Source organism: Sulfolobales archaeon (genome assembly GCA_038881635.1).
Lineage (GTDB): Archaea > Thermoproteota > Thermoprotei_A > Sulfolobales > AG1 > WYEN01.
The window spans coordinates 234,852-292,522 of record JAVZPJ010000001.1; the positions used below are offsets into that span (position 1 = coordinate 234,852).

64 protein-coding genes, 4 tRNA genes and 2 pseudogenes (1 of these 70 only partly in view) are annotated in these 57,671 nt (G+C 38.3%); 34 read left to right on the plus strand and 36 right to left on the minus strand.

Translation table 11 applies throughout. From position 1 onward, the window contains the following. The first annotated feature begins 225 nt into the window (after positions 1-225). Positions 226-1,047, plus strand: a complete 822-nt coding sequence (gene uppS / locus QXS89_01210; GenBank protein ID MEM3830807.1) for a polyprenyl diphosphate synthase — start codon at positions 226-228, stop codon at positions 1,045-1,047. A gap of 46 nt (positions 1,048-1,093) precedes the next feature. Here the strand turns inward: uppS and fen are convergent, their stop codons facing one another. Continuing rightward, entirely contained in the window at positions 1,094-2,140 is a 1,047-nt protein-coding gene (gene fen, locus QXS89_01215; GenBank protein ID MEM3830808.1) for a flap endonuclease-1, read from the minus strand. A 231-nt stretch (positions 2,141-2,371) separates the two neighbouring features. Between fen and gcvT the strand changes: the two genes are divergently transcribed. From gcvT to QXS89_01250, 7 genes and pseudogenes are all read left to right on the plus strand, one after another. Beyond that, positions 2,372-3,469 (plus strand): glycine cleavage system aminomethyltransferase GcvT, encoded by a 1,098-nt coding sequence (gene gcvT / locus QXS89_01220; protein ID MEM3830809.1) that lies wholly within the window; start codon positions 2,372-2,374, stop codon positions 3,467-3,469. A 5-nt stretch (positions 3,470-3,474) separates the two neighbouring features. Beyond that, on the plus strand, positions 3,475-3,888 hold the full coding sequence (gcvH, locus tag QXS89_01225; GenBank protein ID MEM3830810.1) for a glycine cleavage system protein GcvH: 414 nt from the start codon (positions 3,475-3,477) through the stop codon (positions 3,886-3,888). Positions 3,889-3,938: 50 nt separating this feature from the next. Beyond that, positions 3,939-4,041, plus strand: a tRNA-Thr gene (locus QXS89_01230). Positions 4,042-4,159: 118 nt separating this feature from the next. After that, positions 4,160-4,240 (plus strand): annotated as a pseudogene (locus tag QXS89_01235) (TFIIB-type zinc ribbon-containing protein). 78 nt (positions 4,241-4,318) lie between these two features. Beyond that, complete coding sequence (locus QXS89_01240) at positions 4,319-4,831, plus strand: hypothetical protein (GenBank protein MEM3830811.1); 513 nt, start codon at positions 4,319-4,321, stop codon at positions 4,829-4,831. A 77-nt stretch (positions 4,832-4,908) separates the two neighbouring features. Beyond that, on the plus strand, positions 4,909-6,348 hold the full coding sequence (locus QXS89_01245) for an ATP-binding protein (protein ID MEM3830812.1): 1,440 nt from the start codon (positions 4,909-4,911) through the stop codon (positions 6,346-6,348). A 142-nt stretch (positions 6,349-6,490) separates the two neighbouring features. Further along, on the plus strand, positions 6,491-6,760 hold the full coding sequence (locus QXS89_01250; protein MEM3830813.1) for a ribbon-helix-helix domain-containing protein: 270 nt from the start codon (positions 6,491-6,493) through the stop codon (positions 6,758-6,760). A gap of 128 nt (positions 6,761-6,888) precedes the next feature. Here QXS89_01250 and QXS89_01255 read toward each other — a convergent pair whose 3' ends face one another. After that, positions 6,889-7,257: a hypothetical protein gene (locus QXS89_01255; GenBank protein ID MEM3830814.1), complete on the minus strand. Its 369-nt coding sequence runs from the start codon at positions 7,255-7,257 to the stop codon at positions 6,889-6,891. Between the two features lie 87 nt (positions 7,258-7,344). Here QXS89_01255 and QXS89_01260 point away from each other — a divergent pair, with 87 nt between their 5' ends. Beyond that, positions 7,345-7,962, plus strand: coding sequence for a UbiX family flavin prenyltransferase (locus tag QXS89_01260; protein ID MEM3830815.1), 618 nt, complete (start codon positions 7,345-7,347; stop codon positions 7,960-7,962). Here QXS89_01260 and QXS89_01265 read toward each other — a convergent pair. From QXS89_01265 to QXS89_01285, 5 genes are all read right to left on the minus strand, one after another. Continuing rightward, entirely contained in the window at positions 7,913-8,383 is a 471-nt protein-coding gene (locus tag QXS89_01265) for a hypothetical protein (GenBank protein ID MEM3830816.1), read from the minus strand. The genes QXS89_01260 and QXS89_01265 overlap by 50 nt on opposite strands. A 19-nt stretch (positions 8,384-8,402) precedes the next feature. Beyond that, the gene (gene endA / locus QXS89_01270; protein MEM3830817.1) at positions 8,403-8,981 is read right to left on the minus strand and encodes a tRNA-intron lyase; all 579 of its coding nucleotides are present in this window, start codon (positions 8,979-8,981) and stop codon (positions 8,403-8,405) included. Between the two features lie 186 nt (positions 8,982-9,167). Next, positions 9,168-9,590, minus strand: a complete 423-nt coding sequence (locus tag QXS89_01275; GenBank protein MEM3830818.1) for a hypothetical protein — start codon at positions 9,588-9,590, stop codon at positions 9,168-9,170. After that, positions 9,587-9,934 (minus strand): hypothetical protein, encoded by a 348-nt coding sequence (locus tag QXS89_01280; protein MEM3830819.1) that lies wholly within the window; start codon positions 9,932-9,934, stop codon positions 9,587-9,589. The genes QXS89_01275 and QXS89_01280 overlap by 4 nt, the downstream gene beginning before the upstream one ends. A gap of 83 nt (positions 9,935-10,017) precedes the next feature. Further along, positions 10,018-10,092: transfer RNA gene (locus tag QXS89_01285), tRNA-Asp, on the minus strand. 84 nt (positions 10,093-10,176) lie between these two features. Between QXS89_01285 and QXS89_01290 the strand changes: the two genes are divergently transcribed. Genes QXS89_01290 through QXS89_01305 form a run of 4 tightly spaced genes read left to right on the plus strand, consistent with a single transcriptional unit; the run spans position 10,177 to position 11,698 of the window. After that, on the plus strand, positions 10,177-10,467 hold the full coding sequence (locus tag QXS89_01290) for a 50S ribosomal protein L44e (GenBank protein ID MEM3830820.1): 291 nt from the start codon (positions 10,177-10,179) through the stop codon (positions 10,465-10,467). Further along, positions 10,464-10,661, plus strand: coding sequence for a 30S ribosomal protein S27e (locus tag QXS89_01295; protein ID MEM3830821.1), 198 nt, complete (start codon positions 10,464-10,466; stop codon positions 10,659-10,661). Before QXS89_01290 ends, QXS89_01295 begins: the two co-directional genes overlap by 4 nt. A 35-nt stretch (positions 10,662-10,696) precedes the next feature. Further along, on the plus strand, positions 10,697-11,512 hold the full coding sequence (locus tag QXS89_01300) for a translation initiation factor IF-2 subunit alpha (protein ID MEM3830822.1): 816 nt from the start codon (positions 10,697-10,699) through the stop codon (positions 11,510-11,512). A gap of 3 nt (positions 11,513-11,515) precedes the next feature. Further along, the gene (locus QXS89_01305) at positions 11,516-11,698 is read left to right on the plus strand and encodes an RNA-protein complex protein Nop10 (protein MEM3830823.1); all 183 of its coding nucleotides are present in this window, start codon (positions 11,516-11,518) and stop codon (positions 11,696-11,698) included. 12 nt (positions 11,699-11,710) lie between these two features. Here QXS89_01305 and QXS89_01310 read toward each other — a convergent pair whose 3' ends face one another. From QXS89_01310 to QXS89_01320, 3 genes are read right to left on the minus strand one after another with little or no spacing between them, the layout of a single operon-like run. Beyond that, positions 11,711-12,583, minus strand: a complete 873-nt coding sequence (locus QXS89_01310) for a 60S ribosomal export protein NMD3 (protein ID MEM3830824.1) — start codon at positions 12,581-12,583, stop codon at positions 11,711-11,713. A 10-nt stretch (positions 12,584-12,593) separates the two neighbouring features. After that, entirely contained in the window at positions 12,594-12,935 is a 342-nt protein-coding gene (locus tag QXS89_01315) for a DUF424 family protein (protein ID MEM3830825.1), read from the minus strand. Positions 12,936-12,944: 9 nt separating this feature from the next. Next, positions 12,945-13,361, minus strand: coding sequence for a translation initiation factor IF-2 subunit beta (locus tag QXS89_01320; protein MEM3830826.1), 417 nt, complete (start codon positions 13,359-13,361; stop codon positions 12,945-12,947). 71 nt (positions 13,362-13,432) lie between these two features. Between QXS89_01320 and QXS89_01325 the strand changes: the two genes are divergently transcribed. Together QXS89_01325 and QXS89_01330 are read left to right on the plus strand one after the other, a co-directional pair. Beyond that, on the plus strand, positions 13,433-14,752 hold the full coding sequence (locus QXS89_01325) for a tRNA (N(6)-L-threonylcarbamoyladenosine(37)-C(2))-methylthiotransferase (GenBank protein MEM3830827.1): 1,320 nt from the start codon (positions 13,433-13,435) through the stop codon (positions 14,750-14,752). 11 nt (positions 14,753-14,763) lie between these two features. Next, positions 14,764-15,231, plus strand: coding sequence for a hypothetical protein (locus QXS89_01330; GenBank protein ID MEM3830828.1), 468 nt, complete (start codon positions 14,764-14,766; stop codon positions 15,229-15,231). Here the strand turns inward: QXS89_01330 and QXS89_01335 are convergent. The 3 genes from QXS89_01335 to QXS89_01345 are packed head-to-tail and all read right to left on the minus strand — an operon-like array spanning position 15,228 to position 19,090. Beyond that, positions 15,228-15,623 (minus strand): hypothetical protein, encoded by a 396-nt coding sequence (locus QXS89_01335; GenBank protein MEM3830829.1) that lies wholly within the window; start codon positions 15,621-15,623, stop codon positions 15,228-15,230. The genes QXS89_01330 and QXS89_01335 overlap by 4 nt on opposite strands. 14 nt (positions 15,624-15,637) lie before the next feature. Further along, positions 15,638-17,272, minus strand: coding sequence for a hypothetical protein (locus tag QXS89_01340; protein MEM3830830.1), 1,635 nt, complete (start codon positions 17,270-17,272; stop codon positions 15,638-15,640). Positions 17,273-17,308: 36 nt separating this feature from the next. Further along, positions 17,309-19,090 carry a hypothetical protein gene (locus tag QXS89_01345; GenBank protein ID MEM3830831.1) on the minus strand — a complete coding sequence of 594 codons (1,782 nt, stop codon included), beginning with the start codon at positions 19,088-19,090 and terminating at the stop codon, positions 17,309-17,311. A 384-nt stretch (positions 19,091-19,474) separates the two neighbouring features. Here QXS89_01345 and QXS89_01350 point away from each other — a divergent pair, with 384 nt between their 5' ends. The 3 genes from QXS89_01350 to QXS89_01360 all read left to right on the plus strand — a co-directional run bounded on the left by QXS89_01350 (position 19,475) and on the right by QXS89_01360 (position 23,884). Further along, positions 19,475-20,374, plus strand: a complete 900-nt coding sequence (locus QXS89_01350; GenBank protein MEM3830832.1) for a carbon-nitrogen hydrolase family protein — start codon at positions 19,475-19,477, stop codon at positions 20,372-20,374. 323 nt (positions 20,375-20,697) lie between these two features. Continuing rightward, positions 20,698-23,415 (plus strand): aconitate hydratase AcnA, encoded by a 2,718-nt coding sequence (gene acnA / locus QXS89_01355; GenBank protein MEM3830833.1) that lies wholly within the window; start codon positions 20,698-20,700, stop codon positions 23,413-23,415. Between the two features lies 1 nt (position 23,416). Next, positions 23,417-23,884 carry a DUF371 domain-containing protein gene (locus QXS89_01360; GenBank protein MEM3830834.1) on the plus strand — a complete coding sequence of 156 codons (468 nt, stop codon included), beginning with the start codon at positions 23,417-23,419 and terminating at the stop codon, positions 23,882-23,884. 19 nt (positions 23,885-23,903) lie between these two features. Here QXS89_01360 and QXS89_01365 read toward each other — a convergent pair whose 3' ends face one another. Together QXS89_01365 and QXS89_01370 are read right to left on the minus strand one after the other, a co-directional pair. Further along, positions 23,904-24,608: a peroxiredoxin gene (locus QXS89_01365; GenBank protein MEM3830835.1), complete on the minus strand. Its 705-nt coding sequence runs from the start codon at positions 24,606-24,608 to the stop codon at positions 23,904-23,906. Positions 24,609-25,067: 459 nt separating this feature from the next. After that, positions 25,068-25,430 (minus strand): hypothetical protein, encoded by a 363-nt coding sequence (locus tag QXS89_01370; protein MEM3830836.1) that lies wholly within the window; start codon positions 25,428-25,430, stop codon positions 25,068-25,070. Positions 25,431-25,701: 271 nt separating this feature from the next. Between QXS89_01370 and QXS89_01375 the strand changes: the two genes are divergently transcribed. From QXS89_01375 to QXS89_01395, 5 genes are all read left to right on the plus strand, one after another. Continuing rightward, positions 25,702-26,034, plus strand: coding sequence for a hypothetical protein (locus QXS89_01375; protein MEM3830837.1), 333 nt, complete (start codon positions 25,702-25,704; stop codon positions 26,032-26,034). Then, positions 25,988-26,752 carry a geranylgeranylglyceryl/heptaprenylglyceryl phosphate synthase gene (locus QXS89_01380; GenBank protein MEM3830838.1) on the plus strand — a complete coding sequence of 255 codons (765 nt, stop codon included), beginning with the start codon at positions 25,988-25,990 and terminating at the stop codon, positions 26,750-26,752. Before QXS89_01375 ends, QXS89_01380 begins: the two co-directional genes overlap by 47 nt. 74 nt (positions 26,753-26,826) lie before the next feature. Then, positions 26,827-26,921: transfer RNA gene (locus tag QXS89_01385), tRNA-Lys, on the plus strand. Between the two features lie 298 nt (positions 26,922-27,219). Further along, positions 27,220-28,113, plus strand: a complete 894-nt coding sequence (locus QXS89_01390; GenBank protein MEM3830839.1) for a DUF1028 domain-containing protein — start codon at positions 27,220-27,222, stop codon at positions 28,111-28,113. A gap of 153 nt (positions 28,114-28,266) precedes the next feature. After that, entirely contained in the window at positions 28,267-29,478 is a 1,212-nt protein-coding gene (locus QXS89_01395; GenBank protein MEM3830840.1) for an aconitase X catalytic domain-containing protein, read from the plus strand. A gap of 2 nt (positions 29,479-29,480) precedes the next feature. Here the strand turns inward: QXS89_01395 and QXS89_01400 are convergent, their stop codons facing one another. The 3 genes from QXS89_01400 to infB all read right to left on the minus strand — a co-directional run bounded on the left by QXS89_01400 (position 29,481) and on the right by infB (position 32,328). Next, the gene (locus tag QXS89_01400; GenBank protein ID MEM3830841.1) at positions 29,481-30,155 is read right to left on the minus strand and encodes a hypothetical protein; all 675 of its coding nucleotides are present in this window, start codon (positions 30,153-30,155) and stop codon (positions 29,481-29,483) included. Positions 30,156-30,247: 92 nt separating this feature from the next. Beyond that, positions 30,248-30,333 (minus strand) — tRNA-Phe (locus QXS89_01405). Between the two features lie 174 nt (positions 30,334-30,507). Continuing rightward, the gene (gene infB / locus QXS89_01410) at positions 30,508-32,328 is read right to left on the minus strand and encodes a translation initiation factor IF-2 (protein MEM3830842.1); all 1,821 of its coding nucleotides are present in this window, start codon (positions 32,326-32,328) and stop codon (positions 30,508-30,510) included. A 94-nt stretch (positions 32,329-32,422) separates the two neighbouring features. On the opposite strand from infB, the gene QXS89_01415 reads away from it, so the two are divergent. The 4 genes from QXS89_01415 (at position 32,423) to QXS89_01430 (ending at position 35,838) form a co-directional block, all read left to right on the plus strand. Beyond that, positions 32,423-32,896, plus strand: a complete 474-nt coding sequence (locus QXS89_01415) for a 30S ribosomal protein S15 (protein ID MEM3830843.1) — start codon at positions 32,423-32,425, stop codon at positions 32,894-32,896. A 72-nt stretch (positions 32,897-32,968) separates the two neighbouring features. Further along, on the plus strand, positions 32,969-34,168 hold the full coding sequence (locus tag QXS89_01420) for a hypothetical protein (protein ID MEM3830844.1): 1,200 nt from the start codon (positions 32,969-32,971) through the stop codon (positions 34,166-34,168). Next, a complete protein-coding gene (locus QXS89_01425) occupies positions 34,146-34,397 on the plus strand; it encodes a KEOPS complex subunit Pcc1 (protein ID MEM3830845.1) in 252 nt (83 codons plus the stop codon). Before QXS89_01420 ends, QXS89_01425 begins: the two co-directional genes overlap by 23 nt. Positions 34,398-34,452: 55 nt before the next feature. After that, positions 34,453-35,838 (plus strand): bifunctional hydroxymethylpyrimidine kinase/phosphomethylpyrimidine kinase, encoded by a 1,386-nt coding sequence (locus tag QXS89_01430; GenBank protein ID MEM3830846.1) that lies wholly within the window; start codon positions 34,453-34,455, stop codon positions 35,836-35,838. 104 nt (positions 35,839-35,942) lie between these two features. Here QXS89_01430 and QXS89_01435 read toward each other — a convergent pair whose 3' ends face one another. Together QXS89_01435 and QXS89_01440 are read right to left on the minus strand one after the other, a co-directional pair. Then, a complete protein-coding gene (locus tag QXS89_01435; protein ID MEM3830847.1) occupies positions 35,943-36,215 on the minus strand; it encodes a hypothetical protein in 273 nt (90 codons plus the stop codon). A 9-nt stretch (positions 36,216-36,224) separates the two neighbouring features. Further along, positions 36,225-36,530 (minus strand): hypothetical protein, encoded by a 306-nt coding sequence (locus tag QXS89_01440; protein MEM3830848.1) that lies wholly within the window; start codon positions 36,528-36,530, stop codon positions 36,225-36,227. Positions 36,531-36,650: 120 nt separating this feature from the next. Between QXS89_01440 and QXS89_01445 the strand changes: the two genes are divergently transcribed. The 3 genes from QXS89_01445 to QXS89_01455 all read left to right on the plus strand — a co-directional run bounded on the left by QXS89_01445 (position 36,651) and on the right by QXS89_01455 (position 39,537). Further along, complete coding sequence (locus tag QXS89_01445) at positions 36,651-37,565, plus strand: Gfo/Idh/MocA family oxidoreductase (GenBank protein MEM3830849.1); 915 nt, start codon at positions 36,651-36,653, stop codon at positions 37,563-37,565. Positions 37,566-37,579: 14 nt separating this feature from the next. After that, positions 37,580-38,953 carry a rhomboid family intramembrane serine protease gene (locus QXS89_01450; protein ID MEM3830850.1) on the plus strand — a complete coding sequence of 458 codons (1,374 nt, stop codon included), beginning with the start codon at positions 37,580-37,582 and terminating at the stop codon, positions 38,951-38,953. 65 nt (positions 38,954-39,018) lie between these two features. Continuing rightward, positions 39,019-39,537 carry a class I SAM-dependent methyltransferase gene (locus tag QXS89_01455; GenBank protein MEM3830851.1) on the plus strand — a complete coding sequence of 173 codons (519 nt, stop codon included), beginning with the start codon at positions 39,019-39,021 and terminating at the stop codon, positions 39,535-39,537. Between the two features lie 6 nt (positions 39,538-39,543). Here the strand turns inward: QXS89_01455 and QXS89_01460 are convergent, their stop codons facing one another. The 11 genes and pseudogenes from QXS89_01460 to QXS89_01510 all read right to left on the minus strand — a co-directional run bounded on the left by QXS89_01460 (position 39,544) and on the right by QXS89_01510 (position 49,560). Then, positions 39,544-40,119, minus strand: coding sequence for a 30S ribosomal protein S3ae (locus tag QXS89_01460; GenBank protein ID MEM3830852.1), 576 nt, complete (start codon positions 40,117-40,119; stop codon positions 39,544-39,546). Between the two features lie 169 nt (positions 40,120-40,288). After that, on the minus strand, positions 40,289-41,026 hold the full coding sequence (locus tag QXS89_01465) for an SDR family oxidoreductase (GenBank protein MEM3830853.1): 738 nt from the start codon (positions 41,024-41,026) through the stop codon (positions 40,289-40,291). 27 nt (positions 41,027-41,053) lie between these two features. Next, positions 41,054-42,508 (minus strand): proline--tRNA ligase, encoded by a 1,455-nt coding sequence (gene proS / locus QXS89_01470; protein ID MEM3830854.1) that lies wholly within the window; start codon positions 42,506-42,508, stop codon positions 41,054-41,056. Between the two features lie 81 nt (positions 42,509-42,589). Further along, entirely contained in the window at positions 42,590-42,961 is a 372-nt protein-coding gene (locus tag QXS89_01475) for a V-type ATP synthase subunit K (GenBank protein ID MEM3830855.1), read from the minus strand. Between the two features lie 8 nt (positions 42,962-42,969). Next, positions 42,970-43,143 carry a hypothetical protein gene (locus QXS89_01480; GenBank protein ID MEM3830856.1) on the minus strand — a complete coding sequence of 58 codons (174 nt, stop codon included), beginning with the start codon at positions 43,141-43,143 and terminating at the stop codon, positions 42,970-42,972. A gap of 1 nt (position 43,144) precedes the next feature. Then, positions 43,145-43,786 (minus strand): V-type ATP synthase subunit D, encoded by a 642-nt coding sequence (locus QXS89_01485; GenBank protein ID MEM3830857.1) that lies wholly within the window; start codon positions 43,784-43,786, stop codon positions 43,145-43,147. A 7-nt stretch (positions 43,787-43,793) separates the two neighbouring features. Next, positions 43,794-45,197, minus strand: coding sequence for a V-type ATP synthase subunit B (locus tag QXS89_01490; GenBank protein ID MEM3830858.1), 1,404 nt, complete (start codon positions 45,195-45,197; stop codon positions 43,794-43,796). After that, entirely contained in the window at positions 45,194-47,959 is a 2,766-nt protein-coding gene (locus tag QXS89_01495; GenBank protein MEM3830859.1) for a V-type ATP synthase subunit A, read from the minus strand. Before QXS89_01495 ends, QXS89_01490 begins: the two co-directional genes overlap by 4 nt. A gap of 39 nt (positions 47,960-47,998) precedes the next feature. Further along, positions 47,999-48,607 (minus strand): annotated as a pseudogene (locus QXS89_01500) (V-type ATP synthase subunit A). A 3-nt stretch (positions 48,608-48,610) separates the two neighbouring features. Further along, positions 48,611-49,240, minus strand: coding sequence for a hypothetical protein (locus QXS89_01505; GenBank protein MEM3830860.1), 630 nt, complete (start codon positions 49,238-49,240; stop codon positions 48,611-48,613). Between the two features lie 5 nt (positions 49,241-49,245). Then, the gene (locus QXS89_01510; protein ID MEM3830861.1) at positions 49,246-49,560 is read right to left on the minus strand and encodes a V-type ATP synthase subunit F; all 315 of its coding nucleotides are present in this window, start codon (positions 49,558-49,560) and stop codon (positions 49,246-49,248) included. Positions 49,561-49,698: 138 nt separating this feature from the next. Here QXS89_01510 and QXS89_01515 point away from each other — a divergent pair, with 138 nt between their 5' ends. The 4 genes from QXS89_01515 (at position 49,699) to QXS89_01530 (ending at position 54,664) form a co-directional block, all read left to right on the plus strand. Beyond that, positions 49,699-51,294 carry a CTP synthase gene (locus tag QXS89_01515; protein ID MEM3830862.1) on the plus strand — a complete coding sequence of 532 codons (1,596 nt, stop codon included), beginning with the start codon at positions 49,699-49,701 and terminating at the stop codon, positions 51,292-51,294. Between the two features lie 42 nt (positions 51,295-51,336). Next, positions 51,337-51,999 carry an orotidine 5'-phosphate decarboxylase / HUMPS family protein gene (locus QXS89_01520; protein ID MEM3830863.1) on the plus strand — a complete coding sequence of 221 codons (663 nt, stop codon included), beginning with the start codon at positions 51,337-51,339 and terminating at the stop codon, positions 51,997-51,999. A gap of 17 nt (positions 52,000-52,016) precedes the next feature. Then, positions 52,017-52,655: a hypothetical protein gene (locus QXS89_01525; GenBank protein ID MEM3830864.1), complete on the plus strand. Its 639-nt coding sequence runs from the start codon at positions 52,017-52,019 to the stop codon at positions 52,653-52,655. Positions 52,656-52,792: 137 nt separating this feature from the next. Continuing rightward, complete coding sequence (locus QXS89_01530; protein ID MEM3830865.1) at positions 52,793-54,664, plus strand: aldehyde ferredoxin oxidoreductase family protein; 1,872 nt, start codon at positions 52,793-52,795, stop codon at positions 54,662-54,664. Between the two features lie 30 nt (positions 54,665-54,694). On the opposite strand, the gene QXS89_01535 is transcribed toward QXS89_01530, so the two are convergent. From QXS89_01535 to rqcH, 5 genes are all read right to left on the minus strand, one after another. Next, positions 54,695-55,678 carry a V-type ATPase subunit gene (locus tag QXS89_01535; GenBank protein MEM3830866.1) on the minus strand — a complete coding sequence of 328 codons (984 nt, stop codon included), beginning with the start codon at positions 55,676-55,678 and terminating at the stop codon, positions 54,695-54,697. A 51-nt stretch (positions 55,679-55,729) separates the two neighbouring features. Next, positions 55,730-56,074, minus strand: coding sequence for a hypothetical protein (locus QXS89_01540; GenBank protein MEM3830867.1), 345 nt, complete (start codon positions 56,072-56,074; stop codon positions 55,730-55,732). Positions 56,075-56,092: 18 nt separating this feature from the next. Beyond that, positions 56,093-56,905, minus strand: coding sequence for a tRNA (adenine-N1)-methyltransferase (locus QXS89_01545; GenBank protein ID MEM3830868.1), 813 nt, complete (start codon positions 56,903-56,905; stop codon positions 56,093-56,095). Between the two features lie 44 nt (positions 56,906-56,949). Beyond that, positions 56,950-57,273 (minus strand): 30S ribosomal protein S25e, encoded by a 324-nt coding sequence (locus tag QXS89_01550; GenBank protein ID MEM3830869.1) that lies wholly within the window; start codon positions 57,271-57,273, stop codon positions 56,950-56,952. A gap of 66 nt (positions 57,274-57,339) precedes the next feature. Next, positions 57,340-57,671 carry the 3' portion of a ribosome rescue protein RqcH gene (rqcH, locus tag QXS89_01555; GenBank protein MEM3830870.1) on the minus strand. The gene runs 1,606 nt beyond the window's last position, so only the last 332 of its 1,938 coding nucleotides appear in the window; its start codon lies beyond the right edge, outside the window; it ends in the stop codon at positions 57,340-57,342.

Here is a 57,671-nt window from a genome sequence, read left to right on the forward strand (position 1 = left end):
ATGTTAGAGTTAGATAGTGATGAGGGTAAAGCGTTAAATGATCTGGCAGACGATCGTGGGAGGATAGATAAGAACTTCGTATCTATGGATTTAAATAGATCTGATAGATCTACAAAAGACATCAGAACAGAAGATTCTAGGATTCAAGCAATAGAAGTAGGAATTTCTAGAGATGAAAAATCGGAGACAGATGAAATAAAAGATCTAGAAGTGAAGGAAAATACTATGAAAAATAGAGTGAAGAGCGTGTTTATAAAGTTTCTCGAGAGAATTTATTGGATCCTGTTAAAACCTGTGTATAAGGTGTATGAGTGGAAGCTCTATAGAAGTGTTAAGAAAGGCATTATACCAGGTCATGTCGCCATAATACCTGATGGGAATAGGAGATGGGCTGAGAGAATGGGTTGGGAGAGAACTTCAGGTCATTATTATGGATATAATAAGCTGAAGGAAGTCTTAAAATGGCTCGACGAGCTAGGTGTTAAAGCTGTTACTATATATGCAATGTCTTATGAAAACTGCCTATATAGATCTGATGAGGAGAAAAGGAATTTATTTAATATTATTAGAAGAGGTCTTAAAGAACTTGAGAGTTATAGTAGAGAGAAGAAGGTAAGAGTGAAAGTTATGGGAAGACTCGATCTAGTCCCAAGAGATATAATAGATCTAGCTATGGATCTTGAGAAAAGCACAAGTACCTACGATGAGAAAATGCTTAATATAATGCTCTGCTATGGAGGAAGGCAGGAGATAGTTGATGCTTTCAAGAAGATGTATGAAGACATAAGAAGAGGAGTTCTGAAAATTGATGATGTAAATGAAAACACATTATCAAAATATCTCTATACAGGATACATGGGAGAACTTCAAGAACCAGATCTTGTTATAAGAACCTCTGGAGAGATCAGAATAAGTAATTTTCTCTTATGGCAATCAGCATACTCAGAACTGTTCTTCTGCGAGGCTTTATGGCCTGAGTTCAGAAAGATCGATCTTTTAAGAGCTTTAAGATCTTATCAGCGTAGAGAAAGACGTTTTGGAAGATAGAAAATCGAGTAAAGAAAGTATGGCATGATCATATTAGATAGCAGGTCTACCTTCTAACCCACTTGTCTAACCCTGTGCTTCTACCTGCCTTAAGAGCTTTAGAAAGTCTCTCGACATGCTTCTCAACACGTTCTCTTGAAAACTCGTATTCTTCAACCAGTAATTCTATTATCTTATTCTGGTCAGGTTCTTTCCAAACCAGCTTATAGTTATCAGTCGTAGGTGGTTTTAGGAAGAAATTTCTTATCTCTATAGGATCTGTTGGGAATAAAGCTCTAGGTAGCGTTTTAAGAGCCTTCTCTAGAGATCCGTATGTCTTGATTATATTAAGAGCTGTTTTAGGACCTACACCTTCTACACCATCTGGATTAAAATCTGTGCCTATTAGTATGGCTATATCTATGAGTTGCTCTCTGGTTATTGACAGGATCTTCAGAAGATCTTCTAGTTGTATAAGTTCTGGAGGTGTCTCCACATAGATCTCCTTACCAGGAAGCTTCCTCTTACCTGATATAGTTAGGTTCCTCACAAGTCTTAGAGATCCGAATAGGAGCGAGTCATAATCCTGGCTTACAGTACACCAGGCATCTCCCTTGATAACCATGTACGCAGCCTGAGCTTCACCCTCAGAAGGAGCCTGAACCCATGGAACTCCCATGGCGTCTAGAAGCTTTCTAGATACTTCTATCATCTCATTTGTTAATCTTGATGTTGCCTGAGCATATCTCCTCATAAGCTCTGTGTCTCCCTTCTCTCTAGCCTCTCTATATTTTTCTTCAGCTTTCTGCTTTGAAAGGCTTCTGCTAGCTATCTCAGCATACTTGATCTCAGGAGGCTTCCCATCGAAAACATACACAGGTTTAAGACCACTTTCTATAAGATTGATAGTTCTGTAGAAAAGTCCTGAGAGATGACTTGTAACCCTTCCTTTACTATCCATTAGAGGTGTTCCATCAGGCTGTCTTATTGCTGAGAGAAACTGATATAATGCGTTATAAGCATCTATAGCTACAATCTTTCCAGAAAGCTCTCTTATATCGCCTAATATTCTGATAGCCTTCTCAGGTATTATATCTCTAAGATTAACACCCATAGAGATGTATCCATATAAAAACTATAGTGGAATAAATAAATATGTTTTACGATCAAGATCCCTAGGATCCAGATCTCTTCCCCGCCCTGAAGGATGAGATTTTTGCATTGCGAAGGTGATTATTAGAGTCTATGCTAGATTACATCAACCAATATAAACCAAAACGGTTGTGATAGGCTCAAGATTTTCTAGTTTATATTCATTATGGAATAATATCTTTGGATGAGGTTTATGAGTCTGAGAGTTCCTCTACACGATCTTTTAGTTGAACTAGGAGGAGATATGGGCGAGTTTGCAGGTTTTAGAACTGCTCTAAGTTTTGGAGATCCTATTTCAGAGCATAATGCTGTGAGAAATAGTGCAGGCGTCTTTGACATAAGTCATATGGGCAGGATCTATGTGATAGGATCTAGATCTTTTGATCTTTTGGATAAGCTTATTCCAAAAGATCTTTCAAGTTCTGAGAATGGAAGAATGATAGGTCCTACAGCGTTTTTAAACGAGAGAGGAGGGTTTAAAGATGATGTGATGATCTATAGGTTTAATGAGAGTAGGTGGCTTATAGTATGCAACGCGGTTAACAGAATCAAGATTCTATCATGGCTTCGAGAATGGAGAGACAGACTGGGTTATTCAGATATTATAATAGATGATGTGACCCTGAATACAGCATTCATAGCTCTTCAAGGTCCCGAGGCTGCGAGTTATCTTGAGAAGATAAAGGATTTAAAAGACTCTCTATCTCTGAAACATCTTGAGTTTCATACGGGAGTAGCTTCAGAGTATGGAGTCATAGATCTTATAAGTAGAAGTGGGTGGACTGGTGAAGACGGGTTCGAGATACTAGGAAAACCGAGAGTTATAGGAGAGATCCTGAGAAGACTAAAAACTCTAGGTGTGAAACTTGCAGGATTGATAGCCAGAGATACTCTGAGACTTGAAATGGGATTTGTCCTCTATGGAAACGACATTGATGAAGATACGAATCCTTACGAGGCTAGATATTGGGTTTTTGATGATGATAAGAGAGAATGCATAGGTTGTGATGCACTTAGAGAACTAGGTTTAAGAGGTGTGTCAAGAGTTAGATATGGTATTAGAACTAAGAAGGGGGTGAGATTCATACCTAGACATGGGTATGAGATCTTATACAGAGATAATGTTATAGGTTATGTGACTAGCGGAGGCTACTCCCCATATCTCGATAGAGGAATTGGAATGGGCTATATAAAAGCTTCCCACGCTCTACCAGGCTTGAATGTGGTTGTGAGATTTAAAGGTAGAAGTGTTGAGGCTAAAATAGTTGATTTTCCATTAATTAAGAGGTGAAGTGAATGAGCGAGGAAATCAATGTTAAGGGGTATAAAGTTCTTAAGAACCTTCTCTACACAACTCAAGACGAATGGATCAAGATCTTGGGAGATACAGCTATAATAGGAGTTACAGATTATGCCCAGAAAAAGCTTAAGAACATAATAAGCGTAGAACTACCAGAACCAGGTAGAAAAGTATCTAGAGGAGAAGTAATAGCAACTATTGAAAGCATTAAGACAATAGCAGATGTCTACGCACCTCTATCAGGAGAAGTAATAGAAATTAATGAAGCTCTAAAGCAGGAACCCGAGAAGGTAAACCACGACCCTTACGGAGAAGGCTGGTTAATAAAGATCAGAATAGAATCAAAGGAGGAGATTTCATCACTTATAAAACCTGAGGATTACGCGAGAAAGATAATGGAATCAGAGTAAATTACTTTCCTTAAAAGAATTTTTAGCTCTGAACATATAATAGAAAGGATGCCGCCGTAGCTCAGCTGGTAGAGCGCCGGCCTCGTACGGATAGAGCCGGTGCTAGGATCCTGAGAAAGCCGGAAGTCGCGGGTTCGAATCCCGCCGGCGGCTTATAAAGATGAGATAGCATTAACGCTTTCAATATTTTCACCCACCTCCCTCTCTCCCGGTATGATTATTTCAGTTATGCAATAAATGAAGTTCGTGGGGAGTATAACTAGGGTTTCACATGCATCTATGTCCATCATGCGGGTCTAGTGATATCATTTGGGATAACTCTCGTGGAGAGATTGTATGCTCTTCCTGCGGTCTTGTAATAGATGTGATCTATGAGCAGAAAACCTCTTTTAATAGTGATCTTCGTTCTACAAAAACGAATGAGAGGAGGGTGTCGGATAGAAGAAAATATCATAAGCCTGGGAGTATTGTTAGAGCATACTCTAGACTCTTCGGATGGTGGAGACTTCGAAAGAATCTAGAGGTAGATCCTGAATCTCTTTTTAGAGCCTCTGAAGGTGGGTATTCATTCAGAGTCTTGAGGCATGTTAAAGATGGTGAACTTATGAAACTATTAGAAGTCTCTCCTACGATGAAGAAAATCTTTGATCATCTAACTATGTATCCGAGACTTTCATCTAGAACTTTTAGAGTTAAAATGCTTATATCCTACATGATTTTTAAAGAACTCAGTGGAATTCCTGCTAATGCAAGTATTATTAGTAGAGCTTTCTCTATAAGTAGGAATCATCTTCAAAGGATTCGAAAAGAATTAAATAGATATCCGGAGATACTGAAGTATGTGAGCGATCTAAAGATAAGTAGCGTAGAATTGACACAAGTAGATTCTCTAGTGAAACAGCTTGCTCTAGAAAAATATGTTGAGGTGGGGAGAAGATTATAAGGATACCCAGCATAAGTATATCAAAACTTGATAGAAAAGATCCTAGATCTGGAAATAAAGATTCGGAAAAAGATCAAATGTTCATCCACGGAGATCTCATGATTTACGGGTATGAACTTGTTAGAAAGAATAATGGCAGAGAAGAGGAGAATCTGGATCAGAATTTAATGACATCTTTTATAGATATAATCAGAGATAAAATCCCTAGAAATATGTCTGTGTATATTGTCACTCTAGTAAGGAAATACTACGGAGGATCTTATCTGATATGTTCGGGGAAAGACGAGCATGTGAAAGAATTATGTGAGCTCGCTGTGGCAACACTAGAGACTCTCTCTAGAGGAAAGATCAGATCTAAGAAATTAAGAGATGGAGAGATCAGAGATATAATACTTTTGAACAGAAAGCAGATGGGAGAAGTACCAGAACTACACGCGCTATATGCAGATATAATAGATCCTGGCGAGATAAGTTATTCTATTAAAACTACTAATAACGTTGTCGAAAGAGATTCTATACTCATTGGAGAGACTTCTAGAAGTAAGATCAAAACTCCTTATAGTATACCACTAAGAGATCTAATAAGGCATGTAGCAATATTCGGCTCAACAGGCTCTGGAAAAACTACGACAGCAGCAACCTTAGCATATAGAGCTCATGAGAAGAATGCAGTAGTATACATTTTAGACTGGCATGGTGAATATAGTAGGATCCTGAGAGATTCTGCTGAGGAGTATAAGATAAGAACTATGTCATCTATGAGAAGATTACCTGTATTTAAAGATCCGGAACAGCTTCTCGAGGTCTTAGAAGCAGTATTCGATCTAACGCCTGCTCAGAGCTATATACTTAGTAGAGTTCTGAGGAGAATGAAGAATTTCGAGATAGATTTCAGAAGAATATACGAGGAGATCTCCATGTTTCCTGAGGAAGCTAGATGGGTTTCAGAATCTAAGTTATCTCTCTTAAGAAGATTCGAAACATTTATCGATGAAGAAGAGTATGAAGCCGATGACACGTTATCTATTCTCGAAGATGGGAAAGAGAGGATCATAACCATAGACCTCTCGCAGATTGATAGAACCTCGATGAGGTCTCTCGCCTCACTTTTAATAATAAAATCGATAGCCTACATAAACTCTAGAAAAGATATCTCCAGAAAAGATTTGATGAAGATAGTGGTAGTAGACGAAGCTCATCATGTGTTTAGAAGACATGAAGGATCTAACGTAATTAGAGATACTCTTGCTGAGATAAGAAAATACAATGTAGGTATGATCCTAGTGACACAATCTCCAAGTAGTATTGGTGAGGATATTTTAAAGAATACGAATACAAAGATAATTCACAGCATAAGATCGGATATGGATAAGAAGATCCTTAGAGAATCAACTTCTCTACCGAAAGAATTTGAAGATCTAATGCCTCTACTAGACGTAGGAGAAGCTATAGTTGTGTCGGCATCAAATTCATATCCTATGATAGTAAGGGTAATCCCGATAACCAATTCCTCATAATAGTATGTGAGTATAAAGTCTAGTAGAGTCTCATATTCAATATATATTTTTATTTATTCTTACTTATTCTCGTCACCTGCTAGAGGATAGATGCTAAAGTTTATAAGACGACAAACTCTTGAGCTATAGTAGCGGGTTTCCTATGAAGATAGTCACAGTTAAAATACCTAGGTCTTATATCGATGATATAGATAAACTTGTGAAGAAAGGATATTATGCTTCGAGAAGCGAGTTCATAAGAACCGCGCTGAGGATCCTCTTAGATAAGGAATTTAACAGATTAATACAAGATGATGCTACGAGTACTAGGTCGGGTGTTGCCGGTAGTGAGAGAAATTATAATAATGAGTCTTTATTTTCATCCTCCTCTGAAAAGATCATATCAGCTAGAAAGGTTGAGGTTTTAATATAGTTAAATCTTAGATCTAAATTATCTTAATAGCTAAGTAATCCATGCTCTGAATTGATAGCGATTAATAGTTTTGAGGCAATGAAGGAATTTTAATAGGTATGCTTAAAATCTGGGAAATAGATTAAAGGCTACACCAATATCTTCTCCCAAGAATCTCCGAGTACAATGCAGAAAGTATTAGCGCTACCACCACTATCTATTGATAATGCTAAGGCTTTCCCAGGGTTTAAGATCTTATCAACCTGTTTCTCCACATAGCTGGTATCATTCATGCTGTAGCATATGATCTTAGAGACGTATACGTCTTTGTATCCGTAATTTAATACTATTATAAGGGTCTCACCCGTACCATTCGAAATCTTGTAGGTGGCTATGTTAACAGGATTGATCTTTGGTATATTTTCTTTCGAGGTTGAGGTATTAAGATCTCTTATGAGGGTGGAGCCTACTCCAACTAGTATCACAAGGATCAGAAGAGATACAAGTAGATTATTCATTAAACACCCCAATACATATTATAGGCTTAAAATATGGTTCTAAGGATCTTAATATGCAGTTGAAGAAACAATATTCTGGGAGTACAATTGAGATTCGTAGTAATGATAACAGGTGCTTCGGGAACCATATATGCGCTCAGACTTCTTAAATTCCTTAGAGAGTTAGGTCACTATACAGAGACTATTATTAGTAGAGAAAGTTACGAGGTTTCAGATTCTGAATGTATGGATAAAGAATCTTTTCTTGCATTTCTCAAAAATACGTCAGATAAGATCTATGAAGAACATATGTTGAGCGCCCCTCTAAGCTCTTCTAGTTATCTAGCGATCTTCGATGGCTTCATTGTAATACCCTGCTCGATAAACACCCTCGCTAAAGCTGCTCATGGTATAACTGATAACCTTATAAATAGAGTTATTGCCAATGCTCTTAGACTTAGAAAGAAGATCATATTTGTTATCAGGGAAACCCCTCTAGGAGTTATAGAGCTTCGTAATGCTCTAATACTAGCTAGAGCAGGTGCATATATACTACCAGCATCTCCAGGCTTCTACCAAAATCCTAGAGATGCTCTGGATCTAGTGGACTTCGTTGTTGGAAAGGTTTTAGACTTGCTCGAGGTCAAACATGATGTGTACAAGAGATGGACTGGATCTAGTACAGGTCGAGATCTTTGCCGCCACGTTTTTTCAAGAGATCTCTAAGGTTCCTAGCTTCTTTCTCCTCCTTATCAAGTTCTCTAAACATGTCTAAACTTTCTCTCCTTTTTGCTTTTTCAATTGCATAGAGGCATCTATTACCAGGGAGTAGAAATCTCTTTTCACAGTACGCGAATTGGCATTGACCGGCAATACATTGATCTCCTACCCAGAGACAGTATCCTACAACTTTTCTCTCAGATCCTATAATCATAGATCTTACATCTAGAGACTTTCTACCGCATCTGAAGAAAGGACATAGAGGATTACAGTTCAAACCTGAGGGTCTTGGCTCGAGCTCGCCTTCTCTCAGGGTAGCTCTATCAGCAACCTCTCTATAAGGCCTTCCAAACCTTTCATCCCTTCTAGGATCTCTAGAGTTTCTTCTCTCTCTTGTATCCATTCTATCACTTCTATCTCTACTCAAGAATTATATCACATCCTCTCTAGAATTTTATCCACCCAAAAGATATATATTTAATAGTGCTATCATAAACCACGGCTATGATAAGAGTCTTTCTAACACTATGACTTAATCTTCCTACTCTCACTATATATATAGGGTTGATCTGTTCATCATACTTCATAACCTGAACTAGATACGGTGCATGCTCCATGCCAGGACCTTTCTCATACACTGTAAAGTCAACACCATACTTCATACCAGATCTAACTATAAATCCTCTATCTCTAAGATCTCTGAAGACTTGATATGTTTCTCTAAATCTAGGATCCTGAGATGCAGCATACTGTCTAAGATCCTCACAAGAGATTTTCTTCAGATTTAATAAAGGTATGGCTATACCTTTCTCACAGATATAGAGAGATTCGAGAAGTGATATTTCTAGAGGTCCTTTAAATCTCTCACCACTTCTAGGTTTTTTAACCCCGAAAGGCTTTCCGAAGAAGTGTTTTGAATAAAGCTCGTTAACGGCATCTTGATCAAATATAACGGCTTTTCCACCTAGTATATGCATCTCAAGTAGTTTCTCGCTTGATTGAAGCTTATATGGTTTATCGCTCATAGGTGTCAGCCTTACAGGTTATATCCTCCTAATGCTATATTTCTAGCTATATTATGAAATTTGCTCGCTAATTAACTATACCTCTCTTATCTTAATATCTTAGAGAGATACAGTTGTATAAGATCTCTTAGTACTTGAGGTTTATCTCTATTCTCTAGAAATCATATAGATGCTATCAGAATATTTCTATCTCGTTGAGATCCTGTTTATAAGATTTCGTAGAGCTCTTATTTCTTCAAAATCTCTTCTAATATAACCCTCTATAGAAGGCTTTCTAGAGATCATCAATCTCAGAACTCTCTCTTCCTCGATTAAGCCGCTCATCTCAAAGAATCTAATTATAAGTTCTGTATCTTCCACATTCTTGCCTATCCTAAGGTATTCTGGGTATTTATTCATGAGATCATTTATTATCTTTGTAAGCTTAGATCTAAGTATTCTCATTTTATCTAGAGTTAACTCAAGTTTTTCTAAGTTCTCTTCAGGCTTATTAAGATCTCTTGCTACTCTTCTAAGTCTTTTCACAAGTTTAATATGAATGACAGCTAGATCGCTTAACTCTCTTACTATTTCATTATACTCTCTATCCAAATTCTCTTCGAGACTCAACCTCTTCTCACAACCACTAGGCTATTATTAGCGATGCCATATCTTGTAAGCTCATTTCGATTTCCTATAAGATTTTCCTCTGGACACTCATCACTTACAACAGCCTTAAATCTGATTCTTCTACCTTTTACAGAGATCTCTAGATAATCTTTTATACCCAGCTCCTGAGAGAGTTTGGGATTAATGATCATTGAACCCTCCTCTACATGATCAGAATGAAGAACTCTAATTCTCTTCTCTGAGACTTTCTTCTCTTCTCTGAGCATATTGGGTGGTGGAATAACTCTGAGCAACTCCTTCACAGATAACTTGGGAAGATCTTCTTCAGATTTCTCCTCGCTCATATATCTCCCTTACAATATTATCGTTTTCCAAGATAAATATCTCTCGATCGATTTAGATGAAAGGTTAAGACGGCTATGCCAAGCGCCGCGGCCGGGATTTGAACCCGGGTCACGGGCTCGACAGGCCCGCATACTAGGCCGGGCTATACTACCGCGGCTCCCTTAATATGTTGTAGGTGTGAGAGTTATAAGCATTACGTTTTTAATCTTCTCAGACATATGCTTAAGTAGTGTGAAGTAAGATGAAGATCCCCAAGATTATAAACACCTACTGCCCTCGTTGTAAGACTCATACAGAGCATAGTGTGGTTATATATAAGAGTGGTAAGAGAAGAACTCTTGCAGAAGGTCAGAGAAGATATTTAAGAAAACAAGAAGGATACGGATCTAAGAGAAAACCTGAGCAGAAGAGGTTCGCGAAAATTACTAAGAAAACTGTTTTAAAGCTTAAATGCCAGAAATGCGGCATGATAATCCATAGGAAGGGTATAAGACTTAAGAAAGCAGAGCTGGTCGAGGTGATTAGAAGATGAAAAAGAGGAAAATACTCATACCGGAACCTAAATCAAGGTTTCTCAGAGTTAAATGCCCTCAATGCGGTAATGAGCAGGTTGTTTTCGATCATGCCACATACCCTGTGAAATGTCTTATATGTGGTTATCAATTGACTGTTCCGAGAGGAGGTAAAGCTATTATAAGGGGGGAGATAGTAAGGATATTAGGCTGATCTGATTCAGACCTCTCTAGAAGATAGGGTAGGTGATGGATCTGGTTCTGAAGAGAAAAAGCATTCCAGACGTGGGAGAACTAGTCATAGCTACAGTAGATAAGATATTCAATTATGGAGCATATGTTAAGCTTGACGAATACGGAGGCTATACCGCGTATCTTCCCTGGAGCGAGATTACAACCAAGTATTTTAAAGATATTAAGGAGGTTATCAGAGAGAATCAGAAGATCGTTGCAAAAGTGATCAGAGTTGATAAGAAGAAGAACCCGCCTGCTGTTGATATATCATCTAAGAGAGTTAAACCTGAGGAGCAGAGAGAGAAGATCATAGAATGGAAAAGAGCTCAGAAAGCTCATAATATTCTCGAGCTGATAGCAAACAGAGTTGGAATGAAGATAGAAGATATCTACAGAGAAGTAGGTTGGAAACTCGAGGATAAATACAGAGAGATTATGAGAGGATTAGAGGAAGTAGCTATTAGAGGTCCTGAAGCAGCTGTGAATGCTGGAGTGGATAAGAACCTAGCGGAAGTGGTTTACGAGATATCTAGGAAGTATATAGAGATTAAGAAGGTAAGTATAGCAGGAGTTTTAGGTTTGAAGAGTCAGGAGCCTGATGGTATTGATAGGATTAAAGAGGTTTTGAAGACATTCTACGAAGTTGCGTCGAGTTATAGAGAGAATGAGATTAGAAGAGTTTCAATATATTCTATAGGTGCGCCTAGATATAGAGTAGAGCTTGAAGGATACGAATACAAAGTTTTAGAGAAGATACTTAGCACAGCTCTGGAGAAAGCTGAGAAAATAGCTTCTAATCTTCATGTGGAATTTTCTTTTGAGAGGATCTAATAAATGAAGCATCTTATGAGAAAATGCCCTAGGTGTGGTAGATATACTCTGAGAGAGAACTGCCCTGTATGTGGTTCTCCTACCACCTCTCCACATCCTCCCAGGTATACTCCAGAGGATAAGTACGTGAGATATAGAGTGCTAGCCAGGAGATCTATAGATGAATCCAAGAATTCTGCTACTTAGAATCGGGAGAGACTAGCTGTGTTTAACTAGCATTCTCAATATCTGATCTATACTATACTTTACTCTAGATCCATTTCTGTTAATTAGATAAAGGCTGTCGCCTGATATCTCCTCGAATATGTAAGGTTCTCCTTTTATCACAACTCTCTCTCCTTTTCTAAGATCCAGTATTCTGATAGATATAACTTTTTTAGAAGTCCTACCTCTGGGTGTTTCTCTGACATCCTTGTCTGTGACACTACTTATGACACCTCCATACTCTTTCGTAATTAGATTGGCTATGTATAAAGCTATATTCTTAGAACTTACCATAAGATCCAACCCTTCTTTCTCCTGATCTATTCTAGTAATGAGATCTCTCACATTCTCCGGTAGAGAGCTTATATACTCTAGTATCTCCTCATACTTCTCTCTAGAGAGTTTTGGGAATCCTCGAACCTGGATCAGAGCTTCATAACTTTTACCCTTTCGCGCCATGCATATAGGGCATAGGTTCTTCTCTAGAACAACTCTTTTCACATACTTCTTTGAGAGAATCACATCATTTACCTTACCTTCAACTAGGATCTCAGCGTTCAAACCTCTCTCTGTTTTCACTATATCTATAGATCTGATCTCGATCTCTCTAACAAATTCGTTTGCAGGTTTGATCTTTGTGCTAAGCATTATAGATAAAGGAATTCTGAGATCACTATTAAAATCTCTTTGTGAAATCCATGAATCTCCTATCTTCATAGATCCGCATGAAGGACATATCACTAATCTCAGTTCGGATGGCATGTAGGCTAGCTCCTTCTCCTTGAGAAAGCAGTTCTGACAGAGATATCCTATTATTTTAATCTCTCTACTCTCCTCCACACCACATCGAGCACAGAACCTAGCCATCTTCACCATCCTACTCCATGGTTATTATCTGAAGATGTTTAACGCCTCTTATCGTGATAAAGTTCTTATCATTATCATCTATAAATCCCGCTTCTATAAGCCTGCTCACAATCTTATTGCCTATCACATTCACTACCGTAGCCTCTTTCAGTAGAGGTATGATCTCATCGAATTCAAGTAGTTCTCCTCCGTAAAAGTTAGGATCCACTCTTATAGTGATAGAATTTTCAAGGTCTACCAGAGTAGTTCCTAGAAGATCTTCGTCGCATATAGCTACTAAAACCTCCGAATCTATTTTGAACACTTTAACCCAGAACCTTTCTATATTATTCGAGTATTTATCTGGATCCAATTCTCAACCCTAGACATATTTGGTAGTAGTCTCAGCACCGCATGCCAGACATTTTATTATAAAGATCTTGCCTTGTCTAATAAGTTTTGTATCTATTGATCCGCATGTAGGGCATCTGACATATGTTTTTATAAACTTATCGAAAAGCTCGGTAAGAGACTTCGCTGATATCCTATCAAATATCTCCAGAGAACCTGAGGGTGTTAGAGTTCCTGGTTTTCCCAGCTCTTTCAGGAAGTATCTTGATATAATTCTAGGATCTCTGTCTAGTCTTTCTGAGATCTGCTGGAGATTTCTTATTATGGTTTTATTACTCACATGTTCTACATCAAGCTCTGGCAAGTCTACTGTTTTAACCTCCTTTCTCTCAGGAAGCTTTCGGTAGAGTCTTTCGAGGAGTTCGAGATATTGTGAATATGTGCTCATATCCTGACATCCATATTAAAATCTGCTAGCACGATTTTATATGCGAGTAATCTGATACTATTAGGATGAAGATGAGAGTGTATATAGAGACTTACGGTTGTGCTCTTAATAAAGCTGATAGCATGATAATGGCTGCAGAGATCGAGAGAGAGGGAGGTGTTATAGTGGATAATGCAGATGAAGCAGATGTTATTATAGTGAATACGTGTGTTGTGAGAAGAGAGACTGAGGAGAGAATGATCCTAAGACTTAGAGAGATTAGAGAGAAGTACTCTAATAGTAAGAAAATAGTTGTTGCAGGATGCCTACCCTCTTCCCAGCCTGCTACGACTAGAGAGGTAATACCTGAGGCTTCTATGATAACTACTGAGGCTGTTAATAAGATAACATATGTGATAAGATCTAGTGAGAGAGTAGATCTAGGTTTTGATAGAAGGATCTATTATAGAGATTATGATACGATTCTCATACCGGTAAACTCAAGGATCGGAGGAGAAGATCTCTCGATCCCAATACCTATAGCACAGGGATGTCTTAGCGATTGCAGCTTCTGCATAACAAAGTATTCGAGACCTATTCTAAGAAGCTATAAGCCTAGAGCTATTATCAGAGCTGTTGAGAAAGCGGTTGAATCAGGTTTTAAAGAGATAGAGCTCACAGCGCAGGATACAGCTGTTTACGGATTTGATCTCGAGAAAAGATTTATGCTACCAGATCTAGTGGCTGAGATATCAGAAATTCCTGGAGATTTCATGTTAAGGATAGGCATGATGAACCCTCAATGGCTGGATAAGATCATAGACGGTTTAATAGAGGTTCTTAAAAAACCAAAGGTGTTTAAATTCGTGCATATACCTATCCAAAGCGGAGATAATAGAGTGCTTAAGATCATGAAAAGAGGATATACCGTAGAGGATTTTATAGGATACGTGAAAGAATTCAGAAATAAAATTCCTGATATTAATATAGCTACAGATATTATAGTAGGACATCCAGGAGAAGATGAGGAGGCCTTTAACAATACAGTAAACCTACTCAAGGAAATAAAATTTGATAGGATTCATATAGCTCAATACAGTATAAGGCCTTTTACAGAATCTGCTTCAATGCCTCAGATTAAGGAAAGTGTGAAGAAACAGAGATCCTCATATCTTCAGAAGCTTCAGGAAGAGATAGGTCTGAGCATAAATAAGAGTTTCATAGGATCTAGAGTGAAGACCTTGGTAGTTAAGAAAGGATACAGAGATGAGACACTAATAGGAAGAAGTACTAGCTATAGAACTGTTGTTCTCAAAAAAGAGGATTGGGTGAAACCTGGAGTGTGGGTTGATGTAGAGATCTCAGACGTTTCATTCTTTGATCTGAGAGGAAAACCTCTTGAACCCGATTAGATGTGATGTCTATGCGGTATGAAGATCTGAAAAAGCATATTGAAAGATATATAATATATATTCTGATAGATCTCTTGATTCTTCTTACAACCCTCAATATACTCAAGCTATTGCTAAGCAATTTAGGTATAGATGTTGACTTCTCTTCGTACAGTTGTGCTACCTATTGCTATCCATATTATCTGATAGCTGCATCATCATACATAGACCTACTTCTACTCGCTCTAATGCGAATTCTCATCACCTCCAGTATTCTCACAGAAATGATTCTGATTATGCTACCTATGTCATCTGTATTGTTCTACCTAGATCTCTTCACTAGGAAAGGGCTTTCACTTACAATACTTCCATTTATAGTTATCTATTCAAAGGATTCTTTTCAATCCTTAAGCATAGACCTAGGACAACTCTCTCTTCTAATATTTACGATAATATTAGTCTTAAGATTCAGATCCAGAATAGATCTGAGAAAAACCTAGAAGGAAGAAAGAGATCTTTTCACGGTAATCCTGTTGATATAATATAATAATATGAAAGAAGGTATTAAAAGCCATGGACTTATGATTCCTGCCACTATCATGGTGTAAAGAGGGATCATGGATATTAGTGTTGATATAGCTATAGATAGATTATAATGTTTCCTGCTTCCTCCTACATATGCCAGAGCTTTATAGAATCTTTCTAGAGGAACTCTGACACTTACCGATATCTCTATTGAAAGAAGAATAGAAACCACATATGGTATGAGAGGATCTCTATATCTCGCTACGAGAATTAATGCTACGAGTATAAGTGAGAGAAACACTGAGAAAATGATCATGTTATTTCTAAGCCATATATTTATGTTCCTTCTTATAAACTCTAAGGCCATGTTGAACACGCCCGCTAAGAAGTCTTTGTTGGAAATGATTCTGAGAGAGCCTGAAGTATGCTTATCATTAGTCTCGACACGCTTTCTAGATCCTCTCTGGGTATGTCTTCAGCACTCCAAGGGTCTATGTCAGTTACTATTTTCAACTTATCACTATCATGGTAATAGATTTGAATATATAGATCGATTCCCACTCCAATTGTAATAGCATAAATGGTTCTGAGAAGAGCTTTGAGAGATCCTTCCGTCTTAATTTTATGTTCTTCTATCACTTTAAAGAACTCACTAGATTGAATAGTGTTAACTATACTCATATAAACCTCTTCTAGATTTCTGCCTTGTAGCTCGTATTCTATATAAGCTTTAGAAGGTATCTTCTCTACATGATAGATAGCTCCTTCGGATAGAACCCTTGAGAGATAAATTGTTGAGATTCCTACACCTGTCAAGCTTCCGAAGAATAGTATGGTTGTGTTAAGAACTGGGATCTCTTGCTTTAATATGAATATATATAGAAAAACCGATGTCACTATGGAAAGAATGCTAAGAGCTAGTCCATAGAGCATGAAGCTTACCAAGATAGATCTTCTAGCAATCCAATCGGTTGCACCAGAGATCATTGCAGAGCTTGAGTATCTGGTATAACTCTCTCTATAAGCCTTGAGATAAATGATCATCACCATCGCAACGTAGATTCCATATAGAATTATAAGAACTAGGATCTGGTATATATCCACGGAAATTAATCTGAGAATATAAACGGTAGATCCTGTGTAGATCACAATGTTATCTACATTGTCTCTGACCATGAGATTTCCAAGAAATTCTATGTTATCTCGGATCCTCATATCAGCGTTAGAACGAATCTCTTTAATTTCTACAACAGATATTGTAGGGGTAAGCTCTTTAGCTAGATCTCTGAATAAAGAGTACGCATTACTACTAGAGCTAATTATAATCTCAGCATTAGGAGTTATAATGAAGTTAAATATATTCGTATATCTGAAGTCAAGCAGATCTTCTAAGCTGTATAGGTTAGAGATAAATGTGTTGTTGGAAGGAAGCATATATGATTCTAGAGATACTTCATATCTTGAGTTCTCATAATATATGAAACCTCTTTCAGGAGTTTTTCTTCCTAAAACTAGTACTCTGTCTCCGCAGATAATGTCAAAGAAAGAGTTGAACTTCTCTAACAGAGACTTATTATAGCACTCTACCACTATGATGCTATCGCTTCTAATAAAGAAATTTTGATCCTTAATAACAAGTGGTGTATCCAGATAGATCCTATATATATCAAGTATCTTACTATAATTAAATAGCATGATATTATCTAAAACACTTCCAGAAGTTATGAGCACAGGTGCTGGAAGTCCTTTTAGATCTTCAACTTCTAGATTTATCCTCGGAGTTGCGACCCAGCTTATTAGTATTAGAGATGTTAGTACTAGAGCTATGCTTATTACTATGGTGAGTTCTTTAAATAGAAAGAGTTTAAATTGTGTGAGAATGATCCTAAGTTTGGCACCTAGAGAGATCAGTTCTAGATCTCTTCTAAACAAATCTTCGAATCCTCTTCCCTCATCGCTTGTGCTCTCAGCTTTTCTGTATATAGATATTGCTATAATGAGAATCAGGAAATACAATGCTATATAGATCATTTCAAGTTGAAGAATACTCTCTCACCCAGACCCCGTAAATGCTGATATTAATGTGTACACAGGAATTGAAAGACCGCTTCCCACGAGAAGTGCTGTTGCGTATATAGAGATCCTCTCTTGAGCTTCTATTCCAAAGCGAGATACAAATAGCCGAATGAACGAGCCTAATAAGAATAGTATTCCATAGTCTGGTGTAAGAGAAAATCCTATGATAAATGGTATAGGTGAAACTCTTAAAGGCGTTACCAAACCTACTAGCAATATTAATAGCATGTATAGAAAGCCTACTAGAATACCCCCGCCCAGTACTGAGAGATCTAGCTGTCCTTTATAGACTAATATAGACCAGTTAACATAAGGAAGCCATCTTATTAGAGAAGTAGGATTTGTTTCAGGTCTGAAGATATAATCTAGAAGTATCACGCCGTAGAAGAGTGTGGTCTGAAGTCCTATCAGAAATGATATCACGAAGATTGATAAAAGCTTTACTACTGATACTCTCAGCATTCGCGATAGCTTGATTATATTGCCTGTAGCACCGCTGAGACTGCCGGGCATAGGTATCCCAAGGTAGTGATCCATGAAAACATATGGTGTGAATCCTCTGAATCCTGTTACATATAGATATACAGTGTTAAATGGATAGAGAGATTGAGCTGCTATTCCGGCTTCACCGACAGCTATTGTAGTTACCATTATAAGTATAGGAAGTAGTATTAGAACCCATACAAGCGAAAATATTATATATTCATATGTGATAGGTTGACGAGCGTATAAGTATGTTGCAAGGAACAGAGAGATAAATCCCAGGATCATTAATACGAATAATATTGCATCTCTACCTTTCAAACTTATCCTACTGATAGAAGTTATGGCATCTCTAAGTTTGTAGACATAGAGAAAGGCTATGGTCATGACAGAACCAAATATCACCGAAGCTTCATACCATGAAGCATGGTACATTATGTTATCAATACCTACCTCACCTCCTCCCAGCTCAAATAATCTCAGGCTGTATCCTAGAGGTAGTATTAACAGGGCTGCTAGAATGCTGCTGAGTCCTATACTTGCGGATGTTCTGGGAGGAATGATCATTGATATAAAAAGAATTATAAAGTTAAGGGATAAAGCCATTACAGACCCTTTTATAATAGTGTTAAGATCGCTACTAAGATCTATGGAAGGTTCGTTGAAAATAAATACTAGTAGCTGAAGTATGAAGCCTATGAGAATAGCTCTATATATGCCTCTGAAATTTCTGATGTTATTTAGAAAACCTGATATTATAAATGAGGTCACAGCTATTGGATACGGTAGGTTCATTTTATCGATAAACACATGTCTATAGAGATATGCTAGTAAAACTCCTGAAAGACTTAGCAATCCTATGAACACATATGTAGGCATATAAGAGCATAGAATACCGTAAAAACATCCTTCTCTGCTATAAAGCCATGTAGGAAAATCTGTTCCGTAGAAGAATCTCTCATAAACGTATTTCGTATAGGCATTAGTTATGAGCATACCTGATGTTATTATAGTCGAAAAAGAAATTCCATAAGCTGCTACAGAACCAGCTATAATAGATCTTAGAGAACTTCTTCTTCCAAGTATTATTCTCACAAGTATTGGAGTTATTACGAGAGAGATCTCAGCTGTAGTGTATCCTGTGGTTGCATAGCCATATGTATCAATAAAACCCATTAAAAGTCCTACTAGAACCCCGTATATAAAACCTCTCTTAAGCTCGTTTCTAATCCTAGTCTCCTCTGATAAGATTCTTTCTTGAATCTCTTTTTTCATAAATGTCCTTGTAGATATATAATTCTCCTAGAAATAATATTTTCAAAAGATCTTCAGAAGAGAAGGTCAAACGGTTCGTGAATTCATCATAACTCAGTTAACCCGGCTTCTATCATCCCTTTTTCTGCTTCTTCTCTTCCTTACTTTCTTTTTCAGATTTACCTTTTGCTTCAGATTTTTTCTCCTCTAGCCCCATAAATATAGTGGTTCTCTGTCTTCCTCCCATTCCACATCTCCCTAGTATTTTTTCTTATCTCTTAAATATTATTTTTCACATAAACCTATAAAGATCTAGATGAGGTAATACCTAATAATCCCATTATTCTATACTAGATATGCTAGATGTCATTATATATATCCTAGCATATGTCACAGTAGAGCATTATGAGCGAGATATCTTCGGAAGATCTGAAGCTCACCCGCAGGGAGTTTCAGGAGAATAAAAGAGAGGATTCTATAAACATAGCAGTACCTCATATAAGAGTGTATCATAAGTCTAAGAGAGGAAATCTAAGTAGAGTATATGATCTGATGAGAAGAGCGAGAGAGGAGAGTAATGTAAATATATTTCTGCTCCCTAGCGGCTTTCTCTATGGTCCTTTAACCGAATCGCATGAATATTCACAGCATGGCTTCAAAAAATATGCTGAGAGAATCCCTGGAGACGTTACGGCAATTCTAGAAGAGCTTTCCAAGAAATTTGGAGTCTATATTATCACAGGATCTATATTAGAGAAGGCGGGGCCAAGAATTTTCTCTACATCAATAGTAATATCACCTTTCCAAGAAGGAGTTGTGTATAGATATAGGAAAATGACTTTAAGTGATAATGAGATCTCATATCTATCACCTGGAAGAGAGCCTGGGATAGTAGAGATAGCGAATCTAAGAATAGGTATTCTTCTCGAAGAAGATCTGTTCATGCCTGAGATAGCTAGGGTGCTAGCTTTAGAAAGAACAGATCTTCTCATTTTTTTCAGTAAGCTTGTGAAGAAGTTTACAGAGGTTAAACCTCTGGTTATATCAAGAGCTCTGGAGAATTCTACTACTGTGATAAATGTTGGAGGAATTCTAAATATCAATGGAGAAGACGTGGTTAATGTAAAGACACTAATTGTAAGAGGAAATGGAAGTATAGAAGGTGAGAGCAGAGACGATGGTGAAGAGATTTTCTACATGACTATAAGAATAAAAGATCCTAAGAAGAGAATAAGCAAGAGAGTGAATAATGATGTGATAAAGAACCTGATAAGATATATGAGAAAACGTAAGCTGTTAGTATGATAAATCTTATGAAGAGACTTCCAATCGAATTCTAGAGATTAGAGAGATTAGAAACTTAAAGATCAAGAGATTCGAATTTTTTCTCAGTCGATGAAGACCTCTGTTATCTTAAGCTGTGCATTCTAGATCATGATCATTTACTATCTAAGGATCTTATGGTGTATTCCAGGAATATGCTTTCGCTAAATGACTTCTAGTCGTGGAAATAAGAATGAGATACAAGATCCATTGTATGCTACGCTGATCTATTCATATTATTATCTCTCTATCCACTATCTTAGAATAAATAATTGAGAGTAAACTATAGAATGTGGGGATTGTAAATGCTAGGATATGACAGGAGAAGGTTTCTACGAGAGCTGTATATAGATGGTGTTACTTATAGATACTATTCTCTCAAGGCTTTATCTGAAGCAGGTTTTGATAGGATAAACAGGCTTCCTCTCAGCCTAAGAATAATTCTTGAATCTTTGCTGAGAAATTATGATGGAAAGACTGTTGCATGGGAGGATCTGGAGCATGTTATTAACTGGAGTAAGAACCCTACTGAGATCAGAGAGATTCCTTTCAAAGTTGCCAGGGTTATTATGCAGGATTTCACAGGAGTACCAGCGATATTAGATCTAGCTGCTATGAGAGATGTAGCTAAAGATCTTAATATGGATCCAAGTATTATAAATCCTCTAGTTCCAGTGGATCTTATAATAGATCACTCTATTCAAGTAGATTACTGGGGTTCTGCAGATGCTTTAAGACTTAACATAAAAGCTGAGATGGAGAGAAATATAGAGAGATATAGATTTCTTAAGTGGGCTCAGAACGCCTTTAAAAACCTTAAAGTGTATCCGCCAGGCATAGGTATAATACACCAGATAAACCTCGAGTACATAGCTAAGGTAGTCATGGCATCTGAAAGCGAGGAGGGTCTTGTAGCGTACTTCGATACCGTGATAGGTACAGACTCTCACACGACAATGATTAATGGATTAGGAGTTTTAGGATGGGGTGTGGGAGGTATCGAGGCTGAGGCAGCCATGTTAGGAGAACCTGTTATAGTTCCTACTCCAGAGGTTTTCGGAGTTCAAGTATATGGTGAGCTAAGGCCGGGGGTTACTGCTACAGATATAGTGCTTCATGTTACAGAACTTCTAAGGAGACATGGTGTTGTAGGACGTTTTGTAGAGTTCTTTGGCGAGAGTGTAAAGCATCTGGATGTTCCTACTAGAGCTACTATAGCTAACATGGCTCCAGAATACGGATCTACAACAGCTTTATTTCCTGTAGATGAAGAAACGATCAGATATTTAAGAATGACTGGAAGAAGCGAGCATCAGATTAAACTTGTTAAAGCATATTTCGAGGCTCAGGGCATGTTTGGAATTCCTGGGGAAAATGATGTAGAGTATACGAAAGTAATAGATCTAGATCTGAGCGAGATAGAACCCATAGTATCAGGCCCTACACTACCTTGGCAGAAGAGAAGGCTTTCCGAAGTTAGAGAGAGCTTCCTAAAGCTAGTTGAGGAGAGGAATAAGAAGAGAGGTCTTCCTGCCTCAGCCATTATTAGTAGACAGATAAAGCTTGACGGAGCTCTTCACGAGATTAGAGATGGAGATATACTTATTGCGGCTATAACAAGCTGTACCAACACAAGTAATCCCGAGGTAATGATAGGGGCTGGAATACTCGCCAGAAAAGCTGTTGAAAGAGGTTTGAAAGTGCCTAAGCATGTTAAAACAAGTCTTGCACCGGGTTCCAGAGTTGTGACAGAGTATCTATCGAGATCAGGATTGCTAGAGTATCTAGAGAAGCTAGGATTCTACGTCGTAGGATATGGATGCACTACATGCATAGGCAACTCAGGTCCTCTACCAGAAGATATAAGCAAAGCCTTGAGCGAGGGAGATTTACTGGGTGTTTCTGTTCTTTCCGGCAACAGAAATTTCGAGAGCAGAGTTCATCCTGATATAAGAGCTAACTATCTTATGTCTCCCATACTCGTAGTAGCATACGCTATAGCAGGAAACATAATGAAAGATCTCTCTAAAGAACCTTTGGGTGTGGATCCTAGTGGGAAACATGTTTATCTTAAAGACATATGGCCTTCTAGAGAAGAGATAATAGAATTCATGAACAAATATATATCTAGAGAGATCTTCGAAGAGAAATACTCTAGAATAAATGAAGAAGCACCAGAAGAATGGAAGAAGCTTGAGGCACCTCTAGGAGAAACATATGAGTGGGATGAGAAGAGTACCTATATAAGAAAACCTCCTTTCTTTGATGATTTTAAACTTGAGGAAGTTCCAGGAATAAAAGATATTAAGGGTGCTAGAATACTTCTTCTACTCGGAGATTCTATAACAACAGATCACATATCTCCTGCAGGTGCTATAGATCCTAAAAGTCCAGCAGGTCAGTATCTCATATCTAAGGGTGTTAAGGTGTCTGAATTTAACACCTATGGAGCTAGAAGAGGAAATCACGAGGTCATGGTTAGAGGTACTTTCGCTAGTAAAAGCCTTAGAAATCTTCTTCTAGCAGACAGGAATATATTGGGAGGATACACCTTATACGCACCTACTGGAGAGATTATGAGCGTGTATGATGCATCGGTAAGATACTCTGAGAGAGGAGTGCCTTTGCTAGTTATTGCAGGCGAGAATTATGGTGCTGGGAGTTCTAGAGATTGGGCTGCTAAAGGACCTAAGCTACTTGGTGTAAAAGTTGTTATAGCTAAGAGCTTTGAAAGAATCCACAGATCTAATCTTGTTGGCATGGGTATAATACCGCTTCAATTCCTTGAAGGAGAAGGCTTTGAAGATCTAAGGTTAGACGGATCTGAGGAGATAGATATAATAGGTCTTGAGAATGCTAAGCCAAGGGATATTGTTAGAATGATTGTGAAGAAACCTAATGGGGAGATCATCGAGAAAAAGCTTCTCCTCAGAATAGATACAGAGACTGAGATGGAGTATGTGAGGAATGGAGGAATACTGCCTTATGTGCTGAGGAAGATACTGAAGAGAGTTCAGAAATAAAATGATAATAGTAGAAAGCTTTAGAGCTAGAGGTCATGAGAATATAAGAGCAAGACATAGGACAACTCTAGAGATAACGAGAGAGAGTGATCTAACTCCGAGAGGAGATTGCATTGTAGCAGTATCTTCAGAGAAGAGTGTAGCAGATCTAAGTCAGGATATTAAGGAGGGTATAAGAAGAGGGTTTCACGTGGCTCTGATAATTAGAACAAGAAATGCATGGGATTATGTGATAGGAAGGGGGAGTCCTATGCTTGTATTAAGTGATCCTTTTAGAATAGTTGTGAGGAGAAGTGGTTTCATAGATCAGAAGACTCTCATGATTCATGCATCGAAGGCAGCGTCAGATCTAGATAGAAAATTGATAGAAGATCTAAGGGCGAGAGATAGCATTGTTGATATAACAATTATAGTATCAAAATCTTTAGATGATTTGATCAAAGAGATCAATTATAGTATAGAGAGATGAAAAAGATTTATTTTGAGAGTTATTTAGAAGGTTTTTTAGAAGCTCTCTCCAGGAATCTTCTTGCGGCTTCTGCTTCCTCTGCTGGGATCTCTTTGTGACAGAACCACCAGTCAAAACATGTATACTGTTTAAGTCTTTCAGAGGCTTGATCCACGGTTGAAGCCGGTGGAATTATAACTCTCTCTCCTATAACTTCATTGTTAGGCCAGTTTGCAGGTATCGCAACCTTGTATTTGTCACTTACCTGCAGAGCTTTGACCATTCTCAGTATTTCATCTATATTTCTTCCAAGTTCTGCTGGATAGTAGAGGATAGCTCTTATAATGCCATTAGGATCTACTATAAATACAGATCTAACAGTATGTGTTGCAGATGCAGCATGTATCATTCCAAGCTTGTTGGCAATAGATCCTGTAGGATCTGCTATTATAGGGAATGGGATCTCTTTTCCTAGTTTTTCTTTAATCCACTCACTCCACTTAATATGACTATACGAGCTATCAATACTTAGTCCTATAAGCTCTGTATTTAGCTCTTTGAAATCGTTGTAGCGACTGGCAAATGCATAGAACTCTGTAGTACATACGGGGGTGAAATCTGCTGGATGGCTGAATAGAACGAACCATTTACCTTTATAGTCGTCTGGCAGAACCTTCTTACCATGGGTTGTTAGCACGTCTAGTGTTGGGAATCTCTCGCCTATTAAAGGTATTGAACCAGGCATGCAACCACCTTATCAGTCATATATGCTTTGAAGGCTTATAAGGTTGTTCTTTCTCATTCCCATATTTAACAGGATCTTTTGTTAATTCCAAGATTTTTAATAAGAAGATCTAGAAATTTTAGATCAGAATTCTATAGATTCCTTAGAGTAATACATAGTAGTACTATGACATGTTTTTTAAGGCATCTCGAGTAAGGTGTGAATATGGTGAATAAGCTTAACAATTATATATGCTTGTAAGAATTGTGGTCATGTCTTATACGTATACTCTAGAGTAAACCATGAGAACTTTAGTATACTAACTCCTTACGAGCTTAAATACAGACTTCTAAAAACCAGATGTCCTAATTGCGGGAGAGAGATTATAATAGATAAAATAGATCCTATCAATGATCTGATAATTTTGAGAAGAGGAGAAGCCGAAAAGATCTTAAAGATCGCTAGGTAGAAGAAGTTTTGCTAAGTACGTATATTTAGACGTCCTGTGCTAATAATATTATATAGAGTTCTAGAGGGATCTTCTACTTCTAGATCCTTGAAGAAACTACTCCTTCTAGTAGCTATCTCAACACTTCTTAGATGTAAACATGAGCTCCTCTTCTTTTTTAAGACCACGTTAATTATAAAGTCTTTGCATGTGCACATAACACGTGGTATGATGAGATAATCTCTCTCACCACCTCTATATATAAAATAGGTTTCACTTCCATGTCTTAACCTGTAGAGTCTTCCGCTTAAAAGGATCTCTAGAACTCTCTCATCTTTTAAAATGATGTTATCCTCTAGATCTGAGAGCTCTCTCTCAAGAGATTCAATACTCATATCGATAGATATCTCCAAATTAGAGTCTTAGCATGTCTCCTTAATATGGATTGAAACAGAGCTGAGCTTCTATGACGTGTAAGAACAAGAGATCTTAGAATGCTTTTGAAGACCTCTAGTACTAGTACATATGGTAGCATAGAGGAAGAAATATGACAATAATGCTATATAAACAAATAGATATTTATCAGATATAGAACCTTCTATATTTGGAGTATAGTTGGGAAACCCTTATATGTTGCTTATATTATGGATATAGTGAGAGGTTTCTATGGGGAGGAGAAAGAAGAGATCTGTTAGGAAAACTCATTGGAGAGATAGGAAGCCTCCTAAAGTATTTCAATGTCCTTTATGTGGTGCAGTCTCTGTTGTTGTGAGAATCGAAGATGAGAATGGTAATAGAATTGCCTATATATCATGTTCAAATCCTAGATGTAGAATGAGGTCTAGAATATCTGGTATTCCACCGCTTTACACTCCTATAGATGTGTATTCGAGATTCATGGATCTCTATACTGAGGGTAAGGCAGAGATATGGTTTGAAGAGGCGGGGAGAGATGTGGAGAGGGAGAGTGGAGGAGTATCTGAGGAAGAGGAAAGCTGATGGTAAAAAGACTGTTTTTGCATTAATAGATCCAGAGAAGATATCTGATGATCTTAGGGATCTAGAGTATACCAGCAAGATCTTATCAAGTGAAGGTTTAGATCTATTTCTCGTAGGAGGAAGTCTAGGAGTAGCTGGAGAGAAGCTTGATGAAGTGGTAAAAATATTGAGAGAGACAAAATTACCAGTAGTACTCTTCCCGGGAAGTGTAGCTGGCATATCTAAGTATGCTGATGCAATACTCTTTATATCTTTATTAAACAGCGACGAGCCTTACTATATAATAGGAGCACAAGTTGAAGGAGGTATCATAGTAAGAAAGCTAGGTCTAGAAGCACTACCTACAGCATATATAATCATAGGAGAGGGCGGGGCTGCAGGATATATAGGAAGAGCGAGACCGATCCCATGGAATATGAGTAGCATAGCACTCGCATACGCTATAGCTGCTGAGCTTCTAGGCATGAGACTAATATATCTAGAAGCAGGGTCTGGAGTAGAAAGATCTGTTCCTAAAGAAATGGTTAGCCTTATAAGAAAGAATACAAATCTCTACATAATAACTGGCGGAGGTATTAGAAATCCTAGCACAGCATGCGAACTACTTGAAGCAGGTTCAGATGCTATAGTGCTGGGAACTATCATAGAAAAAGATCTTGAGAAAGCAGTAGAGATCCTGAGAACCATTAAAAACAACAGATGTAGCTCCTCTTCGTAGTTATTTTCTCACAAGAACTTCTACAAGCTAAGAGATAAGATTATAAGCTTTCTCATAAAATCTATTCAGTGGCTGGGCCCGTAGCTCAGCATGGTAGAGCGGCGGGCTCTTAACCCGTAGGCCAGGTAATGGGCGGAAGTCCCGGGTTCAAATCCCGGCGGGCCCGCCACATAATGTTCTACCTTAATTATAGTCCTTTGTTAATAGAGTTCAGCAGAGCTTCAAAGATTGCAGTGGTAGAGGCGTGCCAACTGCTACAGCTAATGTAGTTGTTTAAGGGTTTAGATATGATATAGCTTTTGATATTATTACTTTCAGCATGGATCAAGTGTGGAGATATCTTAGCATTTATTTCGGAGATCATGCAAACGATAATGCGTAGAATAGATACTATTCTGAAGGTAGCAGGGTTTTAAGTGCTTATATTTTTAATAACTTAGTGAATTAAATTAAAGTGGTAGATAAGCATGGAAAGTGGTTATAGAGTGGTTGCTACTTTCTCTATAGTCGCTGCAGATCCTTCTGTAGGTGATGTAGGAGTTGGTGTAGCGTCAAAGTTTCTAGCCGTAGGTCATATAGTTCCGTGGGCTGAGACTGAGGTTGGCGCTGTAGCTACACAGGCTTGGGCTAATGTAAGGTTCGGTCCTAAAGCTCTTCAGTATCTGAGGAAAGGATTGAAACCTGAGAATGTGTTAGAGAAGCTAATAAGCGGTGATCCAAGGCGTGAGCATAGACAGATAGGAATAGTAAATGCTAGAGGTGAGAGTGCGGCATATACAGGAAGTCAATGTCTACCTTATGCTGGTCATATTAAAGGAGATGGCTACACTGTCCAAGGCAATATGATTGTTGGTCAAGAGGTTTTAGAGGCGATGGCTAAAGCCTTTGAAACCACTAGAGGTGAACTTGTTGATAAGATTCTTGCTGCTCTAGAAGCAGGCGATAAGGCTGGCGGTGATAGAAGAGGTAAACAGTCTGCAGCTATACTAGTTCTCAGAAGATGTGGTGGCTATGGAGGTTGTAGAGAGGGTGTTGATAAATATGTAGATATAAGAGTTGATGATCATCAGGAGCCTGTTCAGGAGTTGAAGAGAATATTTAAACTTTGGGAAGCTTTTCTTCTGAGAAGAGAACCTGAGACAGAACTATATGAATGGGATCAGGTGTGGAAAGATATTGCAAGAGCACTCATAAAGCTGAATTATCTGCATAGAATGCCTAGAAGCCCTAGCAGTAGAACTCTGTATAAAGCATTTGAGAGATGGGCTGCCGAGAATAATCTGGAGAACAAGATAAGAAGAGATAAAAAGATCTGGAAGTCTGTGTATAAGTATATAATTGAAGTTGCAGGAATAGAATGAAGACTATGAAGAATTTGAAGAGATGGTCAAAGGCTCTACAGTAGGAGAGCATCATAGCATCTTATTTTTTGTACATGCATTTATATGCTAATCTAATATCTTAGCAGGTTGCATTAAAATACCTACGAGGAACACTATACGGTGAGTAGATAGATGTATCTAACAAAGATCGAGGAGAAAATGTATAATGGTGAATATGGTGAGTATGTTTCAAAAGCTATTAGAATCATAGTGAAAGTAGGAGAAAGCCTGAATGCGTCAAGATTAATCAATATAAGGCATGCTCACATCTCAGGAGTAGGATACTCTAACCTAGGTGATGCAGGTCTTACATTTTTAAAAGATCTAGCTAGAGAGAATGTTAAGTTCAGAACCTATACAACCGCTAACCCTGGCTCGGTTGATATTGAAAGCTATAACTATTTCAGCTATGGAGAGGAGTTTCTGAAGAAACAGATAGAGATATTAGAGCTTTATAGAAGCATGGGTGTTAACACATTCACATGCACGCCTTATCACATTAGAACGCCTAGATTCGGAGAACATCTTGCATGGGCTGAGAGTAATGCTGTTCTTATTGCCAACTCTATTTACGGTGCCAGAACTAATAGAGAGGCAGGTCCTCTCGCATTATTCTCGGCTATAGTAGGTAAAACATATTATAGCGGCGTTCATATTAAAAGCGGAAGGATACCTAGAATCAGATTTCTCGTAAGAGATCTTAAGGATAGCTTTGTAGAAGCAGGTTTACTAGGACTCATGATCGGAAGGATCTCTCGAGATAAGATACCACTTCTCTCAGGAGCTAGCAGACTGGGTTTTGAAAGATTGAAAACGCTACTTGCTGCGGCAGGGAGTACAGGGTCTATGAGCATGATCTTAATTGAAGGAGTCACACCCATGGAAATTCCTATGTCTGAGATCCTGGAGAATATAGAAGATACTATAGTGATAGATAGGAAAGATATAAAGATATATCATGATGAAGAACCCTTCCTATGTGATGATCCTGAGGCGTATCTCATTGGATGTCCTCACAATTCTATCGAGGTATTAAAAGAGTTGAGAAACATTGCGACCAGATTCTCTGGGAAAACTAGCAAACCGGTATGGGTTTTAATACCCCCGGAGTATGAGAGTAATCAGGTAATCAGAGATGATCTAGAGTTTCTCAGGTCAAAAGGCTTCATAATATTAAAGGGTATCTGTCCTGTTATATCACCGTTATCTCAGCTAGGTTTTAAGTGTATAGGAACTATATCTTCTAAAGCACTATTTTATATGCCGAAACTATCTGGTGTTAAGGTTCGCTTACTAGATCTGTATGATCTTGTTGCGGAAGCTTTCAATTATAAAACTTCTTAAATCTATAGATCTCTATTTAAACCTCCTTTCCATAGCTTCAGATTCTCTAGAAGCATATCGAGAATCTCTTTGTATTCAAACACGTACCTTTCATGAGATCTGCTTCTAATAAGTTTCTTTCCAAAACATTCATAGAAGTACTTATTCTGAAAATCTATCACGGCCAAGAAGCTAACAGGAGTATAATTCATGATCCTAGGCCTAACAGTTTTATCCTCTATGCAAAGACTTTTAATCATCTCGCTGAACAAGCTGTTCAAGATCTCCTCTTGAATCTCTTTTCTAGGACGTGTAAGCACAGGTCTTCTTAGTATCCTGCCAAAACCCTTCTGAGGCTGATCGCTTTTCTCCTCCTCCTTATACATGGACTCGATCTCTCTCTTAACGTAGTAACTTTTATTTACCACAAGTTCGTGAAGAGCGCTCTCAATAGAACTAGACCCTACGCTTACAATAATATGAGGAGCTCTTGCCTCAGGTTCGCTAGAGTATTTAATCCCAGAATCTATCTTGCGTGCTGTGAGAAGCAGAGAAACAGGATCTCTAGTATAGTAGTATATCACGAGATCGAACAAGAAAGATTTTTTAGGACATCTCTCAAAAGAAACGATTGCTGAAGACCACCAGAAAGGTTCTCCATATCTTCCACAGCTCTCTATAGAAGCTCTTATATACATATTCACCACCACTAAACTATAATTTTATACTTCATTTAACTAAATCGTTTATAAAATTATGTATGATCTTAAGGGGTAGAAGGTGGTAAGAATGCCGCCGAGGGGATTCGAACCCCTGACCGCCCGGTATCTGATAAGCTACTTCAGCCGGGCGCTCTCCCAGCTGAGCTACGGCGGCATTCTCCTATAACTAATTCCTATGTTAGGATTTATTTATTTTCTATATAGATCTTTCTTCTGTTAAAATAGATGTTTCATGCGTTGGTTAGATCCTGAGATCTGTTAGTGTTATAACCATATATGCTTATTTCTAGCAGAGAGAATCAGGGATATTATGAATTGCTTCTTCTTATTATTTTAATGATCTGAGTTTCAGATATATAGAGAGAGCGTATGTCTTATCAACTTTTCTCTTAATTTCTACTATCTCCTTTAGAACGAGTTTCTCATCATCGCTTATGTAGTTCCAGAAGCGCTCTACAAGGTCTATAGCGTGTTTCTCTGGTATGTCTGTATATAGTATATCTCCTTCGTCAAAATGTCTTCCTACTAATACATTACCTCTAATAGATATAGCTACAGACGAGCCTGTTCGAGCTATATCAAGAGCCTTTCCTCTCTCTTGAATCTGCATAATAATACCAATTCTCTTACCATCTTCTCTCATGAGAGGGTATCCAGGTCTTATAACTCCTCCTAGAACTTCTACACCTACTATTGCAGGCTCGCTTCTTCTGAATACATATCCTGGTAGAACTCTGATCTTGCCTGGTCTGTATATGTTGTCAAGTTCTCTCCTAATCTCCTCATTCTTCTCTCTCTCAACCCACTCTAGATAATCCTCTACTAATCTGTAAATTATGTTATTAGAGAAGACTGGTATCCTGTTAACCTCAACGATCTCTTTAGCATCTTTATGCATTCCAACATTGAAGAGCATGATAACACCATAGTACTTATTACTCTCTCTAGTGATCAGAGCTTCTAGAGCTTCATTTTTATTTAGAGGACCTACATCAGCTATTCTAATAGGTATAGATCTTCTTCTGAGCATGCTTACCAAAGCCTCGAGAGTTCCAAGAGTATCAGCCTTAAGCACAACTCCTGCCGTATCTGGAGAGAATATTCTGAGTTCTCTAACTTCTTCGTAAACCTCCTTCATTACGCTCTCAATATCTTCTTCACTCCATACAACTCTTAGAGGAGCTCCCGCGATACTGCTCTCAACATCAGGTGCAACGATCTTAACACCTGAAGCAGCGTAAACAGATTCAATGCTTAGAAATCTATCTGTAGGAGCTCTCATTTCATCAAGAGGTTTAGGAAGTAGCAGTGCTCTCACACGACTTCTTATAGGACCTTCAACACCTGCTGTTACAAATAGATCTCCTCTTCTTATTATCCCATCATATATTATCACATCAAGCGTTGTACCTAGTCCAGGCTCTTCTTTAACCTCTAATATAACGCCTTTGGCAGGTCCTTCAGCATATCTAAGCTTCTCCGACATGTATTGCTGTGTTAGACCTGCGAGTACTGCTAGAAGTTCGGGTATGCCTTCTCCTGTTTTCGCTGATACCGGAACTATTGCCACAGTCCTCCTGAAATCTCTCACTCTATCGAATCTCTCGGCATTGAAATTTAATGTGAGAAGAGATCCCGCTATACTATATACCTTATCATCTAGAAGTTTTTGAACTTCTCTATCTTGCATTTTAATAGATTCTAGGAAGGGTTTATCTATATAAGGTCTCCAACCAGGGATCTTATCTATCTTATTAGCTGCTACTAGAAAGGGTACTCTTCTAGATCTTAAAATCTCTATACTCTCAATAGTTTGGGGTTTCACACCATCTATAATATCGATCACAAGTATGGCTATATCAGCTATAGAACCTCCTCTAGCTCTTAGATTGGCAAATGCCTCATGTCCTGGCGTATCTATAAATAAAAGTCCTGGTATCTGAAGCTTGAAGTTTATTATTTTTCTGAGAGGTTCTGCAATACTTTCTATGACATGAGCTGGAACAAAGCTTGCTCCAATATGCTGTGTCATCTCACCAGCTTCCTTCTTAACGACAGCTGTTCCTCTGATCTTATCTAATAGAGATGTTTTGCCATGATCTACATGTCCTAACACGACTACTATAGGAGACCTTAGTCTTCTCTCCATTTTACTCTCTCTAAAATACTATCTAGTTATAATAGTAAAATAAAAGGATCTCATAGGTTTTTAAGTTAGAATAGTATTTTTAGTATGGATTAAATTGGCTGGGAAGAGAAGAGATAAAGGACAGTCCCATCAGACAAGACCTGTGAGAGCAGGTCCTCCTAAGTGGGTTAGAATGAGTCCGGAAGAGATTGAGGTTCTGGTAGTAGAACTAGCTAAAATGGGTTATCCTCCGTCAATGATAGGGATAATACTAAGAGATCAGTATGGAATTCCTCTTGTAAAGAGTGTGACTGGGATGAGGGTGACAGAAATACTTGAGAAACATGGTTTAAAACCTGAGATACCGGAGGATCTAGCTAATCTAATTAGAAGAGCAGTAAACTTGAGAAGACATTTAAGTGAGCATCCTAAAGACAAGCACAGTCAGAGAGGTCTTATAGAGATAGAATCTAAGATAAGAAGTCTAGCTAAGTATTACAAGAGATCAGGAAAGTTGCCTCAGGATTGGGAGTACGATCCTGAGAAGGCTAAGACTTTAATAGCTAGAATGCTCTCATCGAAGACCTAGATCTATGGATTAAGAATCTCTATCATCCCCAAAATATAACTTCTCAATATATTCATTAATTAGGCTGTTAAATTGTCTGAGGAGATTTCAGGCTACATCAAGAAAATGATCGACAGAATCGCTAACGAGGGATATTTTACAGAGATATTAGTACATCCAGATATAGACTCAGTTCTTGCCGCGTCTATGATACTTAGACTGGCTAGTTTGAAGGATTACGAGATCGGTGTCTCGGCATCAGAGCTTTCTGAAGAGCCTTCTGAGAAAACTCTTGTTATAGGTTTTTCAAGGCCTAAGACTTTTTTTAGAGGGTATATAATCGGTAAGAATAAGGTTTTTTCATCCAGAGAGGATAGAATCATTCTAATACCACATGCCTCTAGCATAGCAAGATATGTCGCCGAGAGTATCCAGAAGATCTATACCATACCTAGGGAGATGAGAAGTCTCGCGCTAGCCTCCTATCTCTATACATCAACGGATAACGGTATGCTACATAACTTGAGCGATGAAACTGTAAGAACGTCTTCGGACATTTTTGGTGTAGATGCTGCTAGAATAGTTGTAGGTTTGAAGATGATGGGTTTCTATGACGAAAGTTATATAGATAGGAATCTTATAAACACTATAGATCCTTTTATTCCAGGAATTTCCGGAAGAAGAAATGTAGTTAGCGAGTTAATGAAAGAAATAGGTTCTGGAAGAGGTAGAGATTATATTGAGAAGGTATCTGAGATTATTAATACCAAGATTAATCTTAGAATACTTGAGGTAGGGAATAAACCATACTATGAGCAATCATACCCCTTCATAGATCCTTATGAGGCTGTGCATTGTATAAACATGGCTATCAACAGAGATCCTGTAATGACAACGCTATACATAGCAACCGGGTTGTCGGGTATAAGCATGATTTCTATTAAATGTAAAGATGATCTCGTTAAAGTTATAGAGACGGTATACAAGATCATAGAAAGAGAAGGTTCTGAGATCGGGTATCACAAGATCGATAACACTAGATTGGTTGAAATAAGTATTGGAGAGTGCTCTAGAGAGATTTTATATGAAGTCTATCTAATACTCAAAGATCTAAAGATGTTTCAAGAAACTCTAGTCTTCAGATGTGGCGGCAGATATCTATATCCTCTAAGAAAACCACTGCCCTACTCAAGAGATCTCTTGAAACAAATGCAAGGCATGTTTATAGAAAGCGATGAATTAAAGAAGATCTCTGAGGTGCACAGGCTGATTGAGGATTTATATGGAGACTAGAATTGAATTAGATGATGAGAGAAAAGCTAGAGCTATAATAGCATCTCTTGAGCCGGATAACATAGGGATACCAGAAGGAATATCTCTAGAAGTACTCCAGGATCAAAGCGAAGTCGTGGTCAGACTTATCTGCGAAAGTGAGAGAATTCTAACATGCAGATCTACACTAGATGAGATATTAATGTTAATAGATAAGACTAGAAAAGTACTTTTCGAAGATCTACAATAGGTAGACTATTTAATATTTATAAATGGTTTATAGATAAATCTAACGGTGTTCCGATTTGAAGAAGAGAATTATACCTACAGCGCTAACCATCGCAGGTGTTGACAGCGGAGGAGGTGCAGGAATAGCGGCGGATCTTAAGACTTTTGCCGCTATAGGAGTTCACGGACTTGTCGCGGTAACCAGTGTAACAGCTCAGAACACCTACTCTGTAATGGGGATTCAAGATATATCTCCTCAGATGGTGGAGCTTCAGATAAGAGCTGTAGCTGATGACATGGGTGTTGATGCTGCTAAGACTGGTATGCTTAGCAATCCTGAGATTGTGAGAACGGTTGCAAGAGTTGTAAGAAGCTATGGATTTCCGCTGGTAGTAGATCCTGTTATATATGCTAAGAGTGGTGCTAGACTTCTACTAGAAGAAGCTGTAGAAGTATTAGAGAGAGAACTTCTACCAGAAGCTCTGATAGTAACTCCTAATAGAATGGAAGCTGAGAAGCTTGCAGGTATGAAGATACATTCTCTAGAAGATGCCGAGATAGCTGCTACAAAGATCTCTAGAGAGTATGGGGTTAGAGCGGTTGTTGTGAAGGGAGGTCATATGGAAGGTAGTAGCAGTGTTGATGTTCTCTACTATGAAGGTACCATCAGAAGGTTTGAAACTCCAAGAGTTGAGGGATGCACGCATGGTACCGGGTGCTCATTCTCAGCGGCTATAGCAGCGTATATTGCCAAAGGCTTTGATCTCGTTGAATCTGTTAGAAGAGCCAAGGAGTTTATATACAATGCTATACTTAGATCTTATAAAATTGGTAGAGGGCACTGTCCTGTTAACCCATCTGCAAATGTGGATCTTGACGCAGAGATCTATAGAGCTCAGAAAGCTCTTAATGAAGTAGTAGAAGAGCTTATATCAAAAAGATCCGAAGAACTGGCAAGATTAATACCAGAGGTTCAGATGAACATAGTATACTCACCACCAGCATACCTAGCTAAAGATATAAAAGATGTAGTAGGCATACCTGGTAGAATAGTCAATTATATGGGAAGAGCCAAGGCCTCAGGATATCCTCAGCCTGGTGCTTCGAGTCACATGGCTAGAGCTGTGCTTACAATGATGCAATTTGATCCAGAGATCAGATCGGGAGTTAACATAGCATATTCTGAAGATATTATAAGAGCTCTAAAAGAACTTGATTTCAAGATATCATATTTTGATCGCAGAGAAGAACCTGAAGAGATCAAAAGAATTGAAGGTGGAACAACTAGATGGGGTATTGAACAAGCTGTGAAGAGGATCAACAACATACCAGATGTTGTGATAGACTTTGGAGAGCATGGTAAAGAACCTCTTATAATGATCTTCGGAAAAGATCCAAGAGATGTAGCAGATAAGTTAAATAGATTAATCGATAAGCTGATCTCCTCTTCTCAGAAAAATTAATTCAAGATAGATCTCTAAATGCCGTAGTAAAAGCTTCTTCCAGATTAGAATAGAGGAAGAGAGATCTAAGGGTTTATTTTCATCTATTATCATACGATGTTTTCTTATGCTCTTCTAACACTATTCTCTATAATTCTATAAGGGCATTTATCCCAGTTTCTCACACATAATTCAGCCTCGTATATTGTGAGGTATCTTCTTAGAGATTTGCAATATGCTGCAGTTATTATCGTTTCTTTTCTTATCTCAACACTTCTGAGCTCGTAATATGTGCAATCAGATCTATACTCTCTAGGATTTCTAATAGCATATATATGAGGATAGAGTCTTGTTTTATCCGGCACTGTTTTAGCATTGCTATCAGAGGATTCAGCCATTATATGCTTTCACGCTCTTCTTGATATCATTATTGCTATGTATGAGACAAGTCTTCTTCCACTACTCTCTATAGATCCTATTATTATATCTTCTGTATTGATAGCATCTTTAAGTCTGCTTCTGATTATATTATATACAGTAGCTGTTTTACTTATGTTTTTCCCTCTTCCTACTAGAACTAATTTCTCGATACCTTGATTAAGTCTTACTATAGCTTCTGTAGCGTAGGTCATAGGTCTTTCTCTTCCTATGATCAGAATTGGATGCTTGCTTACAAACTTACCGTTTACTACTGAGAACTCTTTCTCACTCATATAGTAAGACCATTATCCTATCTTAGATTGAAGTTAATAAGCTCAAGAACACATGAGGAACATAAGATTCCACATGATTAATCTTAAAAATATTAATATATATCGTTAGCAGGGAGGCTATTGAGTATAAGAGTAGGATTGATCGGAGCAGGATATTGGGGCAGGAATATTGCAAGAGCAAGTATAGATTCCAAGATACTACATCTTGATAGAGTCTATGATATAGACTATGGGAGGGCTTTAGAACTAGCTCGTATGTACGGTGTGAAAGCATATAGAGATCTAGAGAGATTTATAGAGGAAGGAGACCTAGATGCTATTCTAATTGCTGTGCCAGCAGATCAACTTTATCCAGTAGCTTTGAAAGTTATCGAGAGAAAAAAGAATCTTTTTATCGAAAAACCTGTTGGAGTAAACCTGAGAGAGGTTAGAGATCTAAGAATTAAATGCGAGAATTATGGATTAGTAGCTGTACCGGGATTCATCTCTAGATTTGATCCTGTAGTGAGATATTTCAGAGAACTTATCAAGGAGAGAGGTTCTCCAACTTATATAAGTATACAAAGATCTGGGAGAAGAGCTGAGAGGTATATAAGAACACATATACTACTGGATCTAGGAGTTCACGATATAGATATACTCTTCTTCTTGCTCGAGAAAGATATAGATGTTATTAATGCAGAGATAACAAAGATCAATAATGATCTAGCGTATACAGCGTACATGAAGTATGAAGGAGGGTTTGCAGTACTTCACTCAGATCCTCTGCCTCTCATGAAGATTAGAAAGCTTATTATTAATTTTGATGATAGAAGCTTTTACGAAGGAGATCTGGTTACATCTGAGGTCAGAGAGGTCTTCAGAGAGGGAATTTCAAAATATAACAAGATTATAGCAGAGGAAGAACCCTTAATAGCTGAGCTGAAAGCATTCGCAGAAAGAGTTTTAGGAAGAGATTCCGAGGCTCCGACTCTGCGAGATGCTGAAAGAGTTCATGAGATTGTTGAAAGAATATTAAGAATAGGTAGTAAATAGTTGTGGGTATTATCATGATGATACCAGGAGAAGTTCGGATACCGCGGAGAAAACATGCTTATATCACATATCTTCTCATAGCAGTTAATACAGTAATATACATGATCACATCATACAAAAGCTACTTCATTACAGCGGATACCAGAATTATATGGGATTACGGCTTTATCCCGGGATATCTGAGCTCTTTGGATGGATGGATCAGGATTCTCACGTCAATGTTTCTTCATGCAAATATCCTTCATATATTCTTTAACATGTATTTCCTCTTCATATTTGGAAGAGATGTAGAGAATTTCCTAGGACCTTTTAGATATCTATTGCTCTACATGATCTCGGGATTCGTGGCCTCAATGACTCACACTTCTATGATTCCTGTCGAAGGTATGGAAAACCTAGGAATACCAGCGATCGGAGCTTCGGGAGCTATCAGCGGAGTTCTAGGAGCATTCTTACTTTTATATCCCGGAGCTAGACTAGTGCTATGCATACCTATTATAGTATTCCCTCTATGTGGTGTCACGTCGTCATCCTTCTTTATAATATTCTGGTTTATTCTCCAAATAGTCTCAGCATATCTTCAAGCAGGTTCTGTAGCTTTCTTCGCTCATGTAGGAGGATTTCTAGCAGGTATGATGATGTTATATCTCTTAGGAAGAGATCTTGCTGAGAAGAACTTGACTTTACTTCCAGAAAGGATAGACTTTGACTACGTGAGATTCTCCGTAGATAAGGGGTATGGACTTATTAGAAGAGGTCTGGGGAGATTCTCGAGATCTATAATGATTATAATGATTATAGTGGTGATCAGCGGTCTTCTATATTCTGCATACGATTCAACAAAGGATTATGCTGTATACGCTATAAGCGTTAAAGCATCTCTAACAGTATCTGGAGGTACTTACGAGTCTGAGGCAATAGTGATTATAGTAAGGAAGAATGCATCTCCAAGCTATGTGATAGCACCGATAGCTGATGACATAATTAGAGTTTTATTCAACAGACTCTACTCGGCAGGATACATAGTTAATAACTCGCTCGCTGATTTCAATGGCTCTATACAGCTTCAAAACCAGAGAGTAGTAATAGAAGGTTTAAAAGCACCTCCAGTATTTCTAGATCTATACATGCCTCTAGCATCCTATGATAGTAGCGGTGTTATAGTATATGGTTATGGAAATGCTACAACAGAGCTTCTCAGCTGCACAGCCGGCGGTTTTTGTACGATAGGTGGTGTATGGAAATATAATTATTTTGATCTAAGAAGAATAGGTGTAGAAGGAGTTAGAGAGCTTTTCACCATACCCATACTTATATCACTTATAGTTTCATTGACGGTGTTGATAATACTTCTAAAGAGGTATGATTTAAAAATCTCTCTCATGTGAGTCTTTATAAGAAACTAGATTACATGTATAAAAGCAATTTTAGAACCAAGTTTATTAGAGGGTATATGAGTGAAGAGGATTGGGTGACGGCATTGTCCTCCTACTATAGTGGTATCAAGGTTCCCTGGGTTCCTACAAGAGAGGAATTCATAGAACAGGCTCTAGATCTTGCCCAGGTTGGTCCAGGCGATGTAGTATATGATCTAGGTTGCGGAGATGGTAGAATAGTCATAGCTGCTGCGAAGAGAGGTGCTAAGGCTGTATGTGTAGAGCTTAATCCAGATCTGATTGCAAGAGCTATGGAGAATGCTAGAAAGCATGGTGTTGATCATATGATCAGATTCATTCAAGATGATTTCATGAATGTAGATCTATCAGACGCATCTGTTGTCTATATGTATCTTCTTACAAGTGTTAATGAAATGTTGAAGCCTAAACTAGCCAAAGAACTGAAGAAAGGTGCTAGGGTTATCAGTCTCGACTTTGTAATATCAGGTTGGAAAGAATCTAAAGTTCTTAGAGTATCATCGCCAGCTAGATCTGGGGTCTACTACTTATATATAATAGGTTATAGTGATAGATAGAATCTTTCAAGAAAGAATCTTTATTTTAGCTATTTCAACTTTTCTAACAGGATATATTTTTTTAGCTACTTCGAATAGTTGAGACTGAATCTTTCCTGAGATCACGTCTTTAATAATTTCATCAAGAGTTGACTGCTTAGAGATCTCTGAAATCACATTATACATATTTCTTCTAATAAGTTTCTTCTGAGATGTTTTGCACGTATATGTTGTGAAAGCCACCGCAGAAATTCTCAGCTTAGAACCGTCTTTTGTCTCAAGATTTGCTATGAGAGAGATCTTACTACTTTTCCTCTTTGTAAGACTTCTCAGATAATCTCTAGAGAGGTAGACTTCTCTAAAAGCGGTTCTGGCGGTGCTATCTTCTACTCCTATGATTTTCAAAATAAATCTCATGTGAAGCTGTGACACATCGCCTGTTAGATCGTATAATGTGACCTCGATACTTCTATTTAAAATCTTCGAAGAATCATCGGCAGGTATTGTTGCTACAGGTATCTCGCCGAGTATAGATGGTGATAATACTGTGAACCACTTCTTATACTTCCACTTTTCACGACCAGATACACGTGGCGCAGGCATTATTTACACACTATTAGAGTGATATCTCTGGAGACTATTAAGCATTACAATCTACAGATCTTATTAGTTTGAGGATTAAAGCTGGAAGGCTAAACATAAAAGAACTTGAAAACCTGTGAATAATCATTTGATGAGAAACGGTGAGAGTAGATAAGATCTATTTCATTATCTAGAGAGCTCCAGGTATCTCTATGATAGCTCCGGAGAGATATGGGTTCTTCTCCTCGATAAGATAGTAAACTACCTTAGAAACCTCCTCAGGTTTAGCAGCTCGTTTCAAAGGCAGTTTTCTCTCTAACTCTCTTCTATATCTCTCTATCTCAGGCTTCTCGATCCATGAAGGTGCCACTCCGACTACTATAATATCTTTCTCGGCAAGTATTTCTGCGAGGTATCTAGTTACAGCGTTTAAAGCGGTTTTCGAGGCTATATAAGCTGGTGAAGGTTTCAAAGGATCATATATTTTATGACCTCTCAAAGATGAGAGGCATGATATGTTAACTATAACACCATCTCTCATATACTTTGAAGCTTCGATAGCTATTTGATATGGTATTATAAGATTGAGAGTTAACACTTCAATCCATCTCTCATAGGTTATAATACGAGGATTCGTGTCATCCCACATAGCAGCACTATTTATCACAGCATCAATACCTTTAAAACAATTGTATGCGTTCTCAATAAGCCTACTCACATTTTTATCTCTAATCAGATCTTGTTCTACATAACATACCTTATCTTTCAAATCTTCGATAGATCTTCTTTTCTCAGGATCTAGTTTATCTAGAGATTTAAAAGATCTAACTACTGCAATAATTTTATGACCTCTTCTAATGCCTTCTAATAAGAGATGAGAACCTAGAAATCCTGTGGCTCCTGTTAAAAGCACTCGTAGAGAGCCCAAGAAAAACACCTTCTATGGGTTTGAATTCTAATACTTTCTAGCCAGCCTAGCTATAGTTCTCGCAGGCCTACCGCATATAATACACTTAAGATCTCCTACATCAACTTCTTCCAAAGGAGTTCCGAGAAGATCTACGCCATGCCATGTTTCAGAGAGTTTATGACCGCAAGAATTGGAGCCGCACCAAGGAACCTCTATGATTCCTCCATCTTCCTTCAAGATCTTTTCGACATCCTCCATATTATTTGCTCTTCTCACTCTAGACCTAAACTCACTCCAAGATCTCCTTTTCATCTCTTCCTTCATTTCTCCGAAGACTTCTCTAATTCTTTTCAGGATCTCATCTCTTCTAATAGTCTCACGCTTCATAAGATCTCTTCTGAGTATTGTGACGGTTTCACTTTTAATCTCTCTAGGCCCGATCTCTATTCTCACGGGAACGCCTTTTATCTCGTATTTATAGAACTTCTCAAAAGGTTTACTCTCTCTATCAAGATCTGCCAAAGCTCTTATACCGTTCTCTCTAAGCTCTTCCTCGATTGATTTCGCATGATTCCATACCAGATCCGTCTCACTCTCGCTAGAGGTTGAGGGTATGGGTATTATTATAACCTGTATAGGTGCGAAATCAGGAGGTAGTATGAGACCTCTCTCATCTCCGTGGATTGCTATCAGAGATGCTACAACTCTATCTGAGACACCATAACTAGTCTGCCATCCATAGTCCATAGAGCCATCCCTGAGATGTATCCTGACCTCGAAAACTCTAGTGAATGTCTGGCCTAGATGATGTACCGTGCCTATCTGGAGAGCTCTTCCATCAGGCATTAAAGTGTCGAATGCTATCGTATATATAGCTCCGGCAAACTTATCCCATTCAGGTCTCTTAGAGATCACATAGGGTATGCCTAGCTCATCAAAAAATCTTTTATAGATCTCTATAGCCTCTGCAACCTGTCTATCAGCATCTTCAAAACTCTCATGAAGTGTATGAGCTTCTTTAAATGTTGTCACCTCCCTTAATCTGATCATAGGTCTTGTAGCTTTGGTCTCGTATCTGAACATACTGACTATTTGATAGAGTTTCTTAGGAAGATCTCTATAGCTATGATACCATAGAGACTCCATATATGTTATAGGAATCTCACTAGTAGGTCTTAAAGCTAGTTTTACATCAAGAGGCTCCATACCTCCATGGGTAACCCAGTAGACTTGGTCTTCGAATCCTCTTATATGCTCGCTCTCTTTCTTCATCATATCTTCTGTGATCAGTAGAGGGAAAAGAACCTCCTCATGTCCTGTTGAGTTAAGAAGATCTCTGAGAAGCTTCAATACTAATTCTCTGATCTTAAAACCATAAGGCCTCCAAACACCCATCCCCTTTATAGGATATCTTCCATAATCATACACCTCAGCCGCATCTAGAACCCAGTCAAACCACTCACTAAAGTGATCTCCATACTTTGTAGGAGGCTTCTCTATTGTAACCCCCACAAATGAGTTAGAATGCTAGAGCTAAAAAAGAAAAGAAATCAGAAAAACTCGTAGAGGATGTAAGATTCGCTAGCCTCCTAAGAGTATTAGTAGGATAGATACTATAAGCCCATAAATTCCTAGTCCCTCTGCTAGAACTATTATAAGAAATACCCTTCCAAACAGCTCCGGCTTTTCAGCCATTGCCGAGAAACCAGAAGCGCCAGCGATTCCTATTGCAAGTCCTGCTCCAATAGCAGCTAATCCTATTGCAAGTCCTGCTCCAATGAACTTACCTAATCTATCTATTCCTGAGGGTGCTGCTGCTTGAAATGCTACTCCTCCTCCTGAGATCATGAGTGAGGATATTATTATGCCTATGAATACTATTATGAGTGCTGCGAATATTAGGCTTGCCGTCACAGCATCAAACTGCATTCTAGTCTGAGCTTTTAAAGCCAATTACTTATTCACCTTCCACTATATATGTCTTTTATCTCTTTTAAAGCTCTCTCTCTGTATTCTCTTAGATTCTCTACTCTTTTCTTTCTATACTTATCTATGATCTTGATCAGCTCTTCAATGTATCTTCTCTCGTATTCTTCTCTTTTTCTCTCAAAAGATTCAATAAGATCTCTGAACAAATTATCTCCCACTCCTTGTAAGCATTTTTGATTTCATAATCTTAAGCCTTATAAATTCTTCTCGAGATCTTTCTTCTAATGCTAGTCTGATCTTCTTTATTATACTCTGATATGTTGGGATTATATAGTAATCTAGAGAATTTATAAGTTTCTGTGTGTTTCTAAGCTCTTGGATCAATCTATTTATAGATGCCTCCAGCTCACTTAATTTCACTAGATCTATGATCATGCTTCTAAGTTTTTTAGAGAGAAGATCTATATTAGGGGTTGCAAAAAGAAAACTAGGATAAGTCTCTGGAATACTCTTCTCCTCAACCTCAATTATAGGAAGTCTTATACCAAATGCTACTCTCTCCCCCACCACCAAGCTGAAGCTCTTTGGAGTACTCTCTCCGATAGAATTTAAGGTCATGAATCCTGTTTCAGCCATGGTTAGGAAGTACTGCTCATAGAGTAATGAGAGTTCGTTGAAAACCTTCTTCCTAAGTTCTGTATATCTCTCTATGGAAACTCTTATATTGAGAAGTAGAACTTCTCTCTTATCCTCAAGGATCTTTCTCACTCTGTTAATTATAGAAAGACTTCGTCTTAAAGTGATTAGATTTATCTTCGTAGGAAGTGTTTGTCTAGGGTCTACAGCCATTCTCTCTTCAACTCGAAAAAGTGTTGGTTCTATACTTAGGATGATACTTCTTTATATTGCTTTCTTTAATATTAGTGAGCTCAGATTCAGGAAGTATAGAGAGAACATCCCATGCTATGTCTAGAGTTTCCTCAATACTTCTATTCTCGTAGAAACCTTGTGAGAGAAATCTTCTTTCGAAAGCTTCTGCAAATCTTAGATACCTTCTATCAGTCTCGCTCAAGCTCTCCTCGCCAACTATAACAACAAGACTTCTCAGCTCCTGAGCTCTTGCATAAGCTGCATATAGTTGATCCTTAACTTCCGAATGATCTTCTCTAGTCTTCCCAGGACCTATACCTTCTTTCATAAGTCTTGATAGACTCATGAGAACATTTATAGGCGGGTATATACCTCTGTTGTAAAGTCCTCTATCAAGCACGATCTGACCTTCAGTTATATAACCTGTAAGATCTGGGATGGGGTGTGTGATGTCGTCGGCAGGCATTGTAAGTATAGGCATCTGAGTTATAGATCCTTTCTTACCGTGAACTCTTCCAGCTCTCTCATATATAGATGCAAGATCTGAGTACATATAACCTGGGTAGCCTTGCCTACCTGGAACCTCCTCTCTCGCAGAGCTTATCTCTCGAAGAGATTCACAATAGTTGCTCATATCATTTAATATGACTAGCACGTGCATATCTCTTTCGAAGGCTAGATACTCAGCCAGCGTGAGAGCTACTCTAGGCGTTATAAGTCTTATCATCGCAGGCTCATTGGCTAGATTGATAAACATAGCAGTCTTCTTAATGGCGCCTGTCTCTTCGAAGAACCTCCTAAAGAAGAGAGCTTCATCATATTTAACACCTATAGCAGCGAATACTACTGCGAATTCTTCTCCCTCTCTTCTCACAGTAGCCTGTCTAGCTATCTGTGCTGCTAGAGTGTTATGAGGAAGCCCTCCTCCACTAAATATAGGAAGCTTCTGACCTCTCACCAACGTATTCATACCGTCTATTGCTGATACTCCTGTTTGTATGAAGTCTTCTGGATAAGCTCTCGCAGATGGATTTAAAGGTTCACCGTTTACATCTCTTCTATCCTCAGCTATAATCTCAGGACCTCCATCAATAGGTCTGCCTAATCCATCGAAGATTCTTCCAAGCATTTCTTCAGAGACAGGCATCTCCATTGTTTTTCCTAGAAATCTAACTCTAGTACCTCTAGGACTGATCCCCATAGTACCTTCGAAAACCTGGATAACGGCGTATCCTAAACCAACTTCTAGAACTCTTCCACTGCGTTTCTCGCCATTAGGCAGCTCTATAGAGACTAACTCATCGTATGCTACATCTGTTGTTTTCTCTACTATTAGTAGGGGTCCTCTTATCTCTCTTATAGTCTCATATTCTCTCAGCACATGTGTCATCTAGATGCACCTCTCAATTCTTCAAATGCTTTCAAAAGTCTTCTCTCTAGTTCGTCTAGCTTGTCAAGTCTCTCATTTTCTACGGTGAATCTAGCCTTCACCATCTCAGTAATAATACTCTGAATCTTATCCTTTATAGATCTCACACTATAGCCCGATTCTACAAGAGCTTTCGCGTTCTCGTAGAATACTATGAGGAGCTTCATAAGTTTAAATTGTTTAGCAGGGCTGGAGAAAGCATCTATAGGATCGTATGCGTTTTGCCTTAGAAAACCATCTTTAATCATTCTAGCAACCTCAACTATAAGCTTATCTGATTCAGGAAGATTCTCAGAACCTACTAGTCTTATGACCTCGCGTAACTCATTCTCTCTTAGCAAGATATTCATAATCTGATCTCTAATAGATCTCCATGAAGGATCTACCTCTTTAGCCCACCATTCGCTGACAAGATCCGTGTATGCCGAATAGCTTGTGATCCAGTTAATAGCTGGATAATGTCTTGAGTATGCTAGAGAAGCATCTAAAGCCCAGAAAACCCTTATAAATCTTCTTGTATGGGTTGTCACAGGCTCTGTAAAATCTCCACCAGGTGGAGATACAGCACCTATTATTGTTACAGAACCCGTTCTCTCAGGTCTTCCAAGAGCTATCACTCTCCCAGCTCTCTCGTAGAACTCTGCAATCCTACTCTGCAGATAGCTTGGATAGCCTTCTTCCGCGGGCATTTCTTCTAATCTTCCAGAGATCTCTCTCAATGCCTCAGCCCATCTACTAGTCGAATCTGCTACTAGAAGAACATCGTATCCTAGATCTCTATAGTACTCTCCTATGGTCACGCCAACATATATGCTAGCTTCACGAGCTGATACAGGCATGTTGCTCGTGTTTGCTATGAGGATTGTTCTCTCCATAAGAGGTCTTCCTGTCCATGGATCTTTTGTTTGCGGGAATCTTTCAAGTACCTCAGTCATCTCATTACCTCTCTCTCCACATCCTATATAGATAACAACTCTTGCATCACTCCACATAGCTAGGCTATGAAGTGTCACGGTATTATGATATATTGATGGCATGAATCCTCCTACGAAATTATGTGTTCCTGGCACTGTTATGTCATATACAATCCAATCACCTTCTATAATCTCTATATCAACCACAGGATCTACGTCAACCACCTTGAATACTTCGGCGAGATTCTCGATCTCTTTAGATTCCTCTTTTAAAACTCTCTTAAGCAAGAGAACCTGCTCTCCTTCGTTTGCAGACGCAACATACGTAGCTATATTATCTGATCTCTCTGTTATTCTTAGGAATACTTCCTCGGGTATGGAAAGATATTTAAGAGGTATTTTTCTGGTGATCTCGTTTTTAAATTCTTCAATTTCTGATCTTAGGATTCCTACATATTTGTCATACGATAAAACTCCTCTACTAAGAGGATCTTTCGAAAGAATCTTTTCAGAGAAGAGTATTAGATCATATGGTTTCTCAATTACTATAAGATAGATCTTTTTCTCAGGATCTTGAATTATCTCCTCGAATCTATAACCTATACCTATCCTAGTGAGAATATATGAGAGTCTATCTCTAGAAGTCTTAGAAAAGCTCATTAAATAGATCCTGCTATTCCTATAGTACCCTAGCACTCTGAAGTATCCTGCCAGGAAGTATTCGAGAGCGTTGTCACTGGATCTCATTATTATAGATGGTATCTTTCTTTTACTTATCTCATTAGCTGTAATCCCTATTCTATTCATGAGATCTATGAGAACTCTAGAACTAATGTTAATCATCATGATCCTCCTACCTAAATGATCTTTAAGCTTACTAGCACTGATCCATCTTATACTCCTAGGTCTTGGATCGAATACTCTATCTATGAGATCTAGTAGAGATCTTTGATCCAATAGATCTGCAGGTAGCTGTATGCTTAAAACATCCTTACCCTCTATACTTCTAATAATACCACCGGCAGCTATCAAGCCTAATACGTATGCAAAATCTCCCTCGATCTCTTTAGGTATCGAGATATTATGTCTATCGCCTTTACGAGAGATTTTCTCAGGATGAGGTGGTTTCAATCTCGCCATCTTATATACCTTCTCAACAACATGTAGCGGGGGATTTAGAAATCCCTCCACCATAAGTAGGAATCTTCTAGGATCTACACCTATCTCTAGTGCTATCTGAGTTAGCGTGAGATTTCTCTCTCTAGAAATCTTCTGAGCTAGTCTAGAAAACTCTTCCACGATCTTACGATCCCTCACAACAGCTTCTGGAATATACTTGTAGAGATTCAAGCTAGCCCTAGTTTCTAGAGTTATCTTCCGAGGCACTGTAATTAGATCACCTTTTCTGATGCTTATAGCTGGAACCTCTACGAAGCCTTTCTCGGGATCGAATACTAGTAGTTTATGAGCTGGGGTAACCTCGAATACTCTTCCTCTACCCGTTCTAATTCTCACAATTCTATCACTTCTACCTCTATACACGTGACTTACAGGCATTCTAACGAAATTTCTTCCATTAAAACTATACACAGAGATCTCTTGCTGATAAACCTCGTAGATCTCTTCATCAACACTTGTATCAGGATCTCCTCCCTTTACCCTTTTAAATATTCTCTCTATAGGAACAAGTCTTCCACTCCCCAGAAGCACAGGAGTTCCTGGAAGCAGGCATTTACCGGTTCCAAAAGCACCTGGAATAGCTCCTGTTCCTCCTTTTGCTATTGGAAATAGAGTATCTATTATCCTCATGCCAGTGATCAGAGGTAGTACAGGATCTAACTTAGTTTTATAAGGTCTCGAAACTCTTGCAGGCCATCTTGTGAGCATTCTGACACTATATTTTTCTCCATCCCTCTCTAGAAAGGCTATGGGTTCCTCCACGCTATAGCTGCCCTCGGGATTTAGCTCTATTAGTCTACCTCTCATATTAGGGGGTATTATTATAGGATGCTTGATTAAGGGTGTCTCATCTACGTATCCTATTACATCTCCGGGTTCTAAAAACTCTCCTACCCTTAAATCCTCCTTAGGAATGAACTTGTACTTGACATCCCTAGGTAGAGAAGGAAGTTTCACACCTCTTTTCACGAAAATAGATCCTGTCTTTTCAATGATTCTTGAAAGAGGTCTCTGAACTCCGTCAAAGATCTGACCTATAAGACCGGGACCTAGCTCTACAGACAGAGGAGATCCTGTAGCGTATACAGGATCTCCAGGTCTGAGTCCTGATGTGGATTCGTATACCTGTATATAAGATCTATCTCCACTAATTCTTATGATCTCTCCAATTAATCTTGATTCGCCTACTTCTGCAACCTCATACATCTGAGGTGATGGTATGCCTTCTGCAACTACCAAGCTACCGCTAACTCTTATAATTCTGCCGATCCTCTCCATAAGCTACTCAGCTCCAAAAAGGGTTTTGCTAATAACTATTTTAAGTTCTTGCTCTACAGAGTCTATGAGAGTATCAATATCATATCTATATACGATCTCTCTGCCAGCACTATAAGTTCTAAAACCTTTTCTGATATCATTAGAAGCTTTCACATCTATATTATATCTCTTTATCAGATTTTCCTCTCCAAGTATTTCACTGATCAGCTCAACCCCTACAGGATCTGTTTCTATGATAATACTCTCTTTCTCTCTAAACTCTCTTAGAACGCTTACCAAGTATATTCTTAGAAATTTTTTATATAGATTCTTGTCCTGATTGAAAAGATTTATTATATCCTCTCTAGCTCTTCTATAGAGGCTCTCAATAGCTTTGCTTCTACTCTCTCCAATATTATTTTTGAGCTCTATTTCAAGTTTTGATCTCTTGCTCTCGATATCATACTCTATGCTTCTCAATCTCTCCTCGAAATCTCTTCTTATATCTGATGAGATTCTTTTAATTCTTTCAGTGAATATTTTCTTCAGATCTTTCTCTAAGCTTTCGTATTTTTCTTCGATTCTCTTAACAGCTTTATCGATGGTGTACTCTATGACTTTAGAAAGATCTCCATACAACTCCCATTTAGACACAAGGATCACCCTATTCCTAATGCTTTTCTTAGAACAGCTGATGCATCATACTCCTCGGTCTCACTCCATCTACTAGGGATCACTGTTATTATAGGCCATTTCTTGGTCATAGAAACCCTCTCAATATAATCTTTTATTAGATCTGCGAGATCCTTAGTTATGTATATTATAGCATAATCTCCTGAATCTATATAAGCTTGAACGATCTCTCTAATTCTCTTAGGATCTCTATCATCGACTACAATACCTTTAATACCTATTAGATTAAACATATTCACAGTATATCTATCTCCTATCACTAGCACTTTTCCTCTCTCCATAACTTCAGACTCCACGGTATTATTAGTATGTCCAGATTAAAATTCTTATAGATCACTAAGAATCATATAAAGCATGAGAGATCCAGGCCTAAACTTTATTAGGCTTTCATCAAATATATACCAACATGTTGATATGATATGAGTAAGTATATATTCATCACAGGCGGTGTTCTGAGTAGTCTTGGAAAGGGTGTTCTCACAGCCTCGGTATCTCATCTTCTCTCGAGAATGGGTTATAATGTTACGGCTGTGAAGATAGATCCTTATCTTAACGTTGATGCAGGAACTATGAATCCCTATGCACATGGAGAAGTTTTCGTAACTGAGGATGGTGGTGAAACAGATCTGGATCTAGGACATTACGAAAGATTCCTGGGAAGATCTCTTTCCAAAGATAATAACATAACAGCCGGCAAGATATATCAGTCTATAATTGAGAAAGAAAGACGAGGAGACTATCTAGGTGAGACAGTTCAGATAATACCTCACGTGACCAACGAGATTAAAGAAAAGATCAGAGAGATCGGGAGGAGTCAGGGAAGCGATATAGTAGTTATAGAAGTAGGTGGTACTGTAGGAGATATAGAAGGACTTCCATTCCTTGAAGCTGCTAGACAGATGAGACTAGATGAAGGTGTTTCAAACACTCTATATATACATGTAGCTCTAACACCTTATCATAGAGTCGTAGGAGAGGTCAAGACAAAACCTCTTCAGCATTCTGTTCAAGAGCTTAGAAGGATCGGTATTCAACCAGATGTTATTATAGTTAGAAGCGAGTATCCTATAGACACGAGTATTATAAAGAAGATCTCGCTCTTCACAAATGTACCTCCAGACTATATTTTTAACGATTATGATCTCTCAACAGTATACGAACTACCGTTAATACTCTACTCACAAGGATTTCTAAGAAAGATATCAGAGAAACTAGCTCTAGAATATAGAGAACCTCAACTTGATGACTGGATATCTTTCGTAGAGAGAATTAAGAATCCTAAGAAGAAAATTAGTATCTACATGATAGGTAAGTATACCAAGGTCAGAGATAGCTATGTAAGCATTATAGAGGCTTTAAAACATGCTTCTGCAGAGTATATGGTAGAACCAGATATCAAATGGATCGAGGCAACAGATCTGGAGAGTGGGAAGATCCAGTTCGAATACAATGAAAAAGCAGGATACCTAATACTCCCAGGATTCGGTAGGAGAGGTGCTGAAGGTAAGATAAAAGCTCTGAAGATCATTAGAGAGAATGAAGGTATAGCTCTAGGTATATGCTTCGGGCTTCAGCTAATGGCTGTTGAAATAGCCAGAAACATGGCTGGCCTTGATAAAGCTAACTCAACGGAAATAGATCCTTCAACACCTCATCCAATAGTAGATCTTCTTGAGGAGCAGAAGAGGATAGATAGACTTGGAGGAACTATGAGACTTGGTGCCAGCCTCAGTAGACTTGTTAAAGGTAGCAAGGTGTATGAGTTATATGGCTCCGAGATCATATATGAAAGACATAGACATAGATATGAGATAAACCCACGCTATCTAGATCATCTTGAGAAGAACGGGTTCGTGGTTTCAGGCTATAATGAGAGAGGATATGTAGATTTTATGGAGATGAAAGACTATAGATTCTTCATAGGAACCCAGGCACATCCAGAGTTCAAGAGCAGACCTCTCAACCCCTCACCATTATTCCTAGGTTTTGTGAGAGAGATCTTTAGAATAACCTAATCTTATATATTTCTACGATGTCAAAACAATTAGTGGGTTTAAATGCTCGGAAGAAGTGGTAGTCCGAAGATTCAAATAGCCTTAGATCTTATAGATAGAAATCTTCTCATTGAAATGGCTTTGTACGCCTATAGAAGAGGTGTTGATATCATTGAGATCGGAACACCAGCTATAAAGAGATTTGGCACGGGAATCATAGGCGAGATTAGAAGAGCCATAGGCGATGATGGCTTCATACTAGCAGATATGAAGATCGCTGACACCTCAAGACTTGAGATAGGATTAGCAGCTGATGAGGGTGCTGATGCCGTCACAATCATGGGTGTAGCATATGATGAAGTTATCTCAGAGGCTGCTAAGTCTGGAAGAGATTATAACGTAGAGGTGTGGTGTGATCTAATATATGTGGAGAGGTATGTAGAGAGAGCTCTTAGAGTGAAAGAACTAGGTCTAGACACGGTAATACTTCACGTGGGAGTTGATATCCAGAGGAAGAGAGGAGTTACAGCAGAGATTCTCGGAAGTGAGGTTGAGAAGATCTCTAGAGAAGGATTGCGAGTAGCTGTTGCAGGAGGATTAGATCCTGTCAAAGCAAGAGGTTTAATCTCTAGAGGAGCTTCTATAGTGATCATTGGAGGATGGATTACTCAAAGTGTTAATTGGAGAGAGAGAATTGATGAGGCCGTAAAGATTATCAAAGGCTAGCCAGGGTATGAAGCAACATGAATAGCATTGAAGCTGTGTGCGAGAACCTTTCTAGCAAAATTCGAGAGATATACCTGAGAAAATGCCTCAGATATGAAGAGTTAGATGTGGTAGACATAGAATCCTTATGTCGCGAGAATATAGTGAGTGGCTTGAGAAAAAGAATACTAGAGGAGATCTCGGGTAGAATAGCAGAGATGCATAGTTTATGCTCTAAAGCTTACATAGAATTGGAAGGAGATCTCTTTCAAATCGAGAGGTGGAGCGGTTTTGAAAGAATCTACATATTATCTAGAGAAGTTAATGAGATTCTCAGTAGTAAACTAGGGATCTACAGAGATCTTGTTAGGAGAGTCTCTTATTCAAACATCATCATAACCATCCTCGCACTAGTGATTCTGATTCTTTCTGTCTACCCTAGTGCTATCCTGATATTCCTATCATCAATATACTCTTTAATCCTTTTAACTCCTATATTATATTCTCAGAAGAATCCTCAGGCATCATATCTGATTCTAGGGCTACTCCTGTCTACAGGCTTCTATATACTCTATATAGCTGGTGCGGAGTATATAATCTTAGTTAGCTATGGTTTTCTAGTACTTTCAAGCATATATCTCTCTATAGTAGTGAGGAATATGCTTAATAGAATCTAGATCTTAGATCTTGATAGTTATAAATCTGTATTATACGGGTATTTAAATACCTCATTATAAGTAGAGCTTCAATGCCATCGAGGCGTGAATTTTCGACTGTTTTTCTTCAAATTAATTAGCTTCTCTAGATGAATAACTTGGAGGATGATATTATGTCCACTCCCAAGGGTTGGGCTCGGAAATTTCTCTATATAGATCTTGATAGGAGAGAGAGTAAGAGTATAGATCTCGATGGAGAAACTCTTATAAATTATGTTGGTGGCCGCGGCCTTGCAGCTAAACTTCTATGGGATTTTAACCCTATTGGTGTGGATCCTTACGCTCCCGATAATCATTTGATCCTCTCGGTAGGACCTCTTACCGCAATGCCTCTACCGAGTTCTGGTAAGATGGTTATTGCATCTAAGTCACCTCTTACGCATGGATATGGAGATGGTAATATTGGAACAAGAGCAGCTGTTGAGATGAGGAGACTAGGCTATGATGCAATAGTTATTAGAGGTAGATCTCAGAAACCTGTTGTCTTATACATATCATGTGGAGGTGTAGAATTCTCCGACGCAGAAGATCTATGGGGTCTTAATACAAGCGATACTGAGAAAAGACTTTCAGAGAAATTTGGAAAGAACGTGGGTATTCTATCCATAGGACCAGCTGGAGAGAATCTAGTTAGATTCGCAACAGTCATAAGTGAATTTGGAAGATCTGCTGGAAGACCTGGTATGGGTGCTGTAATGGGTTCTAAGAAGATCAAAGCGATAGTTTTAAAGGGATGTAGAGATCCTGAGGTTAGCGATAGAAAAGAACTTGTTAAGATCGGTATGGATGCTTATAATGCTGTAAAAACATCCTCAGGATATGGATTCTGGATGAGACAAGGTACCAACATGACCGTTGAATGGGCTCAGATGAATTCTGTTCTCCCAGCATATAACTTCAGAGAGGGAGTATTCGAATTCTACTCGGGGATCGATGGTTACATGCTTGAAAGCATGAGAATCCATCAGAAAGGATGTCCCATGTGTAATATGCCTTGTGGTCATGTTGTGAAGTATGTGACAGATATAGCATCCGGAGAGGCTGAGCTTGATTATGAGAATGTAGCTATGCTAGGATCTAATCTAGGTATTTCACCTCTAAACAGAGTTTCAAGATTGAATTATCTGGCAGATACCTTGGGTATGGATACCATATCACTCGGATCCGTAATAGGTTTTGCTATGGAGGTCTCAGAGAAGAAATTAATTAAGGAGAAGATCGAGTGGGGAGATTATAAGACTGCTGTAAAACTTGCTGAGGACATAGCTTTTAGAAGAGAATTAGGAGATATTCTAGCTGAAGGTGTTAAAAAAGCTTCCGAGATTATAGGAGGCGGATCTGGCGATTATGCTATGCATGTTAAAGGTCTCGAAATATCAGCCTATGATTGTCACGCTGCAGAGGGTATGGCTCTAGCTTATGGAACATCACCTATAGGAGCTCATCATAAGGATGCGTGGTTTATAACTCTAGATGTTAAAATGGGAAGACTCACATACTCGCCTGAGAAAGTTGAGAGGCTAGTATGGATGCAGAATATAAGAGGAGGACTTTTTGAATCTATTACAACCTGTAGATTTCCATGGGTTGAGCTGGGAATAGATCTAGAGTTCTACCCAAGACTTTTGAAAGCATCAACAGGAATCGATTTTACATGGGATTCAATCCACGAGCTAGGAAATAGAATATACTCGCTTATAAGAAGCTTTTGGATCAGAGAGTATGTAGCGGAAGGTCGAGGATGGAGCTTTGAAATGGATATACCTCCTAAGAGATGGTTTAAAGAACCTCTTACAAAAGGACCTCTAGCGGGATCTAGACTAGATCTAGATAGATATATAGAGCTTCTGAAGCATTACTACAGGTTGAGAGGTTGGAATAGTAATGGAATTCCTCTGAAAAACACTCTGGAAAAGTTGAAAATTGGTTTTGTAGCAGATGATCTGAGGAAAATTGGAGTTGTGGTATAGAAAGCTAGTATCAGGAGATCCTAATAGGATTTATAAGGAAATATATTTCCTTATGCTCTCAGAAGGTATAACCCCTATCTTGCCAGAAAGTATTGACACAAGATCCTCCACATCATATCTTTTCACAATTGTAAAAGCCCATGACATTGAATAAGAGTATGGGTAGGATAGGAATGCTGAATTAGCTCTATTTCTCAAACTTCTTCTAAGATAAGATCTTATGTTTATGATTGTGCTATACATGTCATGAGATATGAGTTGCGGAGGGTATACTCTTCTTAGGATAGATAGAAGTCTGGTCTCATCAGAGGATAGAAGCTCCTCGATAACCTCTATTCCTAAACGACAGGAGTAGGAGGATATAACTCTACTGATAAACCCGCTAAATCTCTCCTGAAGACCTCTTAATATTACTCTGCTCACTAGATTAAGTATAGAAAGCTCTATCTCCTGACACAACATTTCAGAGATTTCCGGATAATCTGTTAAGAGTTCTGCGAGAAGTTCGAGTCCTGCGAGATCTGATGCCATCACTATGGCAGGTTCTTGTGGGATTATCTTTGATATATCTTTATAGTAGTATGATATTCTGCCAAAACCTCTTCTATCAAGATCCTCTAAAGCTTTAGAGAGACTTATCTCTTCTCTAAGATATTCTTCAAATACTTTCTGAAGATCTATGGGAGCTATCTCTATAGCTCTTCTAAGAGCATCGTAATCTCTTCTTGCGAGAATCTGTAGTAATGAAGATAGTATCTTTATAGAGATCAGATTCTCAGATGCGCTGAATATTCGATATAGATCATAACTATACCTACCAAGCCTATTAAATAGATCATGAAGATATGTATTTAGAGAGAGTTCAAATAAAAGTATGTTTCTAGGCTCTACGTTCTTCGCATACTGATAATAGCTCGTCTCTTTGAGAACTTCGAAGAATTCTTCGGGTGATTCTGTTTGGATAAGATCCTGAATCTCTCTATCTTTAAGACATGTAGAGTATAAGGTTCTCAATTTTGGAAGAATATAGAGTACATCTGGAGATAGACTCAGTATATGACACCTCTATTCCCGCTTAAGACCATATATCTCTAGAAATCTATCTACAGCTCTTACCACTGCTATGCTACCTTTCTCTGAAAGTTTCTTCTCTATGATCTCGAGTTCTCTTGAGAGTTTCTCTTCATATTCTCTCTTTATCTTCTCTATCTCTTTTGATGCTCTCTCTCTAGCATCTCTAAGCATTATCTCAGCATCTTTTCTGAGTTCTTCTTCGAATCTTTTCAGAAGTTCTGAGATTTCTTTTTCAATATCTTCCTTATCTTTATCAGATCTCTCTATTTCTTCGCTTATCTTCTTCTCTATCTCTTCAACTACAGATAGTATTCTCTTAACGTATGATTCCCTCACTTAAATCTCCTTATAAAACTATCTCTCACCCTTTAAAATCTTTCTAGCACATACTATGTATCCTGTATGTCCTATCATTCTGGTGGATGGTCTTACAGATTCTTTTTTAATCTCGTATCTTCTTTCGAGAATCTCATGTGCAGAGATATCAATCCATTTCTCTTCAGATAAGAGAGAATCGATAAGTTTGTTCAACTGATTTATTGTAGGTATGAAGAAAACCACCGGAGCACTCTCTCTAAGAGCTGTATACACGCTCTCTGTAACCCTCCAGGGATCTGGAAGATCTATTAGAGCTCCATCGAGATCTTTTTCATCAACTCCTTCTGCGATATCTCTGATCTTGATTTCTACATATGGATCAAGACCTAGTTTTCTTAGATTCTCAATAGCTATCTGAGCTAGATCCTCTCTAATTTCATATCCATAGATCTTCCCATTGGGAGCAACAGATCTCGCTAGAAAAGCTGTTGCAACACCGGATCCCACACCTGCTTCGAGAAATCTTTTTCCTGGAGATACGTCAAGCTTTAAAAGAATCAATCCAAGGTCTTTGGGGTAAAGCACCTGGGTAGGTCTTTTAAAGATCTTATAGACTAGATCTTCTAAAGTAGGTTTTAGAATATATGCTCTAAATCCTACAGAGGTTTCTACAGCCGAACCATAGATCCTTCCAATAATATTTCTATGATCTATGTAACCTCGATCGCTGCCAAATCTAGCCTGGCTAGAAGTTTTGAGAACATACTTTCTTCTCTGATCTATGTAGAGAAGAATGAGATCACCTTCATTCACAAATTTCTCACTATCAGGATTCAGAACTGGTGTCAATCTTCATCTCTCAGCAATACCAACCCTCATCATCTATAAAAATATTAGGAAGCTGCAGGTATGTAGATCTTGATTCTTCTATTTGCAGAGTACAGTCTTATAATATTCTCGCTCTCCATATATCTCAGAAGCTGTCTAGCTATGGAGTATGAAACTCCCATCTTCTCCTTAATAGTATAGGGTGTGATCACCTTGAGATCTTTAATTTCTTTCTTAGCTCTTTCAATGATCTCTTCATTTAGAACACTTGCTCCCTTCCTTGATTCTTCCTTCTTAGAAGGTTTTTCCTTCTCCTTTTTAGCAGTCTCCATAGTTTTTTTCTGTCTCTTCTCCATAGCTGATATAGGTTTCTTACCTTTAGTTCCCATACTACTCCCTATAATGACTTGTTTAGTGGAGGATAAAATAGCTTTGCATGAAACCATACTCATGAGTTAGGATATCTCTATCAAACGAGATCTTCCAGGGATTTTACTTATAATATCTTTAGGCTCAATAGCTCTGATCATAGTCTCATAGTTCTTATACTTCTCAATCCATTTTCTAATAATCTTATCAGCGATCTCGTGAGGGTTCTCAGAGCCTGGTATTATTATGGCGTAGGCTAGAGCTCTATCTCTTATAATATCTGGAGGAGCTATAAAGACTCTAGGATATCCTTCTTTAACGATCTCAATACCTATACCTAGTTTAAGTTCTACACCTCTGATCCACTTTCTCTCACCATAGATCATAAAAGATCCTTTTGCAAGATACTCTCCAGAAG

Bases quoted from the DNA above. Each gene is read 5' to 3' on its own strand.
- uppS (MEM3830807.1), top strand. From the start codon at position 226: ATGAAAAATAGAGTGAAGAGCGTGTTTATAAAGTTTCTCGAGAGAATT.
- fen (MEM3830808.1), bottom strand. From the start codon at position 2,140: ATGGGTGTTAATCTTAGAGATATAATACCTGAGAAGGCTATCAGAATA.
- gcvT (MEM3830809.1), top strand. From the start codon at position 2,372: ATGAGTCTGAGAGTTCCTCTACACGATCTTTTAGTTGAACTAGGAGGA.
- gcvH (MEM3830810.1), top strand. From the start codon at position 3,475: ATGAGCGAGGAAATCAATGTTAAGGGGTATAAAGTTCTTAAGAACCTT.
- QXS89_01245 (MEM3830812.1), top strand. From the start codon at position 4,909: ATGTTCATCCACGGAGATCTCATGATTTACGGGTATGAACTTGTTAGA.
- QXS89_01250 (MEM3830813.1), top strand. From the start codon at position 6,491: ATGAAGATAGTCACAGTTAAAATACCTAGGTCTTATATCGATGATATA.
- QXS89_01255 (MEM3830814.1), bottom strand. From the start codon at position 7,257: ATGAATAATCTACTTGTATCTCTTCTGATCCTTGTGATACTAGTTGGA.
- endA (MEM3830817.1), bottom strand. From the start codon at position 8,981: ATGAGCGATAAACCATATAAGCTTCAATCAAGCGAGAAACTACTTGAG.
- QXS89_01280 (MEM3830819.1), bottom strand. From the start codon at position 9,934: ATGAGCGAGGAGAAATCTGAAGAAGATCTTCCCAAGTTATCTGTGAAG.
- QXS89_01290 (MEM3830820.1), top strand. From the start codon at position 10,177: ATGAAGATCCCCAAGATTATAAACACCTACTGCCCTCGTTGTAAGACT.
- QXS89_01295 (MEM3830821.1), top strand. From the start codon at position 10,464: ATGAAAAAGAGGAAAATACTCATACCGGAACCTAAATCAAGGTTTCTC.
- QXS89_01300 (MEM3830822.1), top strand. From the start codon at position 10,697: ATGGATCTGGTTCTGAAGAGAAAAAGCATTCCAGACGTGGGAGAACTA.
- QXS89_01305 (MEM3830823.1), top strand. From the start codon at position 11,516: ATGAAGCATCTTATGAGAAAATGCCCTAGGTGTGGTAGATATACTCTG.
- QXS89_01310 (MEM3830824.1), bottom strand. From the start codon at position 12,583: ATGGCTAGGTTCTGTGCTCGATGTGGTGTGGAGGAGAGTAGAGAGATT.
- QXS89_01320 (MEM3830826.1), bottom strand. From the start codon at position 13,361: ATGAGCACATATTCACAATATCTCGAACTCCTCGAAAGACTCTACCGA.
- QXS89_01325 (MEM3830827.1), top strand. From the start codon at position 13,433: ATGAGAGTGTATATAGAGACTTACGGTTGTGCTCTTAATAAAGCTGAT.
- QXS89_01330 (MEM3830828.1), top strand. From the start codon at position 14,764: ATGCGGTATGAAGATCTGAAAAAGCATATTGAAAGATATATAATATAT.
- QXS89_01335 (MEM3830829.1), bottom strand. From the start codon at position 15,623: ATGGCCTTAGAGTTTATAAGAAGGAACATAAATATATGGCTTAGAAAT.
- QXS89_01345 (MEM3830831.1), bottom strand. From the start codon at position 19,090: ATGAAAAAAGAGATTCAAGAAAGAATCTTATCAGAGGAGACTAGGATT.
- QXS89_01350 (MEM3830832.1), top strand. From the start codon at position 19,475: ATGAGCGAGATATCTTCGGAAGATCTGAAGCTCACCCGCAGGGAGTTT.
- acnA (MEM3830833.1), top strand. From the start codon at position 20,698: ATGCTAGGATATGACAGGAGAAGGTTTCTACGAGAGCTGTATATAGAT.
- QXS89_01360 (MEM3830834.1), top strand. From the start codon at position 23,417: ATGATAATAGTAGAAAGCTTTAGAGCTAGAGGTCATGAGAATATAAGA.
- QXS89_01365 (MEM3830835.1), bottom strand. From the start codon at position 24,608: ATGCCTGGTTCAATACCTTTAATAGGCGAGAGATTCCCAACACTAGAC.
- QXS89_01370 (MEM3830836.1), bottom strand. From the start codon at position 25,430: ATGAGTATTGAATCTCTTGAGAGAGAGCTCTCAGATCTAGAGGATAAC.
- QXS89_01375 (MEM3830837.1), top strand. From the start codon at position 25,702: ATGGGGAGGAGAAAGAAGAGATCTGTTAGGAAAACTCATTGGAGAGAT.
- QXS89_01380 (MEM3830838.1), top strand. From the start codon at position 25,988: ATGTGGAGAGGGAGAGTGGAGGAGTATCTGAGGAAGAGGAAAGCTGAT.
- QXS89_01390 (MEM3830839.1), top strand. From the start codon at position 27,220: ATGGAAAGTGGTTATAGAGTGGTTGCTACTTTCTCTATAGTCGCTGCA.
- QXS89_01395 (MEM3830840.1), top strand. From the start codon at position 28,267: ATGTATCTAACAAAGATCGAGGAGAAAATGTATAATGGTGAATATGGT.
- QXS89_01400 (MEM3830841.1), bottom strand. From the start codon at position 30,155: ATGTATATAAGAGCTTCTATAGAGAGCTGTGGAAGATATGGAGAACCT.
- infB (MEM3830842.1), bottom strand. From the start codon at position 32,328: ATGGAGAGAAGACTAAGGTCTCCTATAGTAGTCGTGTTAGGACATGTA.
- QXS89_01435 (MEM3830847.1), bottom strand. From the start codon at position 36,215: ATGGCTGAATCCTCTGATAGCAATGCTAAAACAGTGCCGGATAAAACA.
- QXS89_01440 (MEM3830848.1), bottom strand. From the start codon at position 36,530: ATGAGTGAGAAAGAGTTCTCAGTAGTAAACGGTAAGTTTGTAAGCAAG.
- QXS89_01450 (MEM3830850.1), top strand. From the start codon at position 37,580: ATGATGATACCAGGAGAAGTTCGGATACCGCGGAGAAAACATGCTTAT.
- QXS89_01455 (MEM3830851.1), top strand. From the start codon at position 39,019: ATGAGTGAAGAGGATTGGGTGACGGCATTGTCCTCCTACTATAGTGGT.
- QXS89_01460 (MEM3830852.1), bottom strand. From the start codon at position 40,119: ATGCCTGCGCCACGTGTATCTGGTCGTGAAAAGTGGAAGTATAAGAAG.
- QXS89_01485 (MEM3830857.1), bottom strand. From the start codon at position 43,786: ATGGCTGTAGACCCTAGACAAACACTTCCTACGAAGATAAATCTAATC.
- QXS89_01490 (MEM3830858.1), bottom strand. From the start codon at position 45,197: ATGACACATGTGCTGAGAGAATATGAGACTATAAGAGAGATAAGAGGA.
- QXS89_01495 (MEM3830859.1), bottom strand. From the start codon at position 47,959: ATGAGGATAATAGATACTCTATTTCCAATAGCAAAAGGAGGAACAGGA.
- QXS89_01510 (MEM3830861.1), bottom strand. From the start codon at position 49,560: ATGGAGAGAGGAAAAGTGCTAGTGATAGGAGATAGATATACTGTGAAT.
- QXS89_01515 (MEM3830862.1), top strand. From the start codon at position 49,699: ATGAGTAAGTATATATTCATCACAGGCGGTGTTCTGAGTAGTCTTGGA.
- QXS89_01520 (MEM3830863.1), top strand. From the start codon at position 51,337: ATGCTCGGAAGAAGTGGTAGTCCGAAGATTCAAATAGCCTTAGATCTT.
- QXS89_01525 (MEM3830864.1), top strand. From the start codon at position 52,017: ATGAATAGCATTGAAGCTGTGTGCGAGAACCTTTCTAGCAAAATTCGA.
- QXS89_01550 (MEM3830869.1), bottom strand. From the start codon at position 57,273: ATGGGAACTAAAGGTAAGAAACCTATATCAGCTATGGAGAAGAGACAG.